The 57,671-nt window shown below is 42.2% G+C and carries 53 protein-coding genes (1 of these 53 running past the window's edge); 39 read left to right on the forward strand and 14 right to left on the reverse strand.

The window, feature by feature from the left end:
* Positions 1–149 precede the first annotated feature (149 nt).
* The 9 genes from Q0P34_RS03090 (at position 150) to Q0P34_RS03130 (ending at position 8,796) form a co-directional block, all read left to right on the forward strand.
* On the forward strand, positions 150–275 hold the full coding sequence (locus tag Q0P34_RS03090; RefSeq protein ID WP_294952730.1) for a hypothetical protein: 126 nt from the start codon (positions 150–152) through the stop codon (positions 273–275).
* A 136-nt stretch (positions 276–411) separates the two neighbouring features.
* Positions 412–1,239: a prephenate dehydrogenase gene (locus tag Q0P34_RS03095; RefSeq protein WP_294952733.1), complete on the forward strand. Its 828-nt coding sequence runs from the start codon at positions 412–414 to the stop codon at positions 1,237–1,239.
* Complete coding sequence (aroB, locus tag Q0P34_RS03100) at positions 1,239–2,291, forward strand: 3-dehydroquinate synthase (protein ID WP_294952736.1); 1,053 nt, start codon at positions 1,239–1,241, stop codon at positions 2,289–2,291. The genes Q0P34_RS03095 and aroB overlap by 1 nt, the downstream gene beginning before the upstream one ends.
* Positions 2,291–3,499, forward strand: a complete 1,209-nt coding sequence (aroA, locus tag Q0P34_RS03105; protein ID WP_294952739.1) for a 3-phosphoshikimate 1-carboxyvinyltransferase — start codon at positions 2,291–2,293, stop codon at positions 3,497–3,499. The genes aroB and aroA overlap by 1 nt, the downstream gene beginning before the upstream one ends.
* Positions 3,480–4,553 (forward strand): chorismate synthase, encoded by a 1,074-nt coding sequence (gene aroC, locus Q0P34_RS03110; protein WP_294952742.1) that lies wholly within the window; start codon positions 3,480–3,482, stop codon positions 4,551–4,553. Before aroA ends, aroC begins: the two co-directional genes overlap by 20 nt.
* A 19-nt stretch (positions 4,554–4,572) precedes the next feature.
* A complete protein-coding gene (locus Q0P34_RS03115; RefSeq protein WP_294952745.1) occupies positions 4,573–5,706 on the forward strand; it encodes a bifunctional chorismate mutase/prephenate dehydratase in 1,134 nt (377 codons plus the stop codon).
* 52 nt (positions 5,707–5,758) lie between these two features.
* Positions 5,759–6,496, forward strand: coding sequence for a hypothetical protein (locus Q0P34_RS03120; protein WP_294952748.1), 738 nt, complete (start codon positions 5,759–5,761; stop codon positions 6,494–6,496).
* A 14-nt stretch (positions 6,497–6,510) separates the two neighbouring features.
* Positions 6,511–7,791 (forward strand): galactokinase family protein, encoded by a 1,281-nt coding sequence (locus Q0P34_RS03125; RefSeq protein WP_294952750.1) that lies wholly within the window; start codon positions 6,511–6,513, stop codon positions 7,789–7,791.
* 45 nt (positions 7,792–7,836) lie between these two features.
* Positions 7,837–8,796, forward strand: a complete 960-nt coding sequence (locus tag Q0P34_RS03130; RefSeq protein ID WP_294952752.1) for a diacylglycerol kinase family protein — start codon at positions 7,837–7,839, stop codon at positions 8,794–8,796.
* A gap of 66 nt (positions 8,797–8,862) precedes the next feature.
* On the opposite strand, the gene malQ is transcribed toward Q0P34_RS03130, so the two are convergent.
* Positions 8,863–10,386 carry a 4-alpha-glucanotransferase gene (gene malQ, locus Q0P34_RS03135; RefSeq protein WP_294952755.1) on the reverse strand — a complete coding sequence of 508 codons (1,524 nt, stop codon included), beginning with the start codon at positions 10,384–10,386 and terminating at the stop codon, positions 8,863–8,865.
* 218 nt (positions 10,387–10,604) lie between these two features.
* Here malQ and miaB point away from each other — a divergent pair, with 218 nt between their 5' ends.
* The 14 genes from miaB to Q0P34_RS03205 are packed head-to-tail and all read left to right on the forward strand — an operon-like array spanning position 10,605 to position 27,532.
* Positions 10,605–12,035, forward strand: a complete 1,431-nt coding sequence (gene miaB / locus Q0P34_RS03140) for a tRNA (N6-isopentenyl adenosine(37)-C2)-methylthiotransferase MiaB (protein ID WP_294952758.1) — start codon at positions 10,605–10,607, stop codon at positions 12,033–12,035.
* A complete protein-coding gene (locus tag Q0P34_RS03145) occupies positions 12,032–12,442 on the forward strand; it encodes a YlbF family regulator (RefSeq protein ID WP_294952761.1) in 411 nt (136 codons plus the stop codon). Before miaB ends, Q0P34_RS03145 begins: the two co-directional genes overlap by 4 nt.
* A 59-nt stretch (positions 12,443–12,501) precedes the next feature.
* Positions 12,502–15,135: a DNA mismatch repair protein MutS gene (gene mutS, locus Q0P34_RS03150; protein ID WP_294952764.1), complete on the forward strand. Its 2,634-nt coding sequence runs from the start codon at positions 12,502–12,504 to the stop codon at positions 15,133–15,135.
* Positions 15,136–15,153: 18 nt separating this feature from the next.
* Positions 15,154–15,870 (forward strand): hypothetical protein, encoded by a 717-nt coding sequence (locus Q0P34_RS03155; protein WP_294952766.1) that lies wholly within the window; start codon positions 15,154–15,156, stop codon positions 15,868–15,870.
* A gap of 23 nt (positions 15,871–15,893) precedes the next feature.
* Complete coding sequence (mutL, locus tag Q0P34_RS03160; RefSeq protein ID WP_294952769.1) at positions 15,894–17,777, forward strand: DNA mismatch repair endonuclease MutL; 1,884 nt, start codon at positions 15,894–15,896, stop codon at positions 17,775–17,777.
* Complete coding sequence (gene miaA / locus Q0P34_RS03165; protein WP_294952772.1) at positions 17,777–18,697, forward strand: tRNA (adenosine(37)-N6)-dimethylallyltransferase MiaA; 921 nt, start codon at positions 17,777–17,779, stop codon at positions 18,695–18,697. Before mutL ends, miaA begins: the two co-directional genes overlap by 1 nt.
* Positions 18,698–18,712: 15 nt before the next feature.
* Positions 18,713–19,942, forward strand: coding sequence for an HlyD family efflux transporter periplasmic adaptor subunit (locus Q0P34_RS03170; protein WP_294952774.1), 1,230 nt, complete (start codon positions 18,713–18,715; stop codon positions 19,940–19,942).
* The gene (locus Q0P34_RS03175) at positions 19,923–20,648 is read left to right on the forward strand and encodes a YggS family pyridoxal phosphate-dependent enzyme (protein WP_294952777.1); all 726 of its coding nucleotides are present in this window, start codon (positions 19,923–19,925) and stop codon (positions 20,646–20,648) included. Before Q0P34_RS03170 ends, Q0P34_RS03175 begins: the two co-directional genes overlap by 20 nt.
* 15 nt (positions 20,649–20,663) lie before the next feature.
* Positions 20,664–21,146: a cell division protein SepF gene (locus Q0P34_RS03180; protein WP_294952780.1), complete on the forward strand. Its 483-nt coding sequence runs from the start codon at positions 20,664–20,666 to the stop codon at positions 21,144–21,146.
* 15 nt (positions 21,147–21,161) lie between these two features.
* Positions 21,162–22,397 (forward strand): DivIVA domain-containing protein, encoded by a 1,236-nt coding sequence (locus tag Q0P34_RS03185; protein ID WP_294952926.1) that lies wholly within the window; start codon positions 21,162–21,164, stop codon positions 22,395–22,397.
* Positions 22,398–22,429: 32 nt separating this feature from the next.
* On the forward strand, positions 22,430–25,219 hold the full coding sequence (gene ileS, locus Q0P34_RS03190) for an isoleucine--tRNA ligase (RefSeq protein ID WP_294952783.1): 2,790 nt from the start codon (positions 22,430–22,432) through the stop codon (positions 25,217–25,219).
* Positions 25,220–25,268: 49 nt separating this feature from the next.
* Positions 25,269–25,766: a signal peptidase II gene (gene lspA, locus Q0P34_RS03195; protein WP_294952786.1), complete on the forward strand. Its 498-nt coding sequence runs from the start codon at positions 25,269–25,271 to the stop codon at positions 25,764–25,766.
* The gene (locus Q0P34_RS03200; RefSeq protein WP_294952789.1) at positions 25,759–26,673 is read left to right on the forward strand and encodes an RluA family pseudouridine synthase; all 915 of its coding nucleotides are present in this window, start codon (positions 25,759–25,761) and stop codon (positions 26,671–26,673) included. Before lspA ends, Q0P34_RS03200 begins: the two co-directional genes overlap by 8 nt.
* A 1-nt stretch (position 26,674) precedes the next feature.
* Positions 26,675–27,532 carry an HAD-IIB family hydrolase gene (locus Q0P34_RS03205; RefSeq protein ID WP_294952792.1) on the forward strand — a complete coding sequence of 286 codons (858 nt, stop codon included), beginning with the start codon at positions 26,675–26,677 and terminating at the stop codon, positions 27,530–27,532.
* 62 nt (positions 27,533–27,594) lie between these two features.
* Here the strand turns inward: Q0P34_RS03205 and purB are convergent, their stop codons facing one another.
* From purB to Q0P34_RS03230, 5 genes are read right to left on the reverse strand one after another with little or no spacing between them, the layout of a single operon-like run.
* Positions 27,595–29,028 carry an adenylosuccinate lyase gene (gene purB / locus Q0P34_RS03210; protein ID WP_294952795.1) on the reverse strand — a complete coding sequence of 478 codons (1,434 nt, stop codon included), beginning with the start codon at positions 29,026–29,028 and terminating at the stop codon, positions 27,595–27,597.
* The gene (purC, locus tag Q0P34_RS03215; RefSeq protein WP_294952798.1) at positions 29,028–29,738 is read right to left on the reverse strand and encodes a phosphoribosylaminoimidazolesuccinocarboxamide synthase; all 711 of its coding nucleotides are present in this window, start codon (positions 29,736–29,738) and stop codon (positions 29,028–29,030) included. Before purC ends, purB begins: the two co-directional genes overlap by 1 nt.
* Positions 29,739–29,764: 26 nt before the next feature.
* A complete protein-coding gene (locus tag Q0P34_RS03220; RefSeq protein WP_294952801.1) occupies positions 29,765–30,982 on the reverse strand; it encodes an LL-diaminopimelate aminotransferase in 1,218 nt (405 codons plus the stop codon).
* A 27-nt stretch (positions 30,983–31,009) separates the two neighbouring features.
* Complete coding sequence (dapF, locus tag Q0P34_RS03225) at positions 31,010–31,852, reverse strand: diaminopimelate epimerase (RefSeq protein WP_294952928.1); 843 nt, start codon at positions 31,850–31,852, stop codon at positions 31,010–31,012.
* Between the two features lie 21 nt (positions 31,853–31,873).
* Positions 31,874–32,389: an ANTAR domain-containing protein gene (locus Q0P34_RS03230; RefSeq protein WP_294952804.1), complete on the reverse strand. Its 516-nt coding sequence runs from the start codon at positions 32,387–32,389 to the stop codon at positions 31,874–31,876.
* Between the two features lie 306 nt (positions 32,390–32,695).
* Here Q0P34_RS03230 and glgB point away from each other — a divergent pair, with 306 nt between their 5' ends.
* Genes glgB through glgA form a run of 4 tightly spaced genes read left to right on the forward strand, consistent with a single transcriptional unit; the run spans position 32,696 to position 38,447 of the window.
* Complete coding sequence (gene glgB, locus Q0P34_RS03235) at positions 32,696–34,660, forward strand: 1,4-alpha-glucan branching protein GlgB (RefSeq protein ID WP_294952807.1); 1,965 nt, start codon at positions 32,696–32,698, stop codon at positions 34,658–34,660.
* Positions 34,661–34,678: 18 nt separating this feature from the next.
* The gene (locus tag Q0P34_RS03240) at positions 34,679–35,884 is read left to right on the forward strand and encodes a glucose-1-phosphate adenylyltransferase (protein ID WP_294952810.1); all 1,206 of its coding nucleotides are present in this window, start codon (positions 34,679–34,681) and stop codon (positions 35,882–35,884) included.
* Between the two features lie 2 nt (positions 35,885–35,886).
* Positions 35,887–37,008, forward strand: a complete 1,122-nt coding sequence (glgD, locus tag Q0P34_RS03245; protein WP_294952813.1) for a glucose-1-phosphate adenylyltransferase subunit GlgD — start codon at positions 35,887–35,889, stop codon at positions 37,006–37,008.
* 11 nt (positions 37,009–37,019) lie between these two features.
* Positions 37,020–38,447, forward strand: coding sequence for a glycogen synthase GlgA (gene glgA, locus Q0P34_RS03250; protein ID WP_294952815.1), 1,428 nt, complete (start codon positions 37,020–37,022; stop codon positions 38,445–38,447).
* 54 nt (positions 38,448–38,501) lie between these two features.
* Here the strand turns inward: glgA and Q0P34_RS03255 are convergent, their stop codons facing one another.
* Genes Q0P34_RS03255 through Q0P34_RS03265 form a run of 3 tightly spaced genes read right to left on the reverse strand, consistent with a single transcriptional unit; the run spans position 38,502 to position 40,707 of the window.
* On the reverse strand, positions 38,502–38,705 hold the full coding sequence (locus Q0P34_RS03255; protein WP_294952818.1) for a hypothetical protein: 204 nt from the start codon (positions 38,703–38,705) through the stop codon (positions 38,502–38,504).
* 31 nt (positions 38,706–38,736) lie between these two features.
* Positions 38,737–39,336, reverse strand: a complete 600-nt coding sequence (locus Q0P34_RS03260) for an AAA family ATPase (RefSeq protein ID WP_294952821.1) — start codon at positions 39,334–39,336, stop codon at positions 38,737–38,739.
* A 12-nt stretch (positions 39,337–39,348) separates the two neighbouring features.
* Positions 39,349–40,707: an SLC13 family permease gene (locus Q0P34_RS03265; protein ID WP_294952824.1), complete on the reverse strand. Its 1,359-nt coding sequence runs from the start codon at positions 40,705–40,707 to the stop codon at positions 39,349–39,351.
* Positions 40,708–40,857: 150 nt separating this feature from the next.
* On the opposite strand from Q0P34_RS03265, the gene prfB reads away from it, so the two are divergent.
* The 11 genes from prfB to yfbR all read left to right on the forward strand — a co-directional run bounded on the left by prfB (position 40,858) and on the right by yfbR (position 52,071).
* Entirely contained in the window at positions 40,858–41,976 is a 1,119-nt protein-coding gene (gene prfB / locus Q0P34_RS03270) for a peptide chain release factor 2 (RefSeq protein WP_294952826.1), read from the forward strand.
* A 69-nt stretch (positions 41,977–42,045) separates the two neighbouring features.
* Entirely contained in the window at positions 42,046–42,906 is an 861-nt protein-coding gene (locus tag Q0P34_RS03275; protein WP_294952833.1) for a polysaccharide deacetylase family protein, read from the forward strand.
* Positions 42,907–43,132: 226 nt separating this feature from the next.
* Positions 43,133–43,267 carry a hypothetical protein gene (locus Q0P34_RS03280; protein ID WP_294952835.1) on the forward strand — a complete coding sequence of 45 codons (135 nt, stop codon included), beginning with the start codon at positions 43,133–43,135 and terminating at the stop codon, positions 43,265–43,267.
* 111 nt (positions 43,268–43,378) lie between these two features.
* Positions 43,379–44,359 carry a rod shape-determining protein gene (locus tag Q0P34_RS03285; protein ID WP_178668456.1) on the forward strand — a complete coding sequence of 327 codons (981 nt, stop codon included), beginning with the start codon at positions 43,379–43,381 and terminating at the stop codon, positions 44,357–44,359.
* An 18-nt stretch (positions 44,360–44,377) separates the two neighbouring features.
* On the forward strand, positions 44,378–45,211 hold the full coding sequence (mreC, locus tag Q0P34_RS03290; RefSeq protein WP_294952840.1) for a rod shape-determining protein MreC: 834 nt from the start codon (positions 44,378–44,380) through the stop codon (positions 45,209–45,211).
* A gap of 9 nt (positions 45,212–45,220) precedes the next feature.
* Positions 45,221–45,736: a rod shape-determining protein MreD gene (mreD, locus tag Q0P34_RS03295; RefSeq protein WP_294952843.1), complete on the forward strand. Its 516-nt coding sequence runs from the start codon at positions 45,221–45,223 to the stop codon at positions 45,734–45,736.
* Between the two features lie 42 nt (positions 45,737–45,778).
* Positions 45,779–47,803, forward strand: coding sequence for a penicillin-binding transpeptidase domain-containing protein (locus Q0P34_RS03300; RefSeq protein ID WP_294952846.1), 2,025 nt, complete (start codon positions 45,779–45,781; stop codon positions 47,801–47,803).
* Positions 47,804–47,882: 79 nt separating this feature from the next.
* Positions 47,883–48,296 carry a methylglyoxal synthase gene (locus tag Q0P34_RS03305; protein WP_178668465.1) on the forward strand — a complete coding sequence of 138 codons (414 nt, stop codon included), beginning with the start codon at positions 47,883–47,885 and terminating at the stop codon, positions 48,294–48,296.
* Between the two features lie 59 nt (positions 48,297–48,355).
* Complete coding sequence (gene hisS / locus Q0P34_RS03310; RefSeq protein WP_294952850.1) at positions 48,356–49,705, forward strand: histidine--tRNA ligase; 1,350 nt, start codon at positions 48,356–48,358, stop codon at positions 49,703–49,705.
* Positions 49,698–51,488, forward strand: a complete 1,791-nt coding sequence (gene aspS / locus Q0P34_RS03315; RefSeq protein ID WP_294952930.1) for an aspartate--tRNA ligase — start codon at positions 49,698–49,700, stop codon at positions 51,486–51,488. Before hisS ends, aspS begins: the two co-directional genes overlap by 8 nt.
* Positions 51,481–52,071 (forward strand): 5'-deoxynucleotidase, encoded by a 591-nt coding sequence (gene yfbR, locus Q0P34_RS03320; protein WP_294952853.1) that lies wholly within the window; start codon positions 51,481–51,483, stop codon positions 52,069–52,071. The genes aspS and yfbR overlap by 8 nt, the downstream gene beginning before the upstream one ends.
* Before the next feature lie 34 nt (positions 52,072–52,105).
* Here yfbR and Q0P34_RS03325 read toward each other — a convergent pair whose 3' ends face one another.
* Positions 52,106–52,270, reverse strand: coding sequence for a FeoB-associated Cys-rich membrane protein (locus tag Q0P34_RS03325; RefSeq protein ID WP_294952855.1), 165 nt, complete (start codon positions 52,268–52,270; stop codon positions 52,106–52,108).
* 136 nt (positions 52,271–52,406) lie between these two features.
* Between Q0P34_RS03325 and Q0P34_RS03330 the strand changes: the two genes are divergently transcribed.
* Entirely contained in the window at positions 52,407–53,447 is a 1,041-nt protein-coding gene (locus Q0P34_RS03330) for a zinc ribbon domain-containing protein (protein WP_294952858.1), read from the forward strand.
* A gap of 51 nt (positions 53,448–53,498) precedes the next feature.
* On the opposite strand, the gene Q0P34_RS03335 is transcribed toward Q0P34_RS03330, so the two are convergent.
* The 4 genes from Q0P34_RS03335 to Q0P34_RS03350 all read right to left on the reverse strand — a co-directional run.
* Positions 53,499–54,905 (reverse strand): oligosaccharide flippase family protein, encoded by a 1,407-nt coding sequence (locus tag Q0P34_RS03335; RefSeq protein ID WP_294952861.1) that lies wholly within the window; start codon positions 54,903–54,905, stop codon positions 53,499–53,501.
* Positions 54,906–54,979: 74 nt separating this feature from the next.
* A complete protein-coding gene (locus Q0P34_RS03340; protein WP_294952865.1) occupies positions 54,980–56,122 on the reverse strand; it encodes a glycoside hydrolase family 99-like domain-containing protein in 1,143 nt (380 codons plus the stop codon).
* A gap of 12 nt (positions 56,123–56,134) precedes the next feature.
* The gene (locus Q0P34_RS03345) at positions 56,135–57,385 is read right to left on the reverse strand and encodes a hypothetical protein (RefSeq protein WP_294952868.1); all 1,251 of its coding nucleotides are present in this window, start codon (positions 57,383–57,385) and stop codon (positions 56,135–56,137) included.
* Positions 57,386–57,414: 29 nt separating this feature from the next.
* A protein-coding gene (locus Q0P34_RS03350; RefSeq protein WP_294952871.1) for a glycosyltransferase family 4 protein crosses the window boundary here: on the reverse strand, positions 57,415–57,671 show its 3' end. It continues 946 nt past the right edge of the window; the window shows 257 of its 1,203 coding nt (coding positions 947–1,203); its start codon lies beyond the right edge, outside the window — the gene reads right to left on this strand; it ends in the stop codon at positions 57,415–57,417.

The raw sequence follows: 57,671 nt of genomic DNA on the forward strand, positions 1-57,671 counted from the left end.
TTCTACCATTGGTAGTCTGTTTTTGTACTGTCTGCACAACTTGGGGCAGTTCATCGAGTTCAATCTGTTTTTGGCGTTTTTCGCCTTTTGCTCGGTCGAGAAATCAGGGCTCCCAACAAGCTTTAGTTTGTTGGGAAGAGGAGAAACATATGAAGCATAATTACAAAACTGCGTTTTGTTCTATGCGTAATATGTTTGGACGAAGTACATCTTCCCTCACAAAATGCGAAATTCAGCTCCATTTCTCAACAGCCTGTCAGTTTGTCAATAAATGAGATGCAACGTAGAATATTTACCAATCATTTCAAATTTATATTAACAATTTATTACATTATTCCTTTATAATTTGACATCGCTCAATTAATATTATATTATTAATATGTATGATTATGTATTATGGGACGGACTAATATGAACATTTTGATTTGCGGCTTAGGTCTTATCGGTGCAAGCCTTGCAAAGACCTTAAAAAAGAATACAAAGCACACTGTCCTTGGCTGGAACAGAACTCCTTCTGTTACCGAAAAGGCGCTTCGTGACGGCGTTATTGACCGTACGGGAGACCTTGATGAGCTTATGGCTGATGCGGATATAACCTTTGTCAACTTTTATCCTGAAGCTATTGTTCCTTTCATTTTAGAGCACAAAAACAGCTTTAAGAAGGACAGCATCGTTACCGACTCCTGCGGTATTAAATCAAAGATTTGCTATGCATTTAAGGATGAAAAGCTTGATTTTTATTTTATCGGTGCACACCCTATGGCAGGCAGAGAGGTTGGCGGCTACGACAACAGCCTTGCTACCCTGTACGACAACGCAAGCTTTATTGTAACACCTCTTGACGATTCTCCGCGCAACAAGGTTGACGCTCTTGTAGGCTTGGCACAGGATATGGGCTTTGCACGCACGGTTGTTACAACACCCGAGCATCACGACGAGATGATTGCCTTTACATCGCAGATTGCTCACGTGCTTGCCTGCTCTTATGTTCTTTCTCCTCTTGCTCCGTCACATGCAGGATATTCTGCCGGCTCGTACCGTGACGTTTCTCGCGTTGCAAGAATTAACGCAGATATGTGGGCGGATTTGTTCATCGACAACAAGGATGCTCTTGTACGAGAGATAGACGACCTTGTATCAAACCTTATGCAGTTTAAGTACAACATTGTTAACGAGGATTCACCGGCGCTAAAGGATTTGATGAACAGAGCTAATAAGATTAAGGAAGAAATCGGATAATGAAAAGTCTTAAGGTTAATGTAGGCAAGGGCTACAACATTTTTATTGAAAAGGGTATTCTTAATCATTGCGGTGATTATATAAAGCAGGTGTCAAGTGCATCAAAGGTATGCCTTATCAGCGATACAAATGTTATAAAGCTTTACGGCGATACCGTAAAGCAACAGCTAATGCAGGTCGGCTTTGATGTTTGCCAATATGTTTTTGAAGCAGGAGAGGCCTCCAAAAAGCCCGAAACCGTTATATCAATGGTTGAGTTTATGGCAGAAAATGAGCTTACAAGAGGAGATTTGGTTGTAGCTCTCGGCGGCGGAGTTTGCGGTGATATGGCAGGCTTTGCGGCTTCAATATACTTGCGTGGTATAGATTTTGTGCAAATTCCCACATCTCTTCTTGCACAGGTTGATTCATCTGTCGGCGGAAAAACAGCGGTTGATTTGCCACAGGGTAAAAATCTTTGCGGTGCTTTTCATCAGCCGATATTGGTTTTGATTGACCCCAACACACTTGACACACTTACACCGCACTTCTTTTCCGACGGCATGGCAGAGGTGATAAAAACAGGATGCATTAAGAGTGCCTCGCTTTTTGATAAGATTGAAAGTAAGGACGCCAAAAGCATTATTGATGACATTATTTTTGAATGTGTCAGCATTAAGGCGGGCGTGGTTGAACGCGATGAAAGAGAGCACGGCGAAAGGGCACTTTTGAACTTTGGTCACACTCCCGGTCACGCTATTGAAAAGCTACACGGCTTTACAACTATTTCACACGGAGAGGCTGTCGGCATAGGAATGGTTATGATTGCAAAGGCAGGCGAGGCAAACGGCATTACCCCTGTCGGTACGGCTGACAGAATTGCAGGTGTGCTTCAAAAATACAGCCTTATGGTTAGCGACAGCAACGACTTGGCAAGTATTATTTCTGCTATGAATATGGACAAAAAGCGCAGTGCTGATTCTATAAAATTTGTTCTGCTTCACAGCATTGGTGATTCGTTCACACAAAGTATTAACAACGAGGATATACCAAGATTTTTTGGTTTGGAATAATGAGAATAGCTAAAATTCAACATTCAAATATCAGCGGTACTGTTCAGCTTCCGCCTTCAAAGTCAGTTGCTCACAGAGCATTGATTTGCTCGTTTTTGGCGGGCGGCGGCAATGTTTGTGGGCTGATTGATTCAAAGGATATGCAGGCAACACTCGGTGTTATTGCTGCATTAAAAGAGAATAAGCCGGTGGCGGATTGTATTGAATCGGGCTCAACCCTACGCTTTATGATTCCTGTTGCCGCCGCCCTTGGCAAAACTATAAGGTTTGTGGGCAGAGGCAAGCTACCCGAACGACCTATCGGTGACTATTTGCGTCTGCTTCCGGAACACTCGGTGCAGTGCGAATGTACGGGAACATTGCCGTTGACAGTCAGCGGACAGTTGACACCCGGTAGATTTGAAATAGCGGGTGATGTCAGCTCGCAGTACATTACAGGCCTTCTGCTTGCCTTACCTATTCTTGACGGTGACAGCGAAATAGTGCTTACAACCGAGCTTCAGTCAAAGCCGTATGTAGATATGACGGTTAAGGTTATGGCAGACTACGGAGTTAGGGTTGAGGAAAGAAAGAATTCCTATTTTATTCCCGGTAATCAGCAGTATTCTGTCAGAGATTATTCAGTAGAGGCTGATTGGTCACAGGCGGCGTTTTTTATGGTTGCAGGGGCATTGTACGGTGATGTAAGGCTTTGCGGACTTGATATTAATTCTGCACAGGGAGATAAGAGAATAGTTGATGTTCTTAGGCAATTCGGTGCAGATGTCAGTATTGAAGGCTCAGCGGTTATTGTTAAAAAATCTGACCTAAAGGGCACTGAAATAGACGCAACCGATATTCCCGATATGGTTCCGTCGATAGCAGTTGCCGCCGCTTATGCACAGGGTAAAACCGTAATCAAGGGTGCCCAGAGGCTTCGCTTTAAGGAGTCGGACAGAATTAAAAGCATCATTTATAACCTTGAAAGGCTCGGTGCCGATGTTCAGGAAACCGAGGATGGTATGATTATCACAGGCTCTCGGTTACATTTTGCCAATATGAAGGGCTTTAATGACCATCGCATTGTTATGGCTATGACGGTTGCGGCAACAGGAGTCGACGGTGTATCTACCATTGACGATGCGCAAAGTATAAATAAATCATATCCGGATTTCTTTACGGATTACAACGGTATCGGAGGAAATGTCAATGTCTTCATCAGTGGGTGAAAAATTAAAGCTTTCTGTTTTCGGCGAAAGTCACGGCGAGGCTATCGGCTGTGTTGTTGACGGACTTCCTGCCGGAATTAAGCTTGACATGGATGCAATTTATAAGGATATGCTAAGGCGTGCACCGGGTAGAGACAGAACCTCAACCCCTCGTCTTGAAAAGGATATTCCAAGCATTCTTTCAGGTGTGCTTGACGGTGTTACAACAGGTGCACCGCTTGCAATGATAATTGAAAATACAAATACAAAAAGCAGTGATTATTCAAATGTAATGGCTGTTCCACGTCCAAGTCACAGCGATTATCCTGCATATGTAAAGTATAATGGCTTTAATGATGTTAGGGGTGGCGGTCATTTCAGCGGAAGGCTTACTGCTCCGATTGTTTTTGCAGGTGCGGTTGCAAAGCAGGTGCTTTTGCAAAAGGGAATTACCATAGGTGCTCATATTAAGCAGATTGGCTCTGCGTGCGACTGTGCGGTGGATTATAACAACATTACCGCACAAATGCTTGATGAGGTTACATCAAAGCCGTTTGCGGTTTTTGACGATTCGGCAGAGGATAAAATGAGGGCTGATGTAGAGATGGCAAGGAAAAGTCTTGACAGCGTCGGCGGCATTATCGAGTGCTTTGCCGTGGGCTTACCGGTGGGTATCGGCGCAAATATATATGATACTGTTGAGGGCAAGCTTGCGTCGCTTCTTTTCGGTATCCCTGCTGTTAAGGGAGTGCAGTTTGGCTTGGGCTTTGACTTTGCCGACAAAAATGCATCTGACGTTAATGACGAATACGAAATAAAGGACGGGCTCGTTCATACGCTGTCTAACAATAACGGCGGTGTTCTCGGCGGTATGACTGACGGCGCACCTATTGTTGTTTCCGTTGCCATTAAGCCTACTCCGTCTATTGCACAAAAGCAAAGAAGCGTTAACCTTTCAACCATGGAAAACGCAGAGCTTGAAATAAAGGGCAGGCACGACCCTTGTATTGTGCCGCGTGCAGTTCCTGTTGTTGAGGCTACCGTTGCCTTGGGATTGCTTGATTTAATGCTGTAAATAAAGGATTATACATTTAATGGATTTGTTGGAATTAAGAAATGAAATTGATAAAATAGATGACGAATTGGTGCCGTTGCTCCTAAAAAGAATGGACGTTTCACGCAAGGTTGCTCAATACAAGGTTGAGCATGGAATCCCTGTTCTGAATGAAAAAAGGGAGCAGGAGGTGCTTGATTTAGTGGCCTCAAGCTGTGGTGAGCAGGGCGGAGCCATGAAAACGATTTTTTCTTCAATTATGGATTCCTCGCGTGCTCTTCAGCATAAAATTATAGGCGGAGGTCAGGATCTTCGTACATCTATTGAAAATGCAAAAAGAAGCAAAAAGCTTACCGCAAACGGCGAGCCTATTGCATGTCAGGGTGTAAACGGTGCTTACAGCGGTAAAGCTGCCGAGGCTTTGTTTGAGGATTCTCCTGTTATATTTCATAAGCAGTTTGAGGACGTTTTTGAGGCAGTAAATCAGGGCAAGGCAAGATTTGGCATTATCCCTGTTGAAAACAGCACCGCCGGCTCTGTTCACGAATCATATGATTTGATAATGAAATACAAGTTCTACATTGTGGGAGCATATGATTTAAGGGTTGAGCACTGTCTTTGCACAAAGCAAAATGTTAATTTTGAGGATATAGATAATGTTTATTCTCATCCTCAGGCATTGAGTCAGTGCAACATTTTTTTGAAAAGCTTTGACTTTACCGGCATTAACTTCAGCAACACCGCGGCTGCTGCAAAGTTTGTGTCGGAAAGTGACAAAACAAACATTGCCGCTATTTGCAGTGAAAGTGCTGCAAAAAGGTACGGCTTAAAGATTATTCGCCGAAACATTCAAAATGTAACAAACAACACAACTCGTTTTATTGTTATCTCAAAGGAGCTTGTTATTGATGATGATGCAGAAAAAATTTCGCTTATTTTCTCTGCTCCTCACCGCACGGGCTCGCTGTACAGGGTACTCGGCAGATTTTCAATGACGGGGTTAAACCTCACAAAGCTTGAATCACGCCCTGTACCAAACGGAAAATTTGATTACTATTTTTATGTTGATATTTTAGGCTCTGTCAGAGATGAGGAAACTCTCGATTTGCTTTGTGCATTGTCGGATGAGCTGCCTGAATTTTCATTCCTTGGTAATTACTACGAGGGAAAATAAATTGTTATTGGATGATTGAATGAAACAAACAAAACGTCATCGTACGGGGTTTATGTCTTTTTTAATATTGGCGGTAACCGTTGGACTGCTTATTCTTCTCGGAATAGCATTGTACAATCATAATAGCCTTGAGGAACGCTTTGAGGTTATTATCACTCTGCTTGAGCGTCTTGACGCCGCAGTTGCAAGGCTTGAAACACCTATCGAAATCATACTTTGTATTTTTGCCTTGTATATTGCAAAGTGTCAGCTGCCAATACCGCTTTCTGCCCTGTGCGTAATATCGGGTATGGTGTTCCCGCTTGGACCGGCACTTGCACTTAATGTACTGTTTTTGTTCTTTTTCTTCTCTGTTAAGTACGTTGAGGGAACATTTTTGGGCGGTGGCTGGACCGGTATGATATTAAATATAAACAACCTGCGATTTGTTAGGGATTGGATACATTTTAAGGGCAACGGTAACCCTTACGTGCTTGCCGTAACCCGTCTTGTACCTATTATTCCTGTTGGAATGGTGTCAAAATACTATGGCTCAATGCATTATGATTTTGTGTATTATTCGCTTCTTAGTTTGCTTGGATTTGCACCAAGGCTGTTTATTTATACAAAGCTTGGCACACAGTTTACAAATCCGTTTTCCGTAACCTTCATCACAACGCTTATGGTGATAGTTGCGTTTAGTGGGTTTTCAACATTAATATTCAATATTTTTTACGGTGTAAGATCAAGGCAGATGACTCAAACTCTGCTGATTTACAGTGAAAAAGATAAATATAAAATAATTTTGTAAAGAGGATTCATATTATGAAAGTTAAAGAAATGATTGCTGCCATCGAATCGGGCAGATTTGACGAAAACCTAAAGGCAGTGTACGTAACCGACGATGCCGTTGAAAAGCAAAAGCCGCGTTATGTGGAAACCCTTAATGATTTTGGTGAGCTCTTTGGCTATGACAGAGAGGTTAGCATTATGTCTGCACCGGGCAGAACAGAGGTTTGCGGCAACCATACCGACCATAATAACGGTAAGGTGCTCGCTGCTTCCATCAATCTTGACGCTATTGCCGTTGCCTCCAAAAATGACGATAATACTATCAGAGTAAAGTCAAAGGGACACAGGATGAATGTCGTTGACCTCAATGACCTTGAGCCTAATGAGGACAATTTCGGCGATTCCACAACTCTTGTTCAGGGTGTTGCAGCAGGTATTAAAAATCTTGGCTATGCGGTATCGGGCTTTGATGCATGCACAACCTCCGATGTTATGGGAGGCTCCGGCCTGTCATCATCTGCCGCATTTGAGGTACTCCTTGGCTCTGTGTTGTCACATATGTTTAATGACGGTAAGATCAGTGCAGTTGACATTGCAAAGGTTGCACAGTATTCGGAAAACGTGTTTTTCGGCAAGCCCTGCGGTCTGCTTGACCAAATGGCATCATCGGTAGGAACCTTTGTAAGTATTGATTTTAAGTCCACCAAAGACCCTGTAATTAATAAGATTGACTTTGATTTTGCAAGCTCCGGTCATTCTCTTTGCATTGTTGATACTCACGGTAATCACTCTGATTTGACTGATGATTATGCTGCCGTAAGAGCAGAAATGGAATCTGTTGCAAAGGCAATGGGTAAAAATGTTTTGCGTGAAATTACATACGAGGAATTCTTTGAGGAGCTTCCTAATCTTGCAGGCAAGGTTAATGACCGTGCGCTTCTTCGTGCTATTCATTTCTTTGGAGAAAACAAGAGGGTTGATAAGGCAGTAGCTTGCCTTGAGGCTAACGATTTTGATGGCTTTAAGCAGGTTATTATCGAATCGGGACGTTCATCATTTATGCTTAATCAAAACGTATATACTCCTAAAAATCCTACTGAACAAAAGCTTTCTTTAGCTCTTGCGGTTAGCAAGGAAATTCTTGACGGTAAGGGCGCATGGAGAGTTCACGGCGGTGGATTTGCAGGTACAATTCAGGCATTTGTGCCCAATGAAATTCTTGATGAATATAAAAATGCCATTGAAGGAATATTCGGCGAGGGCAGTTGCCATATTTTGATTATTCGTCCTGTCGGAGGCACACAGGTTATTTAATCGGTAGTATTGCCGTTTCGCTAAAAGAGGAGGCTGAACATTATTATGAAATATGTTTTTATAGTTAATCCTATTGCCGGAAATGACGATAAGGAAAAGATTTTTTACAGAATAAAATCAACCTTCCGCCCGCTTGATGATGAAATGATTATCGAGGAAACAAAGCAGGTGGGCGATGCAAAGCGTATTGCCACGCAGTATGCACAGCAGTATGGTAGCGATTGTGTTATTGTGTCCTGCGGCGGTGACGGAACAGTTCACGAAGTTGTCAACGGAATTGCAGGTACAGACACACCGATGATGATTTTGCCTTTGGGCACAGGTAACGATTTTGCCAAAAAAATCTATAACACAAAAAATATCAATGTTGAAAACGTTATTAAATCCTTCGGTCTTTATAACGGTAATATTAAATACGACATCAAGCCGATAGATGTTATAGATTATAACGGCGAAAAGGGAATAAACGTTTTGTCGTTCGGTGTTGACACTCTTGTGGAAACAACGGGCAGAAAAATTGCGCAAAGGCTGCCTTTCTTGGGCCATAATGCCTACAAGGTTGCTATTGTGCCTGTTCTAACGCATCCGCTTCATTACACCATTTCTTATTCCTTTAATTGTGTTGATAAGCAAACAGGCAGAGAATTTACCGTAGAGCAAAGCAACAAGGATTACGCACTGCTTGCAATTTGTAATGCAAGCTGGTACGGCGGTGGCTTTTGTCCTGCACCGAATTCCGTGCTTGACGACGGATTGCTTGATGTTTGCGTGATTGACGGTATTTCGTTATCTCAGGCGGCAAAGCTTATTCCAAGTTATGCCAAGGGTGATGTCAACGAGGAAAACTACGATGTTTGCAGTAATTATTACATAAAATCAGCAAGGGTTTATATGGAGGACGGCAGTGCACTTATCGGTAATTGTGACGGCGAAAATTTTGATTACAGCGATGTTACAATTACGGTTGAGCCAAAGGCAGTAAAGCTTTGCGTGATTAAGGATTAATCGGTTTTTACAGTATAAATTAAAGTCCCTGAACGTTATCTGTTCAGGGGCTTTTGTTGTGCTTTTCTATTTTTCAAATACAGGATACATACGTCTGTATAATGAATTTATATGCTTAAAATATTCTGCGTCTATGCTGTCGATTGTATCTGTTGTTGTGCGGAATCTCCAATTCTTTTCAGGCACACCGGGAATGTTCATTCTCGCGTCGGAGCCAAATCCGCACATATCCTGCAGTGAAATGACGGCAATGCTTGAGGCACTTTGCCAAACAGCCTGCGTGATTGCTCTGCACGATGCACTTTGGTATCCTCCGTCACCCCAGTTGCCGCCGTTGAAATGGCAATAATCAAGGGCAAAGGCACGTTCGGCTTCGCTTGCCTCCCACAGCCAACCGAGGATTGTATTGTTGTCGTGGGTGCCTACGTAGTTAATGCTGTTTACACCTGCGTTGTGTGGAAGATGTGACGAGTCGGAATTAGGGTCAAAGCCAAACTGAATAACCTTCATACCCGGAAATCCCGTGTCGTCAAGCAGCTTTACAACGTCCTCACCGAACACGCCCAAATCCTCTGCGATAATAGGTGCGTCATTTCCGAATTTTTCAAACACCTTGCTGAAAAGGTCCATTCCCGGTCCTTTTTTCCATTCGCCGACCTTGGCAGTTTTGCTGTCGGCAGGTATTTCCCAATAAGAAGCAAAGGCTCTGAAATGGTCGATTCTTACTGTGTCAAAGATTTTGAGGTTGTGCTCAAGTCGTGACAGCCACCAGGTGTAGCCGTCATTTTTCATAGCCTTCCAATCATAAATAGGATTGCCCCACAGTTGACCGTCCTCGCTGAAATAATCAGGCGGAACACCGGCAACCTTTTCTACTTTAAGTGTTTTTTCGTCAATTAAAAACATAGGCAGGTTTGACCACACATCAACGCTGTCCATTGCAACATAGATTGGCATATCACCGATAACGGCAACGCCCTTTTTGTTGGCATAACCCTTTATTTCTCCCCATTGCTTAAAGAAAATGAACTGCACAAATTTCCAAAATGCTGCGGATTCCTCGTAATTGTATATGCTTTTTACACATTCAAAGTAGTGCGAGTGCTCGTCGCTCCATTCCCACCAAGGCTTATAGTTTTCCTGCTCCTTTACTGCCATATATAAGGCATAGTCTGTGAGCCATGGATTATTGATTTCGAATTCCTTGATGCTTGTTGCAAGCTCGTCGTTAATGTTCAAAAAGGCTTTTTTTAACGTTGCAAGTCTTTTTTCTAATGCAAATTCATAGGCGGCTGTGTAAGGGGAGCCGTCGTAAATGTTGTCGTTTACATCATCCTGACCTATCAGCCCCATATCCATTAATCCCTGCGGGTCAATGTATATATAGCTTGCCGCAAATGCCGATTCGGAGCAGTATGGAGAGTTTGCACTGTCTGTCGGATTGAACGGCAAAACCTGCCAATATCCAAATCCCATATCCGATATTTTATCAATAAAGTGCTTTGTGTCGTTGCCTAAAACTCCCACACCGTACGGCGACGGCATTGAGCTTATGTGAAGCAGTACACCTGCACCTCTTTTTTTATGCATAATATTCACCTTTTGTCACATTTTTTGTCTTGTTAATTTTATCATTATGAGGTAGAAAAATCAATGTACAACTTATATAAATTCCTATATATAATTTTTATATTATTTTATAAAATATATATTGAATACAAACCTGTGTTTTGATATAATACTTGATAGTATGGATTATTATGCAAAAGTACGTTTTGCGATAATTGCACGTTATTGGAGGTGCAGCATTGCCGGCAGATATAAAAAAGATTTCCAAAGAGGAATTGGCAGAGCAAAATAAATATTCTCAAATGGTAAACGAGCTTATCTCAAAGCGGTATTCAGGCAAACCGCTTGCCTGCGTTGTTACCTACGGCTGTCAGCAAAATATCGCCGACAGTGAGCGTATCAAGGGTATGCTTGAGGCAATGGGATATGGCTTTACTGAGGACAGGCTTGAGGCAAAGCTTATCATCTTTAACACATGTGCAGTAAGGGAGCATGCCGAGGACAGAGTGTTTGGCAATGTCGGTGCCCTTAAAAGCTACAAGCTTGATAATCCCGATGTTGTAATTGCTCTTTGCGGTTGTATGATGCAGCAGCAACACATTGCGGACAAAATCAAGCAGTCGTTTCCGTTTGTTGATTTGGTATTCGGTACCCACGTTGTTTACAAGGTTCCGCAGCTTATTTACACTGCTTTGACAAGAAAGAAAAGAGTTTTTGAGCTCCCGGATGTTGACGGTGTAATTGCAGAGGGTATTCCCGTAAAGCGTGATAACGACAAAAAGGCTTGGCTTCCCATTATGTACGGATGCAACAATTTTTGCTCGTACTGCATTGTTCCATATGTCAGGGGCAGGGAGCGTAGCCGAGAGGTAAATGATGTTGTTGCCGAATTTAAGCAGTTGGTTGATGAGGGATATAGGGAGATTACACTCCTCGGTCAAAACGTTAATTCATACGGCAAGGACCTTGAACCGAGGGTAAGCTTCTCGCAGTTGTTAAGAATACTTAACGACCTTGAGGGTGATTTCAGAATACGTTTTATGACCTCTCACCCAAAGGATTGCACCAAGGAGCTCATAGAAACCATGGCACAGTGCGACAAGGTTGCAACCCATTTGCACCTGCCGTTTCAAAGCGGTAACGACCGCGTGCTCAAGGCAATGAACAGGTCCTATACAAGAGAAAAGTATTTGTCGCTCATTAATTATGCAAAAGAGCTTATGGGTGATGAGCTTTCAATTACAAGCGACATTATCGTAGGCTTTCCGGGTGAAACCTATGAGGAATTCTGCGACACACTGTCCTTGGTTGAGGAAATTAAGGCAACAAGCCTTTTCACCTTTATTTACTCTCCACGAGTAGGCACACCTGCAGCAGAGATGGACGACCCTGTACCGTACGAGGAAAAATCAAAATGGATGCGCGAGCTCCTTGCCTTGCAGGAAAGAATTTCCGGCGAGCAGATGGCACTGCACAGGGGCAAAACCTTTAAGTGCTTTGTGTACGGCAAGGGTAAGCAGGGAGATAATTATCTTGCCGCAAGAACCGACGGCAATTTGATTATAGAATTTGTAGGAGACGAGAGGCTCATAGGCTCCTTCCAAAAAATAAAAGTAACTGAGCCGCTCACCTATGTTATGCTGGGTGAATTAGAAAGGAAAGAAAAATGAGTTTAGAATCAGCACTTAGAGAATTGGGAAAAGAAATTCAGGCAGACCCAAGATTTGAAGCACTTCAGGTTGCCGCAAAGGCAAATGATGCAGATGAGGCTCTTCAGCAGCAGATGCAGGAGATGCAGCTCATCACACTTAAATATCAGCAGGAGGCTGAAAAGGGCGAGGAGGCTTCGCAGGAAAGAATTGCAGAGCTTCAGCAGGAATATCAGGATATTTACACAAAGGTTATGGAAGGCGAGAATATGAAAAACTATTCCGAGGCTGCCGCACAGATGGAGCAGATGGCACAGTATATCAGCCAGATGATCGGCCTTTTCTTTGACGGTCAGGACCCTGCAACCTGTGAAATACCTGCAACAGATTGCACACACGATTGCTGCACCTGCGGCGGCTGTCACTAATTGCACAATTATTAGCAAATAATTAATTAAAAATTACTTTAAGGACGGTGAACGGAATAATGGCAAAGGAGCAAAAGCTATCACCTATGATGGCACAGTATTTTGAAATTAAAAAGCAGTATCCGGGCGTTATACTGTTCTTCCGTCTTGGTGATTTTTACGAGATGTTTTTTGACGATGCCAAGATTGCTTCAAGAGTGCTTGACCTTGTTCTTACAGGTAAGGACTGCGGTCAGGGCGAAAGAGCACCGATGTGCGGTGTTCCGTTTCATTCGTCTGACAGTTATATTGCAAAGCTTGTATCATACGGCTACAAGGTTGCAATCTGCGAGCAGGTTGAGGACCCTGCAACAGCAAAGGGCTTGGTTAAAAGAGATGTCGTAAGAGTCATTACTCCCGGTACCGTTATTGAAAACAATATTCTTGATGACGGTGTAAACAATTATCTTTGCTCTGTTTGTACACTTCAAAACGAAACAGGAATTTGCTTTGTGGATATTTCTACGGGAGAGTTCCATATCACCGCGGTGGGCAAGGAGGATGAGCAGGAAAAGATTATTAATCAGCTTTCAACTTACTCTCCAAAGGAAATTTTGGTTAACTCCTTAGCAAACGAGCTTGACGATGTTGTTGCCTTTGCGAAATCAAGGCTTGATGTTACTCCGGAGGTGTTGGAGGATATCTCCTTTGATTTTGACAGTTCAACTGAGTTGATATTGCAAACGATGAACAGGGAGCAGATTGATTCCCTCGGTATCGGTAAAAGCAAGGCCGCCGTATGTGCGCTCGGCTCGGTTATACTTTACCTGCGCACAAACAGAAAAACCGATGAGCTTGAGGCTCCGTCTGAAATTGAGTTTTACGAGGAAACAGAGTTTATGAGCCTTGACATAAGCGCAAGGCGAAACCTTGAGCTTACTCGCTCAATGATGACGGGTGACAAGCGACATTCTCTTTTGTGGGTTATTGACAACACAAAAACCGCAATGGGTAAAAGAATGCTTCGCTCCTGGCTTGAAAGACCGCTTGTAAACGTTTCTCAAATCAGCAGACGACAGAATGCTGTTGCCGAGCTTGTGGATAACTCAATGCTTCGCGATGAGATAAAGGAGCTTCTTACAGGTGTAAATGATATTGAAAGGTTGCTCAGCCGTATTGCTTATTCAACTGCAAACGCAAAGGAATTGAGGTCGCTGTGTACAACCGTACAAAGACTGCCGGCAATCAAAGCACTGCTTGAGGGTACTGGCTCATCAATACTAAGGTCAATTTACGACGGCATTGATACCTTGCAGGATGTTTATGAGCTTATCAATAACGCTATTGTGGACGAGCCTCCGTTTTCCGTTCGCGAGGGCGGAATGATAAAGGCGGGCTATAATGAGGAAATTGATTCGCTCCACGATATTATGAATAACGGCACATCAATCCTTACCGAGATTGAAAACAGAGAAAAGGAAGCAACCGGTATTCCAAAGCTCAAGGTGTCATATAACAAGGTGTTTGGATATTTCATTGAGGTTACAAATTCCTACAAGCACCTCGTTCCCGAAACATATATCAGAAAGCAAACCCTTACAAACTGTGAGCGATACATAACACAGGAGCTTAAGGACCTTGAGGGCAAGGTGCTCGGTGCAAAGGATAGGTGTGTAGCACTTGAATATGAAACCTTCTGTGCCGTTAGGTCTTCGGTTGCAGGTGAGGTTGAACGTATCCAAAAAACCGCAAAGGCTCTTGCAACTCTTGATTCACTTGCGTCGCTTGCTCAGGTTGCGTTTAATAACAATTATTGCTGTCCGCAAATTACCACCGACGGTACATTGGATATTAAGGACGGTAGGCATCCTGTTGTTGAGGCGCTTCTTAATGACACTCCGTTTGTTCCAAACGACACCCTGCTTGATTGCTCAAACAATCTATGCTCAATAATTACCGGTCCTAATATGGCGGGTAAATCAACATATATGCGTCAAACTGCATTGATTGTGCTTATGGCACAAATCGGCTCCTTTGTTCCGGCAAGGAGTGCAAGGATTTCGGTGTGCGATGCAATCTTTACAAGAGTAGGTGCTTCGGACGATTTGGCAACAGGTCAGTCGACCTTTATGGTAGAGATGAACGAGGTGTCCACTATTCTTAAAAATGCTACCGACAAATCACTTATTATTCTTGACGAAATAGGCAGAGGCACATCTACCTTTGACGGTATGAGCATTGCAAGGGCGGTGCTTGAATATGTGGTTAAAAAAATCGGTGCAAAAACCTTATTTGCTACTCACTACCACGAGCTTACGGCTATGGAGGGTATGCTTAAGGGTGTAAACAATTATTCTATTGCTGTTAAAAAACGCGGTGACGATATAACATTCCTTCGCAGGATTGTTCACGGAGGTGCAGACCAAAGCTTCGGTATCGAGGTTGCAAAGCTTGCAGGTGTGCCGAGTGCGGTTACAAAGCGTGCAAAGGCTATCCTAAAGGAGCTTGAGGCTAACAGGGTAGAAATTGATTTTAAGGCAGACAACGCCGTAGAAGAGGAAGAAACCGAGGAAGAGGTTCAGTTTAATTTCAGGGCAAAGTCAACCGATGAGATGCTTGAATTAATCAAAGCAATAGACATTAATACATTAACGCCTATTGAGGCAATGCAAACTCTGTATGACCTTAAAAAAAGGGCAGAGGAAATTACTTAAGGATAAAAGGAAAATTCTATGATAAGCAGTAACCAATATACCGATATGATTTTTACATTATTGAAGCCGGTACTTGTCACAGGTTTAATTGCAATAGTTGCAAGCATCAGTATTGCATATGCAGTTTATTTCTATAACAAATCGAGAAATGTTAAGGAAAAATTTTCAACATACGAATTGATTTTTCTTTTTGGCATTATCGGAGCAGTTGTATATTTAATTTCAACAAGAAAAAAGGAAGCGAACTTTGAATATACAGGCGATAAGAAAAAGCATAAGATTGTATCTGTAATTCTTGCAGTTGTTTGTGTTGCTGTAATGGTTGTAAATATGTCAGGTGTATTGTTGGATGTTATTATTGGTGAAAATTATTTGGAAGCCATTAACGTATTGACTGAGGGATACTATGACAGAAACGGTATTAATTACGAGTATAGTGAGGATGTAATTTACTATACTGAGGATGGATATAAATTTAAGATTACAACCGACAGTAACGGAAGTGCTATATGCTCTCAGTTAACTACCTCCTATGACGGTACATATAAAGAAAAATATGAGATTTACGATTGCTTTGTAGATAAGAATGGATATTTAGTATTCTTTACTGATAATGAATTAGAGATGGACGATAATGTAGATGGAGTATTTTACTATTACGATTCCAACAACGAGTACTATGCATCTGTAGGTCTTGTTTATTGGGATGCAGAAGGAAAATTATGTGAATATTAGTTTTTGAAGGCAGGTGAGGCTCAATGGCACAGATTAATATTTTATCAAAAGAAGTGTATCAGCTTATAGCAGCAGGTGAGGTTGTTGAGCGTCCGTCATCTGTCGTTAAGGAAATGATAGAAAATTCCGTTGACGCCGGTGCAAAAAATATTACCGTAGAAATAAAAAACGGCGGTTCAACATATATACGCATAACCGATGACGGCTGCGGTATTTCAAGAGAGGACGTAAAAAAGGTCTTTGTTTCTCACGCTACCTCCAAAATTAAGGAAAGTGACGATTTGGACAGGATTGCAACTCTTGGCTTTAGAGGTGAAGCAATGGCTTCCATTTCTGCCGTTGCCCGTGTTCAGCTTTTAACACGAACACCCGATGCCGAAATCGGTACAAGGTACGAAATAGCCGGAGGGCAGGAGCTTGAAATTGCAGATGCAGGCTGTCCTGTCGGCACGACAATTGTTGTTGCTGATTTGTTTTATAATACCCCTGCACGAATGAAATTTTTGAAAAAGGATGTAACCGAGGCAAATGCTGTTGCAGGTGTGGTTGAAAGGATTGCTGTCAGTCACCCCGAAATATCCTTTAGGTTTATCCGTGACGGTAAGCAGGCGCTTGTAACATCGGGTAACGGTGACCTTAAAAGCACGGTTTACTCTGTCTTTGGCAGAGATTTTGCACAGTCGCTTGTACCGGTTGATTATGAAATAAACAATATGCGCGTCAGCGGATTTGTAACAAAGCCGTCTATGTCACGCAAAAGCAGAGGAATGCAGTTCTTCTTTATCAACTCAAGGCTTGTAAAATCGCAAACCGCTATGGCGGCACTTGAGCAGGCATATCGCAATTCAATTATAGTTGGAAGATTTCCGGGCTGTGTTCTCAACATAGAATGTAACACCTCGTTCGTTGATGTAAATGTTCATCCTGCAAAAATCGAGGTGCGCTTTGCAAACGAAAAGCCTGTATTTGAGCTTGTATATTACGGTGTAAAAAATGCTATCGAAATGCTTGACACACCAAAGGAGGCAAGCTTTTCATCATCAAGGCCTGTACAGACAACTGTTAACGGCAGGATAGATTTCTTTAAGCCGCAGCAGGATAACGTTACTCAAATGCAATTTAAGCAGGAGCAGTCTGCCGATGATTTTTGGAGGGTGGCTTCAACGTCTCCTGTCAGCAAAAAGCCGGAGTATGATGAAGGCTTTGACAACGGTGCACAAAAAACCGCAAGGCTTGACCTTGAAAAAATAACCCGTCCTACCGCCGAAGAAAAGGTTGAAAATGAGCCAAAGGCAGTTGAGTCTTTGCCTAAAAAGGACTCTGTACAGGAGGTTGATATTCCTGATTTTAGGTTGGTCGGCGAAATATTTAAGACATATATTATCATTGAGATGGACGGCGATTGCTATATGATAGACAAGCACGCCGCTCACGAAAGAATGAATTATGAGGCACTTAAGGCTTCAACTCAAATTGCATCACAGGTTTTGCTCACACCGGAGGCTGTAAGGCTTTCAAGAGAGGAATACAATGCAGTCATCTCCAATTTGGATTTGTATTCAAAATGCGGATTTTTGATAGAGGATTTCGGCAACTCAACCGTTCTTGTGCGAGAGTGCCCGTCAATTCTCGACGGCGAGGACGTGGCAGGACTTGTGCAGGAAACCTCGGCAAAGCTTTTGGAGGGCAAAACGGATATTACTCCGGAGCAGATGGATTGGATATTCCATTCTACATCGTGCCGGGCAGCCGTTAAGGCAGGGGATAAAACATCTCCTTACGAAATGGAGCTGTTTGTTAAAAAACTGCTTGCCAATCCAAATATCAGGTATTGCCCTCACGGCAGACCTGTTATGATTAAGCTTTCTAAATACGACATTGAAAAGCAGTTTGGCAGGATACAATGATGGAAAAAACAAAGATTATTTGTATTGTCGGTGCAACTGCATCGGGCAAAACCGATTTGTCGGTTAAGCTTGCCAAGGCAATAGGCGGTGAAATTATTTCTGCTGATTCAATGCAGGTTTACAGGGATATGCCGATAGCAACCGCCGTTGCAACTCAAGACGAGCAGGACGGCGTGCCCCATCATCTTGTGGAATTTTTGGATGCAGGTCAGGCTTTTTCCGTAGCTGATTTTGTTGAACGTGCAAGGGTGCTGACGGCAGAGATTACCGCAAGGGGCAACGTGCCTTTAATTGTTGGAGGAACAGGGCTTTTTGTTGACAGCCTTGTAAAAAACATTTGCTTTAGCGATGTAGGCTCAAACGACAAGCTTCGCAGTGAGCTTGAGGCGATGGATACCGATGCACTTTATTCAAAGCTTCGTGACCTTGATTTTGAAGCCTCACTCCAAATACACCCTAATAACAGAAAGCGTGTTATCAGAGCTCTCGAGCTTTGTATGTCGGGTACAAGCAAAACACAACAAAACGAGATGTCAACGCTTACTGAAAGCCCGTATGACGCCCTTTATATCGGTGTTGGATATGAGGACAGGCAAAGGCTTTATGACAGAATTAACAAGCGAGTTGATCTTATGCTTGAAGCAGGGCTTGAAAATGAGGCAAGGCAGATGCTCGGCAGGCAGGGTGCTACTGCCGCTCAGGCAATAGGTCACAAGGAGCTTGCAGATTACATTAACGGCAGGGCAACACTTGACGAGGCTGTTGACAGCTTGAAGCAGGCAACCCGCCGTTATGCAAAACGTCAGCTAACCTGGTTTAGACGAAATGAAAATATAAAATGGCTTTATGCCGATACTATGAGCAAGGACGAGCTGATTAATTCAGCTGTTGCTCTTGCAAAGGATTTTTTGAAGAATTAACGAAGGGAGTTCATTATGAAGAAGCTGCTTGATAATGTTAATAAGGGCAATGCCTTGATAATTGCGGTTATCCTGTTTATTGTTCTTTTTGTTGTTTATCAGTGTTACAGTGTAACTCATATTGAGCTTAAAACCCAAACGGCAACCGTCAGCACTGTTTACGACAAGGTTAGCAGTGAAGCATTGTTTATTCGTGATGAGGTTGTTATTAAGGATTCCTCTTCCGGTGTAACGGTTGCCTGCTTTGATGACGGTGACAAGGTTAATGTCGGCGGCAATGTTGCAATGAAGTTCGCCTCATCAAAGGCGGCGGCAAATTATTCAAAGTATGCAGAGCTTACCGAGCAAATAAAATATTACCAAACACTTGAATCTCAAACCGTAGGTCAGTCGGCTAATCTTGAAACAATAAATGATGATATTGAGCAAAAGGTTATTGATTACGCCTCTGCCGTAGGGCAAAATGAGATTGACGACACGGCGGACGCCTTGGATTCCGTTCTTGTAAGGCGTCAGCTTGTCATCGGTGAAAAGGTTGATTTGCTGTCTATCATTGAGGAGCTTCGCAACCGCCGCAGTGAATATGATTCGTTTTCAGAGCCGGACGGCTATATTAAAACGGACTGCTCCGGTGTGTTTAGCAGCTATACCGACGGATATGAGAATGTGATAGACTTTGATAAGGCGGAGGAAACCACTGCAGAGCAGTTCAAATCCGCATTAAAATCTGTTGACCAATCAAAGAGTACATCGGATAATATAGGCAAGCTTGTAACAAGCTATACCTGGTATATTCAAACTCTTGTTGATGCCGACACCGTTAAGAATATGAAAAACGGTGGCTATGTTCAAATTGCACTAAAGGACGATTTGAACAAAACCTTTAAGGCAGAGATTGTAAGCGGTGCAGAGCCTGAGTTTGGCGAAAAGCAAACTCTGCTTATTCTTAAACTGAATGAAATGAATTCCGATATTGCAAGGCTTCGCAGGGCAGAGATAGAAATCAGACGAGATTCGTACGAAGGCTTTAAGGTGCCGAGCGAGGCACTGCACGTTGTTGACGGCAAAAAGGGTGTTTATGTCCTTATTGCAAGTCAGGTAAGGTTTAGAGAGGTAAAGGTTATTTACAGCGACGAGGATTATGTTCTTGTTGAATACGATCCGACAAATGCTGATTCAATCCACCTTTATGATAAAATTATTACACAGGGAAAGGATTTGGAGGATGGACGGGTTTATACTTGATGAAAAAAGAGTGCAGTCTTGTATAGATAATTACAAAAGAATAAAAGAGGATGTTGCACAAACTGCAATAAAGGCAGGCAGAAGCGCCGATGATGTCAGGCTTATGTGCGTAACAAAAACAGTTGAGCCTGAATATATCAATCCTGTGCTTGATTTGGGTGCTGATTTGATTGGCGAAAACAGAGTGCAGGAGTATTGCTCAAAGCTTGACTCCTTGCATCTTGACGGCGTGGAAAAGCATATTATCGGTCACCTGCAAACCAATAAGGTAAAATATATTGCAGGCAGGGTTGATATGATAGAATCTGTAGATTCTCTAAAGCTTGCAAGGGAAATCAGCAAGGAATTCAAAAAGGCAAATTCAACTGCAAATGTGCTTGTTGAGGTAAACATCGGCAGAGAGGAATCAAAAAGCGGATGCGATATTGATGAGCTTGAAGAGCTTTTGTATCAAATCAGCGAGCTTGATTGCATCAAGGTTAAGGGATTAATGACTATTCCGCCGATTTGCGACGAATTGCAGGCAAGAAAATATTTTGCCTTGATGAATAAAAAGTTCCTTGAGCTTAAGGAAAAGAAGATTGACGGTGTTGAAATGCAAACTCTTTCTATGGGAATGAGCGCTGATTATGAGGCGGCTATTCTTGAGGGTTCAAACATTGTAAGAGTGGGTTCTGCTATTTTCGGAGCCAGAAAATATTTTTAACAAGGGGAAGAAAAGATGGGATTATTTGATAAGATTAAAGACATTATGACCGACGAAGAGGATGATTTTGATGATTACAATGAGGGCAGAGATTCCTTTGTTAAGCCTCCTCGCAGAAGAGAGAGGGATATAGATCCTCCTTTGCACGAAAAGGAGGAGAGAACAGAGCGCACATCAAAGTTTTCAAGGAGCGACAAGGTTGTTAACATTCACACAACCGCACAGCTTCAGGTTGTTCTTGTAAAGCCCGAGGGCTTTGAGGAGGCGGCCTCCATTGCGGATAATCTTAATGAAAGAAGAACCGTTGTTCTTAACCTTGAAAGCGCAAACAGAGATATAGCAAGAAGATTGCTTGATTTCCTTTCAGGTGTTGCTTATGCAAATAACGGTCAAATTAAGCGAGTTGCAAATTCAACATACATCATCACTCCGTACAATGTAGACGTTATGGGTGACTTGATTGATGAATTGGAAAATAACGGAATGTTTACAATGTAAGAGGAGGATATTGTGATGATTAGTGCGAGGGATTTAAGAACGGCTGATTTGTCGGTAAAGGATGCAAATGCGTTGCTCAATGAGGCTGCGGATACTATTGAGGCTTATCAGCACGAAAACAAGGAGCTATACCATAAGCTTGAGGTTTTGGCGGCGAAGATTGAGGAGTATCGCTCTGAGGAGGACGCCATTAAAACAGCACTTGTTACTGCTCAAAAAATGGCAGATAAAATTAAGAAGGACTCAAGCGAGGCAGCTGCTCTTTTGATAGAAAGCAGTGAGGCAGAGGCAAAGGAAAAAATGGATTCTGCAAATTTAGAGGCAGAAGCTATTGTTAAGAAGGCAAGGGATTATTCGGCAAACCTCATTAACAACAAAACAAATGAGGCAAACGAGATGATCACTACCGCACAGAATAAGGCAAACGATGCTATCAGCTCATCAAAGATTGTTGCAAAGGATATTCTTGATCAGGCAAAGGCAATTTCGGACGACCTTATTTCAAAATCAAAGGCTGAAAAGGAAGCCTATGAAATTTTGATTTCAACCATAAAGAACGATGCAAAGGCATTTGTTGAAAGCCTTAAAAAGCTTTATGGCGAGCAGCTTGATATTCTTAATTCATCAAGGCTTGACACAACCTCAAGCGAGAATGAAGCTGCAACAAAAAATGTAGAGGATGTTCACAGCGATATTTCAAATCTTATCGACGAGGTTGATGAGCTTTCGAGTGCTATTCCGGAGGAAATAACAATTCCTGAAATTCCTCATAAGGAATTTGACGACTCTGATGTTAAGGTTGAGGCACCTGTTTTTGAGCATAAGGATGAGCCTCAGGAGGATGATACAGAGCTTGATTTTGAGGAAATAGAGGAAATTGATGATGTTGACGATGCCGACGAGGATACAGACGGCTTTACCGAGCTGACAGAGGAGCCGGCACAGGCACCTGTTATCATCGATGAGGACGAGGAGCTTCCCGATCCTATGGAGGCAGTTGAGGCATTTTCGCAAAACCAAATCACTCCTATTGATTCGGGCGCCTCAATTCCCGAAATAAACGACGAGCCTGAAATGGATGATCAGGAATCATTGTTTGACGATGACGATCAGCTTCCGTTTGAAAGCTATTTCAACGTTAAACGAGAGGATGTACATAACGACAAATCACAAACAATTTCTTTGATTCCGCCTGAGGATGACGAAGACGATGAACCAAAGTTTAAGGGCTTTTTCAAAAAGAAAAAGTAATATTATAACAAACTTGTAAGGAGCAAAAATAAATGGATTACAATCAAACACTTAATCTGCCTAAAACCGATTTTCCAATGAGAGCATCTCTTCCTCAAAGAGAACCGGAATTTTTGAAAAAATGGTATGAAAATGACCAATATCAACAGCTTATGAAGCACAATGACGGCAAGCCGTTGTTCGTTCTTCATGACGGTCCTCCGTATGCAAACGGTGATATTCATATCGGTCACGCACTTAACAAAACACTTAAGGACTTTATCGTAAGATACAAGAATATGACAGGCTTTAAGTCACCGTATGTTCCGGGATGGGATACTCACGGTCTGCCTACCGAGCTTGCTGCCCGTAAAAAAGCAGGCATTTCTGCCGAAACAAATATTTCCGATTTAGAGCTTCGTAAGATTTGCAGAGAAACAGCACTTGGCTTTGTTGATTTGCAGAGAGAAAGCTTTAAGCGTATGGGAATTATCGGTGAGTGGGATAACCCTTATATTACTCTTCAAAAGGAATTTGAGAAGGAGCAAATTAAGGTGTTTGCTTCTATGGCTTCAAAGGGATATATCTACAAGGGTCTTAAGCCTGTGTATTGGTGTGCAGATTGTAACACGGCTCTTGCCGAGGCAGAGATTGAATATGCCGAGGACCCATGCCATTCAATTTATGTAAAGTTCAAGGTAACCGACGATATGGGCAAGCTTGCTGCACTCGGAGCAGAGCTTGACAAAACATATTTTGTTATCTGGACAACAACAACATGGACTCTTCCTGCTAACGTTGCTATTTGCGTTGGCCCTAATTATGAGTACAGTCTTCTTAAGGCTAACGGTGAATATTATGTTATGGCTACCGACCTTGCACCTGTTGCAATGGCGGACGCAGGCATTACCGATTACGAAACAGTAGGTATCATTCGCGGTGACGAGCTTGAATATATGAAAACAGCACACCCGTTTATCGACAGAACATCACTTGTTATTGTCGGTGACCACGTAACATTGGAAAGCGGTACAGGCTGTGTACACACTGCACCCGGTCACGGTGTTGACGACTTTATCGTATGCAAAAAATATAAGGAAATCCCTGTTGTTGTTCCTGTTGACGATAAGGGTATTCTTACAGAGGAGGCAGGTCAGTTTGCAGGCCTTTCAACAGAGGATGCAAACAAGCCTATTGCTCAGCATCTTGAAGAAATCGGTGCATTGTTTGCACTTAAAAAGATTAAGCACCAATATCCGCATTGTTGGAGATGCCACAAGCCCGTAATCTTTAGGGCAACATCACAGTGGTTCTGCTCTGTTGATGACTTTAAGGATGCCGCTGTTAAAGCAGCAGAGGATGTTAAGTGGTATCCCGAGTGGGGCAAGGACAGGCTTCAGTCTATGATAGTTGAGCGTGCAGACTGGTGTATTTCGCGTCAAAGAAAATGGGGCGTGCCTATTCCTGTTTTGTATTGTCAGGATTGCGGCAAGGAAATTATTGACGAGGGAATTATGAACAAGGTTTCCGACATCTTCGGTCAGGAGGGCTCGGATGCTTGGTACGCACACGATGCAGAGTATTTTGTTCCCGATGGCTTCAAATGTCCTCATTGCGGCAGCGATAAGGGCTTTGATAAGGAAAAGGACATTATGGATGTTTGGTTCGATTCGGGCTCATCTCACGCTGCTGTATGCAAGAACAGAGATTATCTTTCATGGCCGGCTGATGTTTACCTTGAGGGTGCAGACCAGTATCGCGGTTGGTTCCAGTCATCACTTCTTACATCTGTTGCAGGCGGCAACGGTGCTCCTTACAAGCAGATTATCACTCACGGCTGGACAGTAGACGGTGAGGGCAGAAAGATGTCTAAGTCGCTCGGCAACGGTATTGCACCGCAGGAGGTTATCGATAAGTACGGCGCAGATATTCTTCGTCTTTGGGTAGCATCTGCCGATTACCATGCAGATATCCGTATCAGTCCGGAAATCCTAAAGCAGATTTCGGACAATTACCGTAAGATCAGAAACACTGCAAGATATTGCCTCGGCAACCTTTATGACTTTAATCCTGATACAGATATGGTTGCAAATGAGGAGCTTGAGGAGCTTGACAAGTACGCATTGATGAAGCTTGATGAGGTTCTTGCAGTTGCTCATAAGGGCTATAATGAATACGAGTATCACACAACCGCACATGCACTTCACAATTTCTGTGTTGTTGATATGTCAAATTTCTACTTTGATGTTTTGAAGGACAGACTTTATACCTCTGCTCCTCAGTCAAAGAGCAGAAGAGCTGCACAAACAGTTCTTTACAAGGTTCTTGACGCACTTTGCCTCGTTCTTACTCCTATTCTTGCATTTACCTGTGATGAAATTTGGAGAGAGATGCCTCACGATTCATCAAGAAATCCGGAGTCACCGCTCTTTAACGATATTCCGCAGGGTAATTATATTGATGCCGATGAGCAGTTCATTGCAAAGTGGGATAGAATTCACGAAATCAGAACCGATGTTCAAAAGGCACTTGAGCTTGCCCGTAACGAAAAGATTATCGGTAAGCCGCTTGAGGCAAAGATCACCCTTCATGCAGACGGCGAGCTTGCAGATTTCTTAAAGTCAGAGGTTGATGCTCTTCCTGAAATATTCATCACATCGGCAGTAGAGGTTGCTGACGGCAAGGGTGAGTTTGCAGGTGATGTTGCCGGCTTGTCTGTAACAGTAAGCAAGGCAGAGGGTGAAAAGTGCGAGCGTTGCTGGAAATTCTCTGACACGGTAGGTCAGGATAGCGAGCATCCTACTCTTTGCAGGTGCTGTGCCGACACTATGAAGCAATTATAATAATGTATAATCTGTGGGAGGGGTGTTTGCTCCTCCCCAAAGGGTGTATATGAAGCATTTAACAAAGCATATTTCCTGCACAATAATGATTGTCCTTATTGTTGCGTTTGACCAAATAACTAAATATTTTGCTTCATTAAGGCTAAGCGACGGAGATGTTGTCGGCTTTATTCCCGGAGTTGTTCGGTTTAGGTATGCCGAAAATACAGGTATGGCTTTTTCAATGCTTAGCGGAGCAAGGTGGGTGTTCATTGTGCTCACCGTCTGCGTGTGCGTTGGAGTGCTGTATTACCTGTTCTCAAACCGGTGCAAAAGCCTGTGGCTTTATTGGAGCCTCGGCGTTGTTGTTTCTGGCGGTATAGGCAATCTTATAGATAGGATTTGCTACGGGTATGTTGTTGATTTTATTGAGCCTACCTTTGTTGACTTTGCCGTGTTTAATATTGCCGATTGTGCCGTAACCTGCGGCGCAGTTGTCCTTATCGGTTATCTTTTGATAGACGCCTTTAAGGATGCAAAAAAGCCAAAGGAGAATACCGATGGCTGATAATTATACCTTCGTTGTTCAAAATGCAGGGGTAAGAATAGACAGGTTTTTAACCGATAATATTCCGGAGATTACCCGCAGTGCAGTTCAAAAAATAATTGATGAGGCAAATGTCACCGTTAACGGTGAGGTTGTGCCGAAAAACTATAAGTGCAGAGTGGGCGACAATGTTGATGTTACAGTGCCCGATGCAAAGCCTCTTGAGGCAGTTGGGCAAAATATACCTATTGACATTGTGTACGAGGATGAGCATCTTCTGGTAGTAAATAAACCAAAGGGAATGGTTGTTCATCCTGCAAACGGCAACCCCGACGGCACCCTTGTAAATGCCCTGCTTTATCATTGCGGTGACAGCCTGTCGGGCATAAATGGTGTTATACGACCGGGCATAGTGCACAGGATAGATAAGGACACATCCGGATTGCTGATAGTTGCCAAAAGTGATAAGGCGCATATAGGTCTTGCACAGCAGATTAAGGATCACAGCTTTTCAAGAGCATACGAGGCTGTTGTGTACGGCAATATAAAAGAAGACAGCGGTACCGTTTGTCAGCCTATCGGCAGGGATACCAAGGACAGAAAGCGTATGGCAGTCACTATGAAAAATTCAAAGCCTGCTACTACACACTACGAGGTAATAAAGCGATACGGTGATTTTACTCACGTTCGCTGTGTGCTTGAAACCGGCAGAACTCATCAAATAAGAGTGCATATGGCATATTTGGGACATCCTGTTGCGGGCGATGCAGTGTACGGTCCGCGTAAGGTGATAACACGGCTTAACGGTCAGTGCCTGCACGCAAAGCATATTGGCTTTGTTCATCCTGTAACAAACGAGTATTTGGAGTTTGAAAGTGATCTTCCCGAATACTTTACATCATTTTTGAATTATTTGGAAAACAGATAGTATGGAAAGAACCTTTGAGAATTGGTTGGTTGTGTCTGATATAGACGGAACCTTAAACAATAAAATAAGAAAGCTTCCAAGGCGAAACTATAACGCTATCAAGGAATTTACCGAGCGCGGAGGAAATTTTACTCTTGCGTCCGGTAGATTGCAGTCGAGCCTTGAACGAAACTATAATCGCATTACTCCCAATCAGCCTGCCATTGTGCTTAACGGTGCAGGTATATACGATTTTGATAAGAGAGAAATGATTTGGCGTTCTACTATAGGTGAAAAGGGCAGGGAGTTTGTAAAATACATATCCGAGGAGTTTGACGAGATTTTTAAGAGCGTTGACATCGGTGTGTATTTTGACGATTATGTTTATATTGTAAGAAACGGTCTGCTTTCAAATGTAACTATGCTTGGCGACAAAGCAAAGTATGAGATTGTAAAATCGGTTGACGACGTTCCCAAAGAGGGCTGGATGAAGGTAATATTTTGGTCAAATCCCTTTACCATTGAAAAGCTTCGCAAGGTAATTTCTACTCTTGAAAATCCCGATGCAAACTTTATGTTGTCATCAATTCTTACCCTCGAGATGCTTCAAAAGGACACTCATAAGGGAGTGGGTATTATGAAGCTTGCCGATATGTTGGGCATTGAAAAAAGCCATGTAGCCGCAATCGGTGATTATTATAACGATTGGGATATGCTGCAAACCGTTGGCTTGCCTGCCTGTGCCGGACAGGCACCAAGCTCTATTCATAAGATTTGCAAGTTTGAGGCTTGTCACTGTAATAAAGGCTGTGTTGCTGACCTGCTTGAATACATAATGAGTGGAAGGGCAGACGAGGATATTATCAGCGGAAAAATATAAAAATGCAAAATAAAAATCACTATGGAATGAACAAACATCCATAGTGATTTTATTATGTTCTGTTATACGTTGATTTCAACCTCAACACCGAGAAGGTCCTTGTTTTCCTCAAGTATCGGTGCGACAACCTCTTTTAAGAAATCGGCTGTTTGCTCCGGTGCTCTTCCCACAAAGTTTGCAGGCTTAAGGATAGCAAGTATTTCTTCCTTTGTTGTCATAAATGCAGGATCAGCGGCAATTCTGTCAACAAGATCGTTTTGTCCGCCCTCAACCTTTACAACTGCACCTGCAGCCATTGAGTGCTGACGGATTTTTTCGTGAAGCTCCTGTCTGTCGCCGCCCTTCTTTACGGCATCCATCATTATGTTTTCGGTTGCCATAAACGGAAGCTCGCTCATAAGTCTTGCTTCAATAACCTTTGGATATACAACCAATCCGCTTGTAACATTGATGTAAAGGTCAAGTATTCCGTCGATTGCAAGAAATGCCTCTGCAACGCTGACACGCTTGTTTGCACTGTCGTCGAGTGTTCTTTCAAACCACTGTGCAGATGCAGTCCAAGCAGGATTTAATGCATCAATCATTACATATCTTGAAAGGGATGCAATTCTTTCGCTTCTCATAGGATTTCTTTTGTAGGCCATTGCCGATGAACCGATTTGATTCTTTTCAAACGGCTCCTCGATTTCCTTTAGATTTTGAAGAAGACGAAGGTCGTTAGAAAACTTGCAGCAGCTTTGAGCAATAAGTGCAAGGCAGTTGCAAACGATGGTGTCAAGCTTTCTTGCGTAGGTTTGTCCGCTTACGGGGAAGCATGCCTTGAAGCCCATTTTTTCTGCAATCTTTCTGTCAAGCTCCTTGCATTTTTCGTGGTCGCCGTCAAACAGCTCCAAAAAGCTTGCCTGTGTGCCTGTTGTACCCTTTGAGCCGAGAAGCATCAATGTGTCAAGCACGTGGTTAACCTCGTCAAGATCCATAACCAAATCCATTAGCCAAAGAGTTGCTCTTTTACCAACGGTTGTTGGCTGTGCAGGCTGAAAATGAGTAAAGCCAAGGCAAGGCATATCCTTGTACTCGTCGGCAAATTTTGCAACACTTGCTATTGCATTAACAAGCTTTTTCTTAACAAGCATAAGTGCCTCGCGCATGGTGATAACATCTGTGTTGTCACCGACATAGCAGGAGGTTGCACCAAGGTGGATAATGCCCTTTGCGTTGGGGCATTGCTCACCGTATGCGTGAACGTGGCTCATAACATCGTGGCGGAATTTCTTTTCGTATTCCTGTGCTACCTCGTAGTTTATGTCGTCAGCATGAGCCTTAAGCTCCTCGATTTGTTCTTTCGTTACATTTAATCCAAGCTCGTTTTCTGCTTCGGCAAGAGCAATCCAAAGCTTTCTCCAGGTCTTGAACTTAAAATCGGGAGAATAGATGTATTGCATTTCCTTGCTTGCATAACGGGCGTTAAACGGAGAATTGTAAGTATTGTTATTCATTAGTTAAGTCCTACTCTTTTCATCATTTCTTCGTATGCTTCTTCAACACCACCGAGGTCGCGGCGGAATCTGTCCTTGTCAAGCTTTTCGTGAGTCTTAATGTCCCAGAAACGACAGGTGTCAGGGCTGATTTCGTCAGCCAAAACAATGGTGCCGTCAGCGGTCTTGCCAAATTCGAGCTTAAAGTCGATAAGCTCAACGCCGATTGAAGCAAAGTATTCTTTAAGTACATCGTTAACCTTGAATGCCATCTTCTTGATTGTTTCAACCTCGTCTGCAGTTGCAAAGCCGCAGGAAATTGCGTGATAGCTGTTAATCAATGGGTCACCGAGGTCGTCATCCTTGTATGAAAATTCAATTGAAGGGCAAACAAAATCCATACCCTCCTCAAGTCCGAGTCTCTTGCAGATTGAGCCGGCAGCTCTGTTACGGATAATAACCTCAAGAGGAACGATGGTAACCTTCTTAACAGCAGTTTCTCTGTCTGAAAGCTCCTCGATGAAATGTGTAGGAACACCGTTCTTCTCCAAAATCTGCATAAGGTAGTTGCTCATCTTGTTGTTTACAACACCTTTTCCTACGATGGTACCCTTCTTGATACCGTTAAATGCTGTTGCATCATCCTTGTAGTCAACGATAACAACGTTTTCGTCGTCGGTTGCCCAAACCTTTTTCGCCTTGCCCTCGTAGAGCTGCTCTGTCTTTGTCATAGTAATCCTCCAAAATGATATGTCATTTATTTTTTATAAACTGCCTTAATTCTTTCAATAGCTTCAACTGTCTTTTCGGCATTGCCAAAGGATGTCAGTCTGAAGTAGCCCTCGCCTGCAGGACCAAAGCCTGAGCCCGGTGTACCTACAACCTGACACTTTTCAAGTAATTCGTCAAAGAACTCCCAGCTTGTGTATCCCTGAGGTACTCTGAGCCATACATATGGGGAGTTTACACCGCCGTAGCACTCAAAGCCTGCATCCTTAAGTCCTTCAAAGATAACCTTTGCGTTCTTTTGGTAGTAAGCAAGGGTTTCCTTAATCTGCTTCTTGCCCTCTTCCGAATAGACAGCTTCTGCAGCTCTTTGCGTGATGTATGAAACACCGTTGAACTTTGTAGCCTGTCTTCTTGCCCAAAGAGGATTGAGTGATGTGCCCTCAAATACAAGCTCCTTAGGTACTACCGTGTAGCCGCATCTCATACCTGTAAAGCCCGCTGTCTTTGAAAATGAACGAAGCTCAATGGCACAGGTCTTTGCACCCTCGATTTCGTAAATTGATTTTGGAATATCATCCTCAACAATAAAGCTTTCATAAGCAGAATCAAACAGAATGAGTGAATTGTGCTCGTTTGCATAGTCAACCCACTTTTTAAGCTGCTCTCTGTTTGCTACCATACCCGTTGGGTTGTTAGGGAAGCAAAGGTAAATTACATCGGGAACCTCTGCTGGAATGTCAGGAGTAAAGTTGTTTTCTGCTGTGCAAGGCATATAGATGATGTTGCTCCAAAGACCGTTTTCGTCCTTGTCACCGCTTCTGCCCGACATAACGTTTGTGTCAATATATACAGGGTAAACAGGGTCACAGATAGCAACCTTGTTGTCTACCGAAAAGATGTCGCCGATGTTGCCGCAATCACTTTTTGCACCGTCGGAAAGGAAGATTTCGTCCTTTGCAATGTCAATGCCTCTGTCGGCATAGTCGTTCTTTTGGATAGCATCAAGAATAAAATCGTATCCGTACTCCGGCGGATATCCTCTAAAGGTAGCCTCACAAGCCATCTCATCAACAGCCTTGTGCATTGCATCAATTACTGCAGGAGCAAGAGGCTTTGTAACGTCACCGATAGAAAGACGGATAACGTCTGCCTCCGGATGAGCAGCCTGATATTCTCTTTGCTTCTTTGCAACAGTAGAGAAAAGATAGCTTGACTCAATTTTCAAAAAGTTGTCATTAATCTTCATATTTTTAACCTCCGTATAAATTACTGTTTATATTTCAACCTCGCCGTAAAATGCATATTCAGCCGGTCCGGTCATAATTATGCTGTCGTTTTCGTCACCGCTCCATTCGATTTGTAAATCTCCGCCAAGCAAATGGATTGTAACATTGTTGTCGCAGTAGCCGTTGAGTATTGCGGCTACGGCTGTTGCACAGGAGCCTGTACCGCAGGCAAGCGTTTCGCCTGCACCACGCTCATAAACTCTCATTTCAATATTGCTTCTGTCAACAATTTTGGCAAATTCAGCATTAACCCTGTCGGGAAAAATGTCTGTGCTTTGTTCTGCAATTTTTCCGTAATGATTAAGGTCAAAATCCTTTGGGCTTTCGTCAATGAACATTACTGCATGCGGATTTCCCATTGATACGCAGGTCATCTTAAACTCTCTGTCATCAATGGTGATAGGTTGATTGATGCATCTTTCACCGTTGGTGATAACGGGCACATCGCTTGCATTAAGTATAGGCTTGCCCATATCAACCCTTGCTGTAACGGCTTTGCCGTTAACAGTATTAACCTTAATCTTTTTTACGGCCCCCATTGATTCAACGGTGAATTCCTCGCCGTCGGTGTAGCCGTTGTCAAAAAGATATTTTGCAACACAGCGAATACCGTTGCCGCACATAGCACCTCTTGAGCCGTCGGAGTTGTACATAACCATTTCGTAATCGGCAACGGTGCCTTTTTTGATTATTATAAGGCCGTCACCGCCGACGCTGAAGTGCCTGTCGGACAGCTTTTTAGCTGCCTCGCTTTCGTTTGGAATAGTTTGCTTCATACCGTCAACATAAATGTAGTCGTTGCCGGCACCGTGCATTTTTACAAAATTAATCCTCATGGTATCACCGCTTGATTATGAAAATTTTGATATGATGTTTTTTGCAACATCAACCATTTTTATACCTTTTTTCATGCTTTCGCTTTGCAGATATTTGTGAGCCTGCATTTCGCTCATGGAGTTAAGGCTCATTAAAATAGCCTTTGCGTTTGATATATACTCGCTGTCCTCTAAGTTTCTGTTTGTAAACGAGCTTTCGGTTGCAACAAGAATTTCTACGGTTCTTAAAAAATCATCCTTAATTAACGGAAGCGGCAGGCTGATGAGGTTGCCCAAATATTCCTCACGTCCGCTTTTGGAAAGAGCCACAACATCAAAGCCGGCGGGTACTCTCTCGGCTATTGCGGCAGCGCCCATGTCGTGCAGTATTGATGCACATACAATTACACCGCATCGCATATCCGCAGCAATACCAAGCGCGCTTGCACCTGTTGCACAGATGTGCGAAACGTAAAGACCGTCCGTCTCAAGAACGTTACGGAGTCGGATAGCCTTATCTCTGTTTGGATATGCAATAATAATGCTTTTCATGGCCCTCTCTCCGTTTTAATTTTATACCTTGTATATATGTATATACAAAATATAAAACATTATAACATATTATATCGAAAAGTGGCAATAGAAAATAAAGCAATATTTGATTAAAATTTTGTAACAAATATACATCACATTTTATAGAATTTGTATATTTTCGACAAAATGCACAGATTTTATATTTTTTTTACAAATTCTTGTAACAAAATACACAAAAACCCCTTGAAAAAGTTATGTAATGGTGGTATCATAAAGTAAAAAATATATAGTGGGTTTAGTATGCCCTTTGCGAAAGGAAAAAATATGGGAAAAATTAAAGAGGAATACCAGCTTCCTGTGTATCTTTTTCATAACGGAACAAATTACAAGTCATATGAATTTTTCGGAAATCATACTCTTGATGACGGTAGGGTTGCCTTTAGAGTATGGGCACCGAACGCTGAGGCTGTTTCTGTTGTAGGTGATTTCAATTCTTGGGACGCGCAGGCACACAAGTGCTTTCCGGTTGCACCGGGAATATGGGAAGCTATTATTGATAATGTTAACGTTTACGATTGCTATAAGTATGCAATAAAAGCAAAGTCGGGCAAAACCTTGATGAAGGCAGACCCTTATGCAGTTCATCAGGAAACAAGACCGGGCACGGGCTCAAAGGTGTATGAGCTTGGTCGTTATGAATGGAACGACGCAAATTGGCAGACCGACAAGAGCCGACAAAATATTTTGGAAAAGCCTGTTAATATTTATGAGGTCCATATGGGCTCGTGGAAGATGCATGATGACGGCAACTTCCTTACATACAGAGAAATGGCAGAGCAGCTTGTACCGTATGTTAAGGAAATGGGCTATACTCATATCGAGATGCTGCCTATTATGGAGTATCCTTATGATGGCTCGTGGGGCTATCAGGTTACCGGATACTTTGCCGCAACATCAAGATACGGCTTGCCGGAGGATTTGATGTACTTTGTTGACACCTGTCATAAAGAGGGAATAGGCGTAATCCTTGATTGGGTGCCTGCACATTTCCCGAAGGACGGCTTTGGCCTTTACGAATTTGACGGCTCCTGCTGTTATGAATACAGTGATATGAAAAAGGGCGAGCATAAGGAATGGGGAACAAGAGTTTTTGACTATGGCAAAAACGAAGTAAAATCGTTCTTGATTTCGTCTGCTGATTATTGGATAGAAAAGTTCCACTTTGACGGAATAAGGGTTGACGCGGTTGCTTCAATGCTTTACCTTGACTATGACAGAAAAGACGGCGAGTGGACTCCTAACAAGAACGGCGGAAGAGAAAATCTTGAGGCTGTCGATTTCTTCCGTCAGCTCAACACAACAATACTCACCAACCATCCGGGCACGATGATGATTGCAGAGGAAAGCACGGCTTGGCCGATGATTACCATGCCTCCGTCGGAGGGCGGTCTTGGCTTCAATTTCAAGTGGAATATGGGCTGGATGAACGATATGCTCAGATATTCCTCTATGGACCCTCTGTTCAGAAAGGGAAATCACAGCTGTATAACCTTCAGCTTCTTCTATGCCTTCAGCGAAAATTTTGTTTTGCCTATATCGCACGATGAGGTCGTTCACGGCAAGGCAAGCCTGCTTAATAAGATGCCGGGCGATTACGATATGAAGTTTGAGGGGCTTCGCCTCTTCCTTGCATATATGATGGCTCATCCGGGCAAAAAGCTTTTGTTTATGGGCAGTGAGTTTGGTCAGTTTATTGAGTGGAATTACGAGCAGGGGCTTGATTGGATTTTGCTTGGATATGATAAGCACAGGCTGACGCAGGATTATACAAAGGAGCTTAATAGGTTCTATAAGGAGCATAGCGAGCTTTGGGAGGTTGATTACAGCTGGGAGGGCTTCCAATGGATTTCCTCCGAGGATAACTGTAACAGCGTTATCGCCTTTAGAAGAATAAACAAAAAGGGCGAGGAGCTTATTGCTGTGTTCAACTGGACCCCAAATAGCTTTAACAGCTATCGTATAGGTGTTCCCGACGAAGGCACATATAAGGTTGTGTTTGATACCGCCCTGCAAAAATACGGCGGAGATAAGCCAAGGCTTACAGGTACGTACAAATCTAAAAAGGGCTCAATCCACGGCTATGATCAGCACATTGACCTTAAGCTTCACGGACTGTCTGCCGTGTTCCTTAAAAAGACAGCGGCAAAGCCTGCTAAAAAGGCACAGCCTGTAAAGGAAGATAAAAACACAGTGCAGGCAAAAAAGCCGACAAATAAAAAGAAAAAATAATTAGGGAGGATTTAATATATGTCTAAAACAGATGTAGTTGCTATGCTTCTTGCAGGCGGTCAGGGCAGTCGTCTCGGCGTTCTTACAAAAAGCGTTGCAAAGCCTGCCGTACCTTACGGCGGCAATTATCGCATTATTGATTTTCCGTTGTCAAACTGTGTAAACAGCGGTATATACACCGTTGGTGTGCTTACCCAATATCAGCCTCTTGTGCTCAACGATTATTTGGGTAACGGTCATCCTTGGGATTTGGATAGATTGAACGGCGGTGTGCATATCCTTTCACCGTATGAGGCAATCGGCGGTGCAGAGTGGTATAAGGGCACTGCAAATGCAATTTATCAAAACATTCCGTTTATTGAAAAATACGATCCCGAATATGTTGTTATCCTTTCGGGTGACCATATTTACAAAATGGATTATTCCAAGATGATTGAATTCCACAAAAAGAACGATGCCGATTGTACTATCGCTGTTCTTGAGGTACCGTGGGAGGAGGCATCTCGCTTCGGTATTCTTGCAACTGACGAAAACGATAAAATTTACGAATTTGCAGAGAAGCCGGCAGAGCCAAAGTCAAACAAGGCTTCCATGGGTGTGTATGTGTTCTCTTGGGATAAGCTTAAAAAATATCTTACCGAGGACGAGGCAGATGAAAATTCATCTAACGACTTTGGTAAAAACATCATACCTAATATGCTGGATGACGGTCAGCGTATGTTTGCGTTCCCGTTCAAGGGATATTGGAAGGATGTTGGTACTATTGATTCGCTGTGGGAGGCTAATCTTGATATAATCAATCCAAATGTAGAACTTGATTTGTCAGATACATCATGGAGAATTTACAGCCGTACTCCCGACGCGCCTCCGCATTACATAGGCGAAAATGCTGATATAGAAAATTCTTCTATTTCGGAGGGCTGCGATATTGACGGTACTGTTGAGTATTCTGTTATATCGTCAAAGGTTACGGTTGAAAAGGATGCTGAGGTTAGATTTTCCGTTATTATGCCGGGTGCTGTTATCAAAAAGGGAGCCAAGGTTTATTACTCAATCGTTGCAGAGGGTGCAGTGATTGAGGAGGATGCTCAAATAGGTGCTATTCCCGAGGATCTTGAGGATCCGTCTACATGGGGCGTTGCCGTTGTGGGTGCAAATGCAACCATCACAAAGGGCAAAAAGGTTGCTCCAAAGGATATGATTGCATCAGGAGAGGAGGTATAACTATGAACGGAAAAAATGTACTCGGAATGATTTTTGCAAACATTCGCGAAGAAACACTTGAAACTCTTACAGAAAAAAGAACTATGGGCTCCGTTCCTTTCTGTTCAAGGTACCGCCTTATAGATTTCCCGCTTTCAAATATGGTTGAGAGCTCTGTTACAAAGGTGGGAGTTGTTACAAATTCAAATTTTAATTCGTTGATGGATCACGTCGGCACAGGTAAGCCGTGGGATTTGTCGCGTAAGACAGACGGATTGTATTTGCTGCCTCCTTATTCAATTAACTCTGTTACAATGTGGGGCAATAGGATTGATGCCATTTACGGCAATATGAGCTTTTTGGACCATTCAACACAGGAATATGTCCTTATGTCAGATTGCTATAATGTTATGAATATCGACTTTAACAAGGTGTTCGATGCTCACGAAAAAACAGGCGCAGACATCACCGTTGTAGGTGTAAAGGCAAAGAAGCCCGTATCCTTCAGTAATGTGCTTGTTTTTGATAAGGTTGAGGCAGACGGCAGAATTACCGACGCTTCTATAGACCCTAATGTTGATGAGGCATTCTATTCAACAAATATCATTCTTATGAAAAAGCAGTTGCTTGAAACGCTCGTTGCAACAGCTCATTCAAAGAATGAGGTTTCCTTCCAGCGTAATATTCTTTTGGACAGCATTAAGACAAGGAAGGTATATTCATACGACGCAACCGATTGCTTTGTCGGCACTATTGACAGTATTCAAAGCTACTTTGATATTTCAATGAGTATTCTTGACAGAGAAAACAAGAAAAAGCTTTTTGCCCCCGAGCGTCCTATCTATACCAAGGAGCGTGACGATATGCCTACCCTTTACGGTATGGAGGCAAATGTTAAAAATTCTCTTGTAGCAGACGGATGCGTAGTTAAAGGCACTGTTGAAAATTGCATCTTGTTTAAGGGTGTAATCATCAAGGAGGGTGCTGTTGTTAAAAACTCAATTCTTATGCAGGATACTGTTGTTGACGAAAATGCAAAGATTAACTATATTATTACCGACAAGGATTGCTCTATAAAATCAGATGTAGAAATTTCCGGTGCCGCAAACTATCCTGTTTGCTTATCAAAGGGCACAAGAATTTAGGAGGATAAGAGATGAAGGTATTATATGTAGCCTCCGAGGCTTTGCCGTTTATGGCATCCGGTGGCTTGGGCGATGTTGCAGGCTCGTTGCCTGTGGCACTGCGTAAGCGTCTTATCGGTTGTCGTGTTGTTATGCCGCTTTATGATTCAATCAAGCAGGAATATAAGGACAAGATGAAGTTCATCACCTCAATTTCCGTTCCTGTTTCATGGCGTAGGCAGTATTGCGGTATCTTTGAGGCAAAGCATAACGGTGTAATTTACTATTTCCTTGATAATCAGTATTACTTTAAGCGTGACGGAATTTACGGTCATTATGATGATGCAGAGCGCTTTGCTTTCTTTGCAAGAGCTGTGCTTGAGATTATTCCTCATATCGATTGGAAGCCTGATATTATCCATTGTAACGATTGGCAGTCTGCTCTCACTCCTCTTTATTATTCCTGCTATTATGCAAACCAAATGGGTTATGAGAATATAAAGACTGTGTTTACAATCCATAACATTCAGTATCAGGGCAAGTACGGTACAGAGCTTCTTAACGATGTGCTCGGTATCTCACCCGAATATAACAATTTGATTTTGTACGACGGACTCGTAAACTTTATGAAGGCGGGTATCGAATGTGCAAACAAGGTTACAACCGTATCTCCTACATATGCAAAGGAAATTCTTGACCCGTGGTATTCTCACGGCCTCGACCCTATCCTTAATCAGCGCAGCTGGAAGCTTTGCGGTATCCTTAACGGTATTGATGTGGAAAATTATAATCCCGAGACCGATAAGGCAATCAAGGCAAACTATAATGCTGACAAATGGCAAAAGCAAAAGGCAGAGTGCAAAAAAGCATTGCAGGAGCAGATGGGTATGGCTGTCAGAGCCGATGTTCCCGTAATAGGTATTGTTTCAAGATTGGTAGGTCACAAAGGCCTTGATCTTATTCGTGAGGTTATGGAAAAGAGCCTTTGGGAAAGAGATGTTCAGTATGTCATTCTCGGCTCCGGCGAGTGGCAGTACGAGAGCTTTTTCAGAGAGCTTCACAATAAATATCCTGACAAGGTCGGCGTTACAATCGGCTTTGTTCCGGACCTTGCCCGTAGAATTTATGCGGGTGCCGATTTGTTCCTTATGCCAAGCAAGAGCGAGCCTTGCGGACTCTCACAGATGGTTGCGCTTCGCTACGGCACTGTTCCTATCGTTCGTGAAACCGGCGGACTTAAAGACTCTATCACCGATTCGGGCGACGGAGAGGGCAACGGCTTCACCTTCAAAACCTATGACGCTTACGATATGCTCGGTGCAATTTACCGTGGCATAGAGGCATATAACAATAAGGATTATTGGCCGACACTTGTTGACCGTGCTTTGAGATGCGATATGTCTTGGGGCAAGTCCGCAAACGAATACATCAAAATGTATAAATCACTTCTTAAGAATTAAGATAAACAAAAAGCTCCACATTGGTACTCAAGGTATCAATGTGGGGCTTATTTTTCATTTACGCTTTTTAATTATATGGCTTATCAGCAAAACCATTGCATTAAAAATTATCCAACCGATTACCGCAATTTCAATAAACATCCTCAACGGCACAGCGGTCAGCATATCGTTATAGGTGAGGCAAATATACGCTATGTATATCGCGGCGATGATGCTGCTTGTCACCGTTAAGGAGCCTATGATAATTTTGCTCTTCACCTTATCACCTCACGCAATTCATCTGCTTTCATTATATGTAATTTTCTGTGCTTTTGATGTATCGATCGATTACCTCAACTGCGTTGTCTAATCCGATTTTGCTTGCGTTTACTATTAGGTCGTAGTGGCGGGAGTCGCCCCACTTTTGCTTTGAATAATAGTTGTGGTAGTTTTTGCGGATTTTGTTTTCCTTTTCAACAAATACCTCTGCCTTTGCAAGCGACATCTCCTTTGTTTCGGCAATTCGCTCTATCCTTTTTTCAAGGTCACCGGTTATGAAAATTCGTACGACATTGCTGTAATCTCTAAGTATATAATTTCCGCATCTTCCAAGTGCAATAAAGGATTCTCCTGCGTCTGCTTTTTCCTTAAGAAAATCAAATTGCATCTGTGCAACATTGTCCTCGGGAGAATTGCTGAATCCGTCTACTGAACGTGTAAACCAAATGTTCCTTTTCTTTTCGTCAAACTTTTTCAGCTCATCAAGGTTCAGTCCCTTTTCCTGTGCAATTAAGCTCAGCATATTATGGCCGTATACATTAATCCCGTAAAGCTTTGACAAAACATTTGAAATGTATCGTCCTCCGGAGCCGTATTCTCTGTCTATTGTAATTATAATTTGCTTTGTCATAGGTATCACCTCTTAAAAATATCTAAGCTTAATTACTATCATTGCTATTGTTAACACTATTGCTGTTGCAGGGATTGCAGATTTGCAATACTTGCCCCAGCCGACAGGATGACCTGCCTTTGATATAACCGATGTTCCCACAACGTTAGCGGATGCACCGATTGGTGTTGCACTGCCGCCAATGTCCGTGCCGACAGAAAGAGCGTATGCAAGCACGGAAAGCTCGGCACCCGGAGTTGTTGCCGCAAGGGTTTTGATAACAGGCACCATTGTTGCGGCAAACGGAATATTGTCCACAAATGCACTTGCAATAGCAGATACACACATAATGATAAGCACCATAGCGAATACATTGCCACCGCAAATTTTTTCGATAAATCCTGCAATAATTTCCAAAACACCTGTTTGCTCAAGTCCGCCGACCACGATAAACAATCCGATAAAGAATAAAAGCGTTTTGTAATCAACTCTTTTTATTATGTAGCCGATGTGCTTAACTGATGTAATAAGTGTTATAATAGCTATTGCTACACCGATAAATGCAACAGTTAAGCCTGTTTGAGCGTGTGTTACAAGCAACACAACGGCAATTATAAATATGATAGTGCTGATGATAAAATCCTTTTTGTTTTCGATAGCCTCGGACGGATTAGGATATGTAGACGGGTCAACCTCTGCACTTTGATTTGCACTCAATTCTTTTTTGAATACAAAGTAGAAGAAAATTATGATAAACACAAGAGCTATGCCTGCAATAAGACCTGTGTTTGTTAAAAAGTCCGCAAAGCTGTATCCAAGTGCTGTGCCGATGATGATGTTTGGAGGGTCTCCGCACATTGTTGCCGAGCCGCCGAGGTTCGCACAGAATATTTCAGATAGCACCATTGGTACGGGGTTGAATTTCAAAAGCTGAGATAATTCAACTGTGACGGCAGCTAAAAACAGGATTACGGTAATGCTGTCAATAAACATTGAAAGCACGGCACTCATAAGCATAAAGGTTACAAGAATAGGCATAACCTTGTATTTAACAGCCTTTGCTATGGTAAGGCAGAGCCAACGGAAAAATCCGGCTCTTGCCATACCCTCAACCATAACCATCATACCCGCAATGAATATGATTGTGGCCCAGTTGATACCGCTTGAGCTTTCCTCTGCCTGACCGGATACAATCCAAAAATCAGGAGTGAAAATGCTTTTGATATTTAGGGTTTGCGTAATTGCGTCTGTACTTTTCATACAAGCTGCAAATACAATTCCGATTGTTGCGAGTCCACAGCCAAGCGTAACAATATGGCGCGGAATTTTGTCAATAATAATCATTACAAACATAAGTGCAAAGATTATTACAGCAATGATTTGTGCAGTCATAACAGTACCTCTTTTTTGTTTATTTCATTTTAATTATATTATTAATTATTTTCTTTTTCAACCCCCATATTTTTACTTGAAAAAAGGTGAATAATAATATATAATATAAAATCGTGATATATGGTAATTATTAGCATTTAGGAGTTTTTTATGATAGAGTTTGAAGAATTAAGCCAAAGGCTTATGCAGTCCGAGGAGCCTATCGCAAACCTTAAGGAAGCACTTGATATTGATAATCTTAAGGTGCAGGTTGAAGAGCTTGAACATCAAAGTGCCGCTCCTGACTTTTGGGACGATATGGAAAACAGCCAAAAGGTTATGCAAAAAATCGGCTCACTAAAGGCAAAGATTGCGTCTTACGAAAGCCTTAAGGCAGATTTTGACGACGCATTGGTTATGATTGAGCTTGCCGACGAGGAGGGCGATGAAACTCTTGTTGGGGATTGCACACAGTCGGTAGAGGATATTGAAAACAGGATTGAATCATTAACCCTTTCAACTCTGCTTTCAGGCGAATTTGATGACAATAACGCAATTCTTACCTTTCACGCAGGAGCAGGCGGAACAGAGGCGCAGGATTGGGCAGAAATGCTTTTCCGTATGTACAACCGTTGGGGTGAAAGAAAGGGATTTAAGGTGTCAACCCTTGATTATCTTGAGGGTGATGTTGCAGGTATTAAGAGTGCAACCATTCGTATTGAGGGCGAAAACGCATATGGCTACCTCCATGGTGAAATGGGAATACACCGTCTTGTTCGTGTTTCTCCGTTTGATTCATCAGGTCGCAGACACACCTCGTTTGCATCCCTTGAGGTTATGCCTGAAATTGACTCTGACGTGAATGTAGAGATTAGAGAAGAGGACATCAAGATGGATGTTTATCGTGCTTCCGGTGCGGGCGGTCAAAAGGTTAATAAAACCTCATCCGCTGTTCGCCTTACTCATATCCCTACGGGCATTGTTGTTTCATGTCAGGTGGAGCGTTCACAGCACCAAAACAGAGAAATGGCTATGCTTATGCTTAAATCAAAGCTTGTTGAAATTAAGGAAAGAGAAAATCTTGAAAAGATTGAAGACATCAAGGGCGACCAAAAGGAAATTGCCTGGGGCAGTCAAATTCGCTCTTATGTATTTATGCCTTACACAATGGTTAAGGACCACAGAACCGGCTTTGAAATGGGTAACATTACAGCTGTTATGGACGGTGACCTTGACGGATTTATCAATGCTTATCTCAAAATGAAAAGCCTTGAAGCAGCCGAAAATTAATTTTATCAAAATTTTTACAATGCTAAAAATGCCTCTTAAGCAAAAAATAAGCTTGGGAGGCTTTTTATTATGAAAATCAAAAAAATAGTGCCGTTATTTATGTGTCTTTGCTTTCTTTTCGGCTGCGCAAGACCGCTTGATGACGGTGACACCACAACTCAATCTAATACAAACGGTAATAATTCTTCAACTCAAACCGAAACAAAAACCACTACATCTCCAACGGCAAAGGCAGTTGCGGGGTTAGATTCATTAAGCACGCAAAAGATTATTTGGGGACCGGGAAACATTGTTGACCACAAGCAACCAAATGACCCTTTATTGCTTCAAAAGCAGTATGAATCAATGAACGCAAGATGGCTTTTGAAAAATGAAAATCAGGTGTGCCTAACCTTTGATGAGGGATACGAAAACGGCTATACTCCGCAGATTTTGGATACTCTTAAGGAAAAGCAGGTCAAGGCAATTTTCTTTGTTACCTATGACTTTGCATCGCAAAATCCCGAGCTTATCAACAGGATGATAAAGGAAGGCCATGTTGTCGGCAATCATACCTATCGCCACTATTCCATGGACGAGGTTAGTGATGATGTTGCAAGACAGGAGGTTACCTTCCTGCACAACTATATTAAAGAAAAACACGATTATACTATGAGTTATTTTCGATTTCCAAAGGGAGAGTTCTCGGAGCGTTCTGCGCAAATTGTAAAGGACTTGGGTTACACCTCTGTGTTTTGGAGCTTTGCCTATGCCGATTGGGATACCTCAAATCAAATTGACGAATCAATAGCCTTTACCCGTATTTGTGAAAGCACACATCCCGGTGAGATAATTTTGCTTCACGCAGTCAGCGCCACAAATGCCAATATTCTCGGCAAGGTTATTGATGATATTGAAAAGCAGGGCTATACATTTACAACAAATGTTTAGACTTAGACTGTCGATAAAGTGGGCTGAAACACGCCATATAAATAAAACAAACCGATTTGAGCCTCACTTGTGTAAAGGGAGGTGGGTGCGATTTATCGCACTCGGAGGGATTGTAAAAGCGGCTTAGACATCGAATCTAAGCCGCTTTTGGCGTTTTTCGCCTTTTGCTCGGTCGAGAAATCAGGGTTCCCAACAAGCTTTAGTTTGTTGGGAAGAGGAGAAACATATGAAGCATAATTACAAAACTGCGTTTTGTTCTATGCGTAATATGTTTGGACGAAGTACATCTTCCCTCGCAAAATGCGAAATTCAGCTCCATTTCTCAACAGTCTACCAGCATATCGAAATTTATGACGACTGAGGGGATGAAAAATTTGACAAAATTATTAAATTTTCAAAATATGGTTGAGATTGCCTGCACTATAATATATAATATAAAATTACAGTAAATATTATGAAAGCGGGTATACATATGCTTTTTTCAAGAGATATAGGCATCGACCTTGGAACGTCTAACACCAAGGTTACAGATAAAAAGGGCCACATCATAATTAATGAGCCGTCGGTTGTTGCAGTTGACGTAAAGTCAAAGCGTGTTCTTGCAACAGGCAATGAGGCAAAAAATATGATTGGCAGAACTCCGGGCTCAATTGTAGCCGTGCGTCCTATGAAGGCAGGCGTTATTGCGGATTTTGATATGACAGCCGATATGCTTCACGATTTTATGGACCGTTCAACCTCCCGTAATGTTTTTACAAAAACAAGAGTGGTTGTATGCGTTCCGTCCGACGTTACCGAGGTAGAGCGCAGGGCAGTTGAGGACGCTGTACGTTCGGCAGGTGCGCAGGATGTTGAGCTTATTGAGGAATCTATGGCGGCTGCTCTCGGAGCAGGGCTTCCTGTTTACGAGGCAACAGGATCAATGATTATTGACATCGGCGGCGGTACAACCGATGTGGCCGTTATTTCTCTTGGCGGTATTGCCTGTTGTAACAGCATTAAGGTTGGCGGTGAGGCAATGGATGATGCAATCGTAACATATATGCGCAGGGAGCATAACCTCCTTATTGGCGAACGAACAGCCGAGGATATTAAGCTAAAGATCGGCTCTGCTATGGAGTATGACGGTGAGGCTGCAATGGAGGTTAGAGGACGCAACCTTGCTGACGGACTTCCGGGCAGTGTTGAGGTTACATCTGCAGATATACGCGCAGTGCTTGAGGAGCCTGTGTCACAGATTATTTCAGCAATCAAGGAGACGCTTGAGGTTACTCTTCCGGAGCTTGCGGCTGATATTATCGACAGAGGTATTTATCTTACAGGTGCTGCAAGTCAGCTTAGGGGGCTTCGTGATTTGATAGAAAACGAAATCCGTATCCCAATCATAGTGCCTGAGAATTCAAATGATTGTGTTGCACTCGGCACATCAATTAAGCTCCGTCAGGCAAAATAAATTCAGAAGAGAAGTTGTATGAAAAATATATTTAGTTCAAAGCCGTTTAAGCTTGTTGTGGGCATTATAGGGGTGTTTCTTATCGGTGCATTGATTGCAGCGGCTAACGGTCACGGCGAAACCGCACAGTCAACAATAGTAGGCACGGTGTTTTATCCTGCTCATTATGTGGCTCAAAAGGTGTCAGACGGCATAGACAGTATTGCCGGTAATGTAAGCGGTAACAGCCAATATGAAAAGGAAATAGGAAAGCTTCAAAAGCAGGTAGGCGATTTGCAATCACAGCTTGTAGATTACGAAAATCTAAAAAGACAGAATGAGCTTTACAAGGAATTTCTCGGTGTCAAGGAGGAAAATCCCGATTTTGAATTTGTGGAGGCATCGGTTATAGGCAGGGACAGTGCGGATATTTACAAATCCTTTTCTATATCGAAGGGCACTGCCTCGGGTGTAAGTGCGGGCGATGCCGTAATGTACGGCAAGTATCTTGTTGGAATTGTTGACAAGGCATATCCCACATACAGTGTTGTAAAAACCATTCTTGACCCTGATTTAAGCGTTTCTGCTTATGAAATTATTTCAAACGAGATTTCGTATGTAACGGGCAACGCCAAGCTTGCCAAGGAAAATAAATGCAAGATGGCAAACCTTGATGCCTCAACAAAAATTACAAACGAGTCGATTATCTGTACTGCAGGTGTGGGCGGTACTGTGCCAAAGGGACTTATTATAGGCACTGTTGATGAGATTGCTGACGAGTCAACAGATATTTCGTCATATGCTATCATCACGCCCGGCACTCAAATTGAAGGCATCAACACCTGCTTTGTGCTGACAAATTATAAAAAATAAGGAAGCCTTATGGAACTGTCAAAACGCGAAAGAACAATTAAATATTGCGTTTATGCCGTAATTATTGCAATTTGTGCATTGCTGCAGAATGTATCAGGCCTGTTCCTGCAAATAGGTGAGGCAAGGTGCTTTTTGCTTGTGCCTGTTGCCGTTTTGCTTTCTCTTGATGAGGACGAAAAATCGGCAGCGTTGCTTGGTCTTTTTGCAGGACTGCTGTGGGATTGCGTGTCTGCACATCATATGGGCTTTAACAGTATTTATATAATGCTTGCCTGCTACGTTTCGGCATTGCTTGTGAATAGGTTGTTCAGAGCAACCTATTGGGTTGGATATGTCGGTGCAGTAATATTCACCCTGCTTTATTGCGTGCTTTATTGGGTGCTGTTTGTTGCATTTAAGGGTGGTGACGGTGCAGTTTCCTCGCTGATTGGGTTTTACCTGCCGTCGTTTGTATACACCTGTGTTGTGGCATTACCTCTTAATCTTTTGCTTGTTCCGCTTAGGAAAAGGCTTAATAAATCTTAAATTAGTCTATGCCGTTATAAATTTTGGAAAGGAGAATTTGCTGTGGGCGACAGATATAAAAGTACAAGAACGGTCATTGCTGTTTTGCTTGCGCTTGCTGTGCTTGTTGGCTTTGTTGCGGATTTGTACAACATCCAGATAAAAAACAACGAGCTTTATGTTGCTCAAAGCAATGCTGTCCAAACCTATACCGTATCAATAGAGGCGGCTCGAGGAGAGATTGTTGACCGTAACGGTAACGTTCTTGTAACTAACAGAAAGGGCAACAGCATTATTCTTGATGCTGCCTACTTTCCAAGTGCAAAGGATAACGATGCACGTAACGCCATTATTCTAAATCTTATTAACCTCTTTAATAAAAATAAAGAGGAATATGTTCACAATCTTCCTCTCAAGCTTGGAAAAAACGGCAAGATAAAATTCTTTACCAAAAAGGACGATAAGGAATACGAGTCTGCCATAAGAATTATGAAAAGCAAGGATATGTTCAATCTTCAGTCGTATGCAACCGCACAGAACTGCTTTGACGCAATGGTTGAAAAATACGGACTTGAGAAATATGATGTTAAAACCGCACTTGCAATCGGCAATATCAGATATGAGCTTACAAGGTGCTTGTTTTCGGTTTCGAATCCCGTAACCATTGCAGATGATGTTAAGGACAAAACCGTTGCTCAAATTAAGGAGGATAGGCAAGGCTTCTTGGGTGCAGACGTTCAGGTTGTTGCTTATCGCTCATATACCGACCCGACCCTTGCCGCTCACATTATAGGAACGGTACGAAAGATTAATGCCGAGGAATATGCCGAGCTGAAGGATGAGGGCTACGGAATAAACGATGAAATCGGTGAGTCGGGCATTGAAAAGGCATGCGAGGCTGATTTGCGCGGTATTCCGGGGGAAAAAACCATTACCATTGATACGCAGGGAAATGTTACCGAAACCATTACAAAGGAGCCTGTTCAGGGTGACACAATAGTTCTCACCATCGACAAGGATATGCAAAAGATTGCCGAAAACAAGCTGCGGGCTATTTGTATTAAAACCTCCGGCATTGCAACCGGTGCGGTTGTTGTAGAGGATGTTCACAGCGGAGAAATACTAACAGCCGCAAACTATCCTACATTTAATTTGAACGAATATTACAGCGATTATCAAAAGCTTGCCTCAAGCAGTAAGAAGCCATTGTACAACCGATTTGCAATGGGTGCGTTTGCTCCCGGATCAACCTTTAAGCCTTTGATGTCGGTTGCCGGTCTTGAGGAGGGCGTTATTACGGACGACACTTATTTTTACTGCAACAAGTATTTTAAGATTTCCGATATGACCTTCAAGTGCACCGGCACTCACGGAGGGGTAAATGTTGAGGATGCGCTTCAACATTCATGCAATGTATTTTATTACAACACTGCAAAGCTTCTTGGTATTGACCGTATGAATAAGTACGGAAAGATGTTTGGCCTTGGTCAAAAAACAGGCGTGGAAATTCCGGAGTCAAAGGGTATTATGGCAGGACCGGAATACAGAAAAAGATTTGATATGACCTGGCGACCGGGTGATACCATCCAATGTGCCATCGGTCAGTCTGATAATTTGCTTACTCCGCTTCAGCTTGCAAACTATTGTGCAGTTATCGCAAACGGAGGTACTCGCTATAAGCTTCATTTTGTTAAATCAAAGATTTCATCGGATACCGGAGCAGTTAACGAAACGGGCATAACCGTTGAAGAGGAAACGGGTATCAGCGAAAAAACATTCAAAACCGTTCGTGAAGGTATGCGCAGGGTTTCTCTGTATGGCGGACCGAACAGAATATTCAATAAGCTTAAGGTTAAAACCGCTTGTAAAACGGGTACATCACAGGTAGTTGTTAACGGCGTAAAGCACAATAACGGCTTTCTTATTACCTATGCTCCTTATGATAACCCGGAAATAAGCATCGGCTCTGCCATTGAAACGGCAGGCTCAGGTTCTTCAACCGCAGAAATCACCGCGTCGATTATAGATTACTATTACAGCAACAATGACAAAGAGGAAAAGGCGCAGAAGGATTCTGTACTTTTGTAAAAAAAATCTTGAAAAAATCTTCCAATAGTTGTAATATGTTATTATATTACTATATATTAGAAAAGGTAGGTTAGGGAGTATGAATATAGCACTTATAGCACACGATGCAAAAAAAGAATTGTTAGTTCAGTTTTGTATTGCATATTGCGGTATTATCAGCCGTCACGATGTTTGTGCAACCGGCACAACAGGCAAGCTTGTTAAGGAAGCAACCGGTCTTGATATTAATTGCTTTTTGAGTGGCTCTCAGGGTGGAGGCCAGCAGATCGCGAGCCGTATTGCCTGCAACGAAATCGACCTTTTAATTTTCTTTAGAGACCCACTTAATCCAAAGCCTCACGAGCCAAACGACAACGATTTGTTGCGCCTTTGCGATGTTCATAATATACCTTTTGCAACAAATATTGCCACAGCGGAGGCTCTTATCAGAGGCGTTGAGCGCGGTGACTTTGAGTGGAGAGAAATTGTTAATCCACGATATAATCAAAAATAAACTGCTTTGTGAGGTGGAAGTTTTCTTCCACCTCAATAACTGTATATAGGAGAGAAAATATGGCACTTATTACAAAAGCAATAAAGGGCACAAAGGATGTTTTGCCATCAGAGTCCTACAAAAATCAATACATAGAGGCAACCTGTCTCGGCGTTGCCGAAAATTTTGGATATAAAGAAATGAGAACACCTGTTTTTGAGCATACCGAATTGTTCCAAAGAGGTGTCGGCGATACAACCGATGTTGTTCAAAAGGAGATGTACACCTTTGATGACAAGGGCGGTCGTTCAATTACCTTGCGTCCCGAGGGTACAGCAGGTGCGGCAAGGTCATTTTTGGAAAACGGTTTGTCAAACGAAGCATTGCCGCAGAAGATTTGTTATCTTACGTCGTGTTACAGATACGAAAAGCCGCAGACGGGTAGGCTTCGTGAGTTCCACCAGTTCGGTATAGAATGCTTTGGTGCAGCGTCACCGCTTGCAGATGCCGAGATGATTGCACTTGCAAAGCAAATTTTTGATGAGCTCGGCGTTAAGGATTTGCACCTCGAGATTAATTCTATCGGTTGTCCAAAGTGCCGTGCGGAATATCACAAGGCACTCAAGGAATACTTTACATCAAGGATAGATGAGCTTTGCGATACCTGTCGTGACCGTCTTGATAGAAATCCTATGAGGATTTTGGATTGCAAAAGTCCGGTTTGCAGCGAGATTGCCAAGGATGCACCTGTTGTTCTTGATTATCTTTGCGACGAGTGCAGGGAGCATTTTGAAAAAACAAAAAGCTATCTTGACGCTTCAAACATTGAGTATATCGTTAATCCTCAAATTGTAAGAGGTCTTGATTATTACACAAAAACCGTGTTTGAATTTGTGTCCGATTCTATCGGCTCGCAGGGAACTGTATGCGGTGGCGGAAGATATGACGGGCTTATTGAGGAGCTTGGCGGTCAGCACACTCCGTCGCTTGGCTTCGGTATGGGGCTTGAAAGATTACAGCTTGTTATGGAGGCACAGGGATGCGAATTTCCTGAGCCGTCACGCCCTGATTTGTTTATCGTTGCTATGGGCGACAAGGCAACACTTAAGGCTATTGAAATTGCAAAGGATATGCGCGATGAGGGTTACAGCGTTGTTTATGACCTTAACGGCAGGTCCTTAAGGGCACAGATGAAGTATGCCGACAAGTGCAATGCAAAGTATAATGTTGTTATCGGCGACAATGAGGTAGATACAAAAACTGCAATTCTTAAGGATATGGCTACGGGTGAGCAAAGCGAAATCAGCCTTGAAACCTTTGTTTCCGGCTATTACAGCATTACTCTTGACAGTCAGCTTAAGGATTTGGAAATCAACGGCGAGGCCTTTGATTTTAATTCACTGTTTCTCGGAGGGCAAAATGATGACTAATTCAATTAAGGGTATGAAGCGTACCGATTATTGTGCAAGATTTGATATTAATAATGTCGGACAAACTATTACCGTTTTCGGTTGGGTACAGCGTCAAAGAGATTTGGGCAACCTCATTTTTATTGACCTGCGTGACAGAACAGGAATAATCCAGCTTTCGTTTAATGACCAAACCGACAGAGAGATTTTTGCAGCCGCACAGTCTGTAAGAAGTGAATTTGTTGTTGCCGCTACGGGTGTTGTTGCAGAAAGAGAAAGCAAGAATAAGGATATCCCGACAGGTGATATTGAGATTATCGTAACAGATTTTCGTATCGTTTCAAAGGCAAAAACTCCTCCCTTCGAAATTGAAAAGAGCGAGAAGGTTGGCGACGAAACCACGCTCAAGTACAGATACCTTAATCTGCGTAACGAAAAGCTTACAAAGAATATTCTTATGCGCCATAAGATTGCAAAAATCGCAAGAGAGTATTTTTATGATAATGATTTTATCGAGATTGAGACACCTATGATGATTAAGTCAACACCTGAGGGTGCGCGTGACTATGTTGTTCCGTCTCGTATTCACAACGGCAAGTTTTACGCTTTGCCACAGTCACCGCAGATATATAAGCAGCTTACAATGATTGCAGGCTTTGACAGATACATTCAGCTTGCGCGTTGCTTTAGGGACGAGGATTTGCGTGCCGACCGTCAGCCTGAGTTTACTCAAATTGACCTTGAGATGAGCTTTGTTGACTGTGATGATATTATGGATATGGCAGAGGGCTTTATCTCAAGGCTTATGAAGGAAACGATTAATGTTGAGATAGATGCACCGCTTCCTCGTATGACCTTTGCCGATGCTATGAACAAGTACGGCTCAGATAAGCCTGATACCCGTTTTGATATGCTTATTGAGGACATTTCCGATTGGGCAGACAAAACCGATTTTGTTGTGTTTAAGAGCGCTATTGCTGACGGTGGTGCCGTTAAGGCTATCGTTGCAAGAAATGCCGCTTCTGTTTATACAAGAAAGAAGATTGACAAGCTTACCGAATATGCAAAGGGTATCGGTGCAAAGGGTCTTGCTTATATCCGTTGGGCAGACGAGGAGCCAAACTGCTCCTTTGCAAAGTTCCTTAAGGACGGCGAACTGGAAGCTCTTATTGAACAGCTTGGTGCACAGCAGGGAGACGTTGTGTTTATCGTCAGCGACAAGACACGCAAGGCTCTTACAATTATGGGTGGTCTTCGTCTTACGGTTGCCAAGGAGCTTGATATTATCCCTGAGGGCAAGTGGAATTATCTGTGGATTACAGAAATGCCTTTCTTTGAAATGGATGAGGACACGGGCGAGTGGGTTGCCGCTCACCATCCGTTTACTATGCCTATGGAGGAGAGTATTCAGTACCTTGATACCGACAAATCAAAGGTAAAGGCACAGGCGTTTGACCTTGTTCTTAACGGCACAGAGCTTTCATCGGGCTCAATGAGAATTACTGATTGTGAGCTTCAAACAAAGATGTTTGAGCTTTTGGGTATGGAGCAGGAGGAAATCGACGCAAAGTTCGGCTTCCTTGTAGATGCTTATCATTACGCGGCACCACCTCACGGCGGTATGGGTATAGGACTTGACAGACTTGCAATGCTCATCTGCGGTGCAGATTCATTGCGTGATGTTGTTGCGTTCCCTAAAGTACAAAATGCAAGCGAGCTTATGAGCGGTGCTCCGTCGTATATTGATAATATTCAGCTTGATGAACTCGGAATTGACTTAAAGGCGAGTGAAAATAATGAGTGATAATTACAACTTTTTTGCAATGGTCAATAGAATGAAATATATTGACCGTTGGGCATTGATGCCAAATACTCAAAAGGAAAATATTGCAGAGCACAGCCACAGCGTTGCAGTAATTGCTCATGCTCTTGCACTTATCGGCAAAAGGGAATTCGGTAAGGATTATGATGAAAATCGTGTTGCCGTGCTTGCCTTGTACCACGATACAACAGAGGTTATTACCGGTGATATGCCAACACCTGTTAAGTATTATAATGACGAGATAAAGAGCGTGTATAAGAAAATTGAGTCTGTCGCAGGACAGCGACTGCTTTCTATGCTACCTGATGAATACAAGGCTGATTATGAGCCAATGTTTGAGCATAGCGAGGAGGATAGGGAGCTTTGGCTATTGGTTAAGGCTGCTGATAAAATCAGTGCTCTTATCAAATGTATTGAGGAAAACAGAATGGGCAATAGGGAATTTGATATTGCCCTTAAGGCACAGGAGCAAAAAATTGCCGATATAGATATCCCGGAGGTAAAATTCTTCTCCGAGCATTTTTTGAAATCGTATTATTTAACTCTCGACGAGCATACAAAATAAAAAACTTGGATGTGATTTTTCGCATCCAAGTTTTTTATTTTGGGTTATTCCTATGCGGACAATCATATGCAGTGCATCCGCCGCACCCGCCTGCACAGCCCTTTTTCTTTTTCATTTTAATAATTGCAAGAGTAATTGAAATTGTAAGAATTATCAGCACAATAATTGTGCCTTTGTTTTGTATTATAAAATCTATCATAGCACATCTCCGTCCACTTTTATGGTAATCAAAAGCGGAGTAATTGTCAACTTATTTTTAACATTTTGCTTATTGTGTTGACAAGCAGGGACAAAAAATATATAGTAATTTTATATTAAAGGTTCAGGAGAATATTATGAAATGTAAAAATTGCGGTGCAGGGGTAGAGAAGGACTCAAGCATCTGTACAAACTGTGGAGCAGTGGTTAATAAGGATTCTGATTACGTACTGCTCACCAATCAGGATAACGTTTTTCAGGATGTATATTCCAACAGGGATAACAACAGAAAAAGAAAGCCCAAGCCGATTACAAGAGCAATGCTTGTTTTGATTTCCCTTGCTGTAATTATCGGGTCGGGTGTAGCATCATATTTTGTGTTTTACGGTATAGAAAGTATGAGGGACAAGCCGGAGCTTTCGTTTACATCGGGTACAGGCGTCATCAATGATGATGAGCAGGTGCTTTATGTCGGAATTGACGATTCATCTGTTGTTGAGTTCATTCAGGGCGTAAATCTTTACGACGGCGAGGTAAACGAAAAGAATGTAAAAAAGGCACAGCTTATCTCAAGCGATTACGAGTATTCCCAAAATGTTGAGAAAACCTTTAGGTGCATTTTCTTCGATATGGACAAGCTTAATCTTGATGAAAAAGCCGATTATACCTACACCTTTGAAATGAAGTATTCGTTTGTAGGTGATGATAATTGGTATACCTACTATCAAACCGTTAACTTTAAGGGCAGCACAAACACCGATGCGAGCGATATAATCTTTGACCACTCGCTTGATCAAAAGCTTGAGGAAACAACAACTCCGTATGAGTCGGAGGAAAACGGCGATGTAAGCGATGTTGCTTATCTGTATGATAGCTATTGGTACACAAAGCCGTATACAGCGGATGATACACGCAGTATTTCGGCGTTTAAGTTTACAAGTGACGGCAAATTTACCTCTACAGACTATGTTAAGGTTGGGGATGAAAGCTGGGAGGTAAGCACAAATTCAGGCGAGTTCAGCATTGACGGTAACACGCTTAAAATCAAAACGGCTGACGGCGAGGAGGATGAGTTTACTCTTGACAAAAAGAACAAAACCATCTCACAGGGCAGCAACAAGCTAACCTCCAGAAAGTACAACAGCACAAAGAATGCCGAGGATTTCTTCGGAATATAAAAACAAACCGTTCTTAAGCAACCCTTAAGAACGGTTTTTCTTTTGAAATAATTATTTCTTAAATATTTTCTTTTTGATATTCGGTAGCAGGATTTCTTCAATCTTTTTTCGCTCAAGATATGCTACTACTCCTAAATATACAAGCATTCCCACCCAGCGAATTATCGGTTTGTCTAATAACAAATAGAATAATGCACAGGCAATCAAAACCTCAATTAAAGGAAGGATAAAGCTTTTTATATGCAAGACCTCGGGATTAAGCGTTTTTGAGTATATGCTGTGTAAAATAAAGATTACAAAATAGGCAATTACTGTTGTGAACGCGGCGGCAACATATCCCAATTTTGGTATTAGTAAAAAGTTTAATCCAACATTTATCACGGCTGCAACAACAGTCAACAAGGTAATTTGTGTTGATTTTTTGTAGAAATGCTCAAGGTTTGAATATCGTGTGTATAAAAAGTATAAGAAGTTTGCCAATACAATCAACGGAATAATTTTTATTCCTTCCCAATATGGCTTTGATGCCAAAATTTTTAGCAGCTCCGGTGATACAATTATCAGACAGCACATTATGTATGTTATGAATCTTGTGTAATCGTTTGTGACAGAATTGATTTCCTTGTGCTTTTTTTCAGCTAAGCTGTTCATAAACCAAGGCATCCACACTCCGTCAAATGAAATATATATTGCATAAGCTATTGAGCCAAAGCTGTATACAAGGCTGTAAATACCTGATTGTGAAGAATCGGCAAGCCATGTTATCATTATTCTGTCAGAATTGGAAAGTATGCTGAGGGTGGCACCGTGAACAATTAACGGTAAAGAAATTTTCAAGCCGTGCTTAAGAAATTCTCGGTTTATTCCGCCTTTTTTTACATATGCTATTACAATTATTACTGCAAATACCATCCATGTAATTGCGTCTGTAAAAATTCTACCGTAGTAAAGCTTGCTGTCCAACACAAATTTTATGATTATCATCGATACGCAAACCGAAAGAAGATTTGGTAAAATCATAAGAAGCGTTCGCTTTACATACTGATATTTCATCATTAGGTAATAGCTTATATCATCTAATATTGCAATTGAGGTTGCGTGAAGAAGAAGCATTACTATCAAAAACAGAGGTATGCTTATATTAAATATTTTAACAACACAACAGGCTAAAAGAACTATTACTGCAGTTGATATAAGCGTAAATTTTAATATCGTGGAAAGATATTCTCCTGTTTTGTCCTTGTAATCAACAAATGAATTGTAAATGCCCATATGCAGGGCATAGCCCATAATCATTACCGCTATTCCTATCCAAGATTGATAGGTATTAATAATTCCGTAATCGCTTGTGGACAGCAATCTTGTAAAAATAGGTACAGACAAAAAGGCAATGCCTTTGTTAAAGAAATTGCCTATTAGATATAATGTAGATGCATTTTTTAGTTTACTGTTGTCCATTTTATAATATGCTCATTCGTTTTTTACCGTATAATTTTCGGATATAAAGTTAACTTTATAGTTCTGTTCAAGCTTTAATCCTCTAAAACTCTTTTCAAAGCCTCAATCTTACCCTTGCCGTATTTGAGGTCGGGCTCCATATATGCACCCTCGCCCCATTCGTTCCAGGAATTTAGGAACAAAATGCGGTGCTCGGGTTCCTTTTCTTTAACAACATCAATTGCGTTGTGTGCCAATTTTTCAAACGCTTTAGGTGTATTGTTGTAGTAGATTGTTGCCTTTCTTCCCGAGCGAGGAGAACGGTCCCATCCGGATAAAAGCTGTGGATAAACATCCTCGCGTTTGTCAGAGGGACTGTATATGTTTTCTGCAATTTTGGTATAATCATATTTTTCAATAACACTTCCGGGTGCTATTCGTCTTAATATTGCAAAAAGCATCCTCCTTGCAAAGCCTCGTGCTTTTACCTCTGCGTATTTTTGACCGATTGTGCAGACGGCATCAACACCGAGTGCCTTAATGCTGTCTATAGTTTTGTCAACTGTATTGTCAAGATTCTTGATGGATTCCATGTTAATTTGGTCTAATGATTCAATTACTCCCACAAAATGAAATTCCGGTATACCATTTTCTCTTGCAAGAGAGTTCCACTTTTCCTTAAAACGCTCAAAGCTTGGGAATAAGTAAGGAGATATAACAACAAAAAGGAGCTTGCCGTCAACCTTAATGTATCTTTCGTCCTTAAAGGCGTCGAGTAATCTGTAAAAATGTCTTTCATCGTCCTCTTCGCCGGGGAATGTTTGCTTAAAAATTGTTGTATCCTTGGCAAGAGCATTGCCCTTTTCCCATGTCTTTGTTGTCCAATCATGAACAGCCCAGCCTACGCAAAACGGATAGTTGGGGCTTTTTGTTTTTACAACCTCATCAAATGGCATTTGCAGGGTTTCCACACCGTTGCCAAACCAATAGTGCCAATAGCAAAAGCCTTCAATTCCGGCTTCCTTTGCGAGTTGAGCCTGTTGCTCTCTGATTTCAGGCAGTCTTAAATCGTAAAAGCCTAAATCTGCAGGGATTCTTGGTTGATAGTGGTTACGGAACAGGGGAGTAGCCTTTGCAACATTTGTCCATTCGGTAAAGCCCTTGCCCCAATATTTATCATTTTCGGGAGTTGGATGAAACTGCGGTAAATATAATGCAATTACTCTTGCTTTACTCATTAATGATTCTCCTTACTGAATTTTTTCCTTTTTAGGAAATTCATGTATTGATGTAATTAATCCTAAGAACAGGTAGGACACCATTGATGACGGATGGAAAAATGCAGACGATGCACTTGTCGAAATTAAGTCATACAAAATGAGGGACATTGCAATCCAGAAAAAGTACAAATCTGTTTTTCTGCTCTTAATAATGTAGAAAATCATACTGAACAGCGCAATTATAAATGCAATGAATCCGAAAATACCTGTTTGTGTATATACAATAGGCCAGAAGGTGTCACTTAAGGCATTGCCTTCAACCTCGTCTAATCCGGTTCCGTACATATTGTAATATCCAAGAAAAATATATAGCTTGGAATAAAATGCTGACGCAATATACGAGGCAAATGTACCAAAGCCGGTACCTAACGGAAAATACTGTTTTGCAAGGTATAAGCCGTCCCTTGTTAAAAGAGCTCTTGCACATTGGTCGTGCTCTATGTAATAGAATACGAAAGAGTCATATCCAAAGTATCCAATACCTGCCGCGCCTGCAAGTGCAATAGGTGTAATACTTTTAAGCCTAAGCTTAAAGAAGTAAATATACATTACAAACAGGATGAATACACATACAAATGACTTTGTTCGGAAGGAAAGGAACATTACCACCGTAAGCATCATAATGTAGTAGATGTTGTGCTTGAAATATCTATAATTGTAGCACAAAACAAGGATAAGCGAAAAACATACACGTGATAAATATTCAGGATGTCCGAAGCCTAAGGTGATGGATTCTGTAAAATATCTGAAATCTGCAACAGGGAACCACGGTGTCATAAACGCATCGTGAAGTGCTAAAACGAATAAAACCACCGCAAATATTTTACATACGTTGTTTAGCGAAAAGAAATACTTTTCCGTCAATTTATCCTTTGTTAAAATTCTCGTTGACAGATAGTAAATGAAGAATTTAGCACAGGTGAATGCGTCAACAAGCGTTGGTCCGACGCCTTGAATTTTGGATGCAAATCCCGATATCAAGCCTATCAGCTCAAATATTACAAGCGCTATCAGCATAATACGTTCAAATCTTAACAGCGTTAATTGTTGTATTGATTTTACAATTGCAAGCACAGCAAGAATAACCGCAATAATCTCATCGGAATATGAAATCAATGTGTTTATTGCGCTGACATTTATATATGTATTTAATACCGGTTGAAAAATCAGATATACGAAAAGTACCTTCCATATGTTGATTTTTTTCAAAGAAATAGTCATAAAAAATATGTCCTTTTGAAATTCTACGGTTAAGACATAACCTTATTGTAAATTTTAATTAACTCGATGTAGTAGCTGTCAGGGGAGTAGTAGCTTTCATAAAGCTCTCTTGATTTTTGTGCAAAGCGGTTTACTTTATCGTCGTTATCAAGCATAAGCATAAGCTTTTCCTTAAGTTCATTAATGTCGTCGGCTTTGTAGAGGTATCCGTTTTCACCGTCTGCAATAAGCTCCGGAATACCGCCTATTCTGCTTGCCACTATCGGCTTGCCGATTTCCATTGCTT

The sequence above is a fragment of the uncultured Eubacterium sp. genome (assembly GCF_945980375.1).
GTDB lineage: Bacteria > Bacillota > Clostridia > Oscillospirales > Acutalibacteraceae > Eubacterium_R.

Bases quoted from the DNA above. Each gene is read 5' to 3' on its own strand.
- aroC (WP_294952742.1), top strand. From the start codon at position 3,480: ATGTCTTCATCAGTGGGTGAAAAATTAAAGCTTTCTGTTTTCGGCGAA.
- Q0P34_RS03095 (WP_294952733.1), top strand. From the start codon at position 412: ATGAACATTTTGATTTGCGGCTTAGGTCTTATCGGTGCAAGCCTTGCA.
- Q0P34_RS03170 (WP_294952774.1), top strand. From the start codon at position 18,713: ATGAAGAAGCTGCTTGATAATGTTAATAAGGGCAATGCCTTGATAATT.
- Q0P34_RS03120 (WP_294952748.1), top strand. From the start codon at position 5,759: ATGTCTTTTTTAATATTGGCGGTAACCGTTGGACTGCTTATTCTTCTC.
- aroB (WP_294952736.1), top strand. From the start codon at position 1,239: ATGAAAAGTCTTAAGGTTAATGTAGGCAAGGGCTACAACATTTTTATT.
- malQ (WP_294952755.1), bottom strand. From the start codon at position 10,386: ATGCATAAAAAAAGAGGTGCAGGTGTACTGCTTCACATAAGCTCAATG.
- Q0P34_RS03280 (WP_294952835.1), top strand. From the start codon at position 43,133: ATGAAGCATAATTACAAAACTGCGTTTTGTTCTATGCGTAATATGTTT.
- Q0P34_RS03220 (WP_294952801.1), bottom strand. From the start codon at position 30,982: ATGAAGATTAATGACAACTTTTTGAAAATTGAGTCAAGCTATCTTTTC.
- lspA (WP_294952786.1), top strand. From the start codon at position 25,269: ATGAAGCATTTAACAAAGCATATTTCCTGCACAATAATGATTGTCCTT.
- Q0P34_RS03340 (WP_294952865.1), bottom strand. From the start codon at position 56,122: ATGAGTAAAGCAAGAGTAATTGCATTATATTTACCGCAGTTTCATCCA.
- mreC (WP_294952840.1), top strand. From the start codon at position 44,378: ATGAAAAATATATTTAGTTCAAAGCCGTTTAAGCTTGTTGTGGGCATT.
- Q0P34_RS03090 (WP_294952730.1), top strand. From the start codon at position 150: ATGAAGCATAATTACAAAACTGCGTTTTGTTCTATGCGTAATATGTTT.
- Q0P34_RS03175 (WP_294952777.1), top strand. From the start codon at position 19,923: ATGGACGGGTTTATACTTGATGAAAAAAGAGTGCAGTCTTGTATAGAT.
- Q0P34_RS03125 (WP_294952750.1), top strand. From the start codon at position 6,511: ATGAAAGTTAAAGAAATGATTGCTGCCATCGAATCGGGCAGATTTGAC.
- glgB (WP_294952807.1), top strand. From the start codon at position 32,696: ATGGGAAAAATTAAAGAGGAATACCAGCTTCCTGTGTATCTTTTTCAT.
- Q0P34_RS03265 (WP_294952824.1), bottom strand. From the start codon at position 40,707: ATGACTGCACAAATCATTGCTGTAATAATCTTTGCACTTATGTTTGTA.
- glgD (WP_294952813.1), top strand. From the start codon at position 35,887: ATGAACGGAAAAAATGTACTCGGAATGATTTTTGCAAACATTCGCGAA.
- miaA (WP_294952772.1), top strand. From the start codon at position 17,777: ATGGAAAAAACAAAGATTATTTGTATTGTCGGTGCAACTGCATCGGGC.
- Q0P34_RS03130 (WP_294952752.1), top strand. From the start codon at position 7,837: ATGAAATATGTTTTTATAGTTAATCCTATTGCCGGAAATGACGATAAG.
- Q0P34_RS03145 (WP_294952761.1), top strand. From the start codon at position 12,032: ATGAGTTTAGAATCAGCACTTAGAGAATTGGGAAAAGAAATTCAGGCA.
- glgA (WP_294952815.1), top strand. From the start codon at position 37,020: ATGAAGGTATTATATGTAGCCTCCGAGGCTTTGCCGTTTATGGCATCC.
- Q0P34_RS03285 (WP_178668456.1), top strand. From the start codon at position 43,379: ATGCTTTTTTCAAGAGATATAGGCATCGACCTTGGAACGTCTAACACC.
- Q0P34_RS03325 (WP_294952855.1), bottom strand. From the start codon at position 52,270: ATGATAGATTTTATAATACAAAACAAAGGCACAATTATTGTGCTGATA.
- Q0P34_RS03155 (WP_294952766.1), top strand. From the start codon at position 15,154: ATGATAAGCAGTAACCAATATACCGATATGATTTTTACATTATTGAAG.
- mutS (WP_294952764.1), top strand. From the start codon at position 12,502: ATGGCAAAGGAGCAAAAGCTATCACCTATGATGGCACAGTATTTTGAA.
- Q0P34_RS03305 (WP_178668465.1), top strand. From the start codon at position 47,883: ATGAATATAGCACTTATAGCACACGATGCAAAAAAAGAATTGTTAGTT.
- Q0P34_RS03180 (WP_294952780.1), top strand. From the start codon at position 20,664: ATGGGATTATTTGATAAGATTAAAGACATTATGACCGACGAAGAGGAT.
- purB (WP_294952795.1), bottom strand. From the start codon at position 29,028: ATGAATAACAATACTTACAATTCTCCGTTTAACGCCCGTTATGCAAGC.
- Q0P34_RS03205 (WP_294952792.1), top strand. From the start codon at position 26,675: ATGGAAAGAACCTTTGAGAATTGGTTGGTTGTGTCTGATATAGACGGA.
- Q0P34_RS03230 (WP_294952804.1), bottom strand. From the start codon at position 32,389: ATGAAAAGCATTATTATTGCATATCCAAACAGAGATAAGGCTATCCGA.
- Q0P34_RS03115 (WP_294952745.1), top strand. From the start codon at position 4,573: ATGGATTTGTTGGAATTAAGAAATGAAATTGATAAAATAGATGACGAA.
- mreD (WP_294952843.1), top strand. From the start codon at position 45,221: ATGGAACTGTCAAAACGCGAAAGAACAATTAAATATTGCGTTTATGCC.
- Q0P34_RS03240 (WP_294952810.1), top strand. From the start codon at position 34,679: ATGTCTAAAACAGATGTAGTTGCTATGCTTCTTGCAGGCGGTCAGGGC.
- purC (WP_294952798.1), bottom strand. From the start codon at position 29,738: ATGACAAAGACAGAGCAGCTCTACGAGGGCAAGGCGAAAAAGGTTTGG.
- Q0P34_RS03275 (WP_294952833.1), top strand. From the start codon at position 42,046: ATGAAAATCAAAAAAATAGTGCCGTTATTTATGTGTCTTTGCTTTCTT.
- Q0P34_RS03345 (WP_294952868.1), bottom strand. From the start codon at position 57,385: ATGACTATTTCTTTGAAAAAAATCAACATATGGAAGGTACTTTTCGTA.
- mutL (WP_294952769.1), top strand. From the start codon at position 15,894: ATGGCACAGATTAATATTTTATCAAAAGAAGTGTATCAGCTTATAGCA.
- aspS (WP_294952930.1), top strand. From the start codon at position 49,698: ATGACTAATTCAATTAAGGGTATGAAGCGTACCGATTATTGTGCAAGA.
- yfbR (WP_294952853.1), top strand. From the start codon at position 51,481: ATGAGTGATAATTACAACTTTTTTGCAATGGTCAATAGAATGAAATAT.
- Q0P34_RS03185 (WP_294952926.1), top strand. From the start codon at position 21,162: ATGATTAGTGCGAGGGATTTAAGAACGGCTGATTTGTCGGTAAAGGAT.
- Q0P34_RS03260 (WP_294952821.1), bottom strand. From the start codon at position 39,336: ATGACAAAGCAAATTATAATTACAATAGACAGAGAATACGGCTCCGGA.
- ileS (WP_294952783.1), top strand. From the start codon at position 22,430: ATGGATTACAATCAAACACTTAATCTGCCTAAAACCGATTTTCCAATG.
- prfB (WP_294952826.1), top strand. From the start codon at position 40,858: ATGATAGAGTTTGAAGAATTAAGCCAAAGGCTTATGCAGTCCGAGGAG.
- aroA (WP_294952739.1), top strand. From the start codon at position 2,291: ATGAGAATAGCTAAAATTCAACATTCAAATATCAGCGGTACTGTTCAG.
- Q0P34_RS03330 (WP_294952858.1), top strand. From the start codon at position 52,407: ATGAAATGTAAAAATTGCGGTGCAGGGGTAGAGAAGGACTCAAGCATC.
- Q0P34_RS03200 (WP_294952789.1), top strand. From the start codon at position 25,759: ATGGCTGATAATTATACCTTCGTTGTTCAAAATGCAGGGGTAAGAATA.
- hisS (WP_294952850.1), top strand. From the start codon at position 48,356: ATGGCACTTATTACAAAAGCAATAAAGGGCACAAAGGATGTTTTGCCA.
- Q0P34_RS03335 (WP_294952861.1), bottom strand. From the start codon at position 54,905: ATGGACAACAGTAAACTAAAAAATGCATCTACATTATATCTAATAGGC.